Raw genomic sequence first — 57,671 nt, 5'->3', positions numbered from 1 at the left:
CGTCCTGCGCCTCGAGGACCCGCCCACGGCGGTCTTCGCCGCGAGTGACATCGTCGCGGTCGGTCTGGCCGCGGCCGCGCCCATGCACGGCCTGCGCATCCCCGAGGACCTCTCGCTGATCGGGTTCGACGGGATCGAGCAGGGCTCCTGGGTGACGCCCCGGCTCAGCACCGTCGTCCAGCCGCTCGCGGAGATCGCGCGGCAGGCACTGGACCTCGTCGAGGCCGCCGGCAACCACGGAGCGCCGACGGCCCACCTGCTGCCGATGGACCTGAAGATCGCCGAATCGGTCAGCGCGAACGCGACCTCACCCGCGTGAGAGCAGGACCTGGGTGAAAAGGTCCGTGGCCGCGGCGAGCTGAGCGAGCTCGACGCGCTCGTCCACGGAGTGCATCTGCGTCGGATCCCCCGGGCCCCAGATGACGATCGGGACATCCGGGCGGAAACCCTGCAGTACGGAACCGTCGGTGAAGTAGGTGACCGGGGTCGGGTCCACGGGCGCGGGCAGCGAGCGGACGAAGGGCGCCTGGAAATCGGTGCGCAGCGCGGCGAGATCGAGGATCGTCTCGACCTCGTCGATGCCATCGGTCCGGCGCCAATGCTCGAGCAGGGGAGCCGAGTCCGCGACGGTCCTTTGGTCCAGGGTCGCGATCGCCGTCGCCGGGACGATGTTCGTGGCGTCCCCGCCGTGGAACGTGCCGATGGAGGCGGTCTCCGCGCCGAGCACCTCGTCATGGCGCAGGGGAGCGGTGGCCAGGGCGGAGTTCAGGGCTCCGGCGAGGCGGAGCACGGCGTTGACCCCGCGCTCCGGGGCGGAGCCGTGCGCGGCGCGGCCCCGGGCGATCAACCGCAGCCAGCTGGCGCCGCGATGGGCACACCGCACGCCCAGGGCGGTCGCCTCGGGCACGATGATCCCCATCAGGTCCAGATCCGCGATCGCCTCCCCGGTGCGCTGCGCCCCGAGCGATCCGATCTCCTCATCGGCGGTCAGCAGCAGGTGCCCGCCAGCGCCCTGTGCTGCGGCGCGGACCAGGGCAGCGGTCACCGCGGCGAGCCCGCCTTTCATGTCCACGGCACCCCGGCCGTGCAGGTCGGTGCCCTCGATCTGGCCGCTGTGGGGATCGCGTGACCAGCTGCTCGGCTCGCCCACCGGCACCGTGTCGGTATGGCACGCGAAGAGCGGCGCGGAGCCGCTCGGCCCGAGAGAGATCAGGGTCCACGGTCGCTCGTCCCCGCCAGTGCTGATCCGGACGCCGGGGACGTGCTCGGAGAGGAGAGCTGAGACGTGCTGCTGGACCGCCCGCATGCCGTCGGTGTCGGTCGACGGGCTGGGGATGCGGACCAGATCCGCGGCGAGGTCGACGGGGTCGATCAACGGGGCCTCCGAGGTGCGGGCGTCAGGGGAGTGAGGCGGCGCAGGAACGTGCCTCCCGAAGGGAGCGTACCGAGGTGCTGGTCGGCGTCGCGACGGCCGCGACTGTGCCCGCTGGGGGCGTGTCACCTGACGGGATCTACAGCGGTCTCCCGTATCGGAGGATCGAAGTTCGAGAAGTCGACCACCAGTGCGGTGAAGTCCGCACATCGGCGTGCGCAGGACCAACAGGGCGGGGCAGGGAGAGGTGTCGGGTCGAAGCGGTGCGGGGTTGGACGCGTCACCCCTGGCGCAGTGCCTTCTGCGCGGTCTCGAGCACCGCATCCGTGAGCGCTTCGAGCAAGGCTGATGGGGTCTTCGCCACCTGCCAGAACAGGGTCGAGGTAACGGGCTCCCCGCCAAGCTCGACAAGCTCGTCGCGGGCGAGCAGGGGCTCGGCCTGCATGGTCAGGAGCATCCCCCAGCCGATCCCGGCGACGACTGCATCGGCGAGCTCGTGCGTGGAAGGCACCAAGTGACGCGGGGCGAGCGCCGGGTTGACACCTTGGCGGCGCAGCCAGGTCGCCTGGAGGTCATCGCTTGTGTCGTAGTCGATTCGCGGGGCCCGGGAGAGGACATCCGGGCCGACGGGTCCGGACGGCGTCTTGGCCCAGCGCTCCCGCCACACGGGAGAGGCGACCGCGATGTACACGATGTTGCCCAGCGGCAGAGAACGGTACCCGGGCGGGGCCGAGCGCGCGGACGTTACAGCGGCCAGGGCCGCACCGGTGGTGAGCAAGCGCGCGGTCTCGTCCTGGTCCTCGCGCTGCAGCTCCAGCTGCGCATCGTGCTCCCGGGCGAAACCGGCGAGGGCCGGCACGAACCAGGTCGCCAGTGAGTCCGAGTTCACCGCGATCCCGATCCGTGGCTGCTCACCCTGCGTCTCGAGTCCGAGTGCCGCGCTCGCCTCATGCTCGAGGAGCGACTGCCCGCGGGCGAAGCGCACCACCACCTCACCGGGGGCGGTGAGTCGCACCGGCTTCGCGCGCACCAGCAGGCGTTGCCCAAGCTGTTGCTCGAGCAGCTTGAGCCGTTGGCTCACGGCCGACGGCGTCATGTGTTGGCGGCGCGCCGCGGCTTCGAGGGTGCCCTCGTCGGCGACGAGGCGCAAGGTCTCCGCGAGGGCGGGATCGATGCGCATACGCGGAGTCTAGGTGAAGCAATGCTTCACGCGCTGCACGAATAGTTGCTGGCGCTTCAGTCTAGTTGGCTCTAGCGTCGACTCTCGTGACCACCGCTCTGAACGGCCTCCTTGCCGGACTCTCGCTCATCGTCGCCATCGGTTCTCAGAACGTGTTCGTGCTCCGTCAGGGCATCCGCCGTGAGCACGTGCTGGCGGTCGTCGTCGTGTGTATCGCCTCGGACGCGGTACTCATCACCGCCGGAGCCGGCGGCCTCGGCGCTCTGGTTCGGGCCGCGCCCGAGCTGGTCGCGATCGCCCGGTGGGCCGGCGTTGCCTTTTTGCTGGGATACGCGGCATTCGCCGCCCGGCGTGCACTGCGCGGCGGCGAATTCCTGCAGGCCGACGGGGCTGGGCAGCGGAAAGGGCTCGGCGCTGTGGTCACCACCGCGCTCGCGCTCACCTGGTTGAATCCGCACGTCTACCTCGACACCGTGCTGCTGCTCGGTTCCATCGCCACAACCCACGGCGCGCAGGCGTGGCAGTTCGCGGCGGGGGCCCTGGTGGGCAGCACGCTGTGGTTCTCGGCGCTGGGATTCGGAGCGCGGGGACTGGGACATGTGCTTTCCAGTGCCAGGTCATGGCGGGTGCTCGACGGAGTGGTGGCGGTGACGATGGTGGCGGTGGCGGGAATGCTGGCGGCGGGGTGAAGGGTTGTTGCTGCTCACCCGACATGGTCGGGCTCGGACCCACGGTCTGATGGTCGTATCCGTCGAGGCCCTGCCGCAGCGCCTGTTCGTCGGTATCGTGACGCGTGGCGAATGGGACCCGGCCGCGCCGAGCTCAATCTGAGGTCAGGCTCGTCGGCGGCAGCCAGTCCGCACCGAGCAGCTGCGCAATGTCAGTAAGCCCGTCCGTGTCGCCGCCCACGGTGTTGGAGGCAGCTGCGATCCTCTCGACCATCACCTTGCTGACCTGCTCCTCCACGGTGCCCTGGGCGTAGGCGATGTGCCAGGGGGAGACCTGCTGGTCGCGGTGCGTGCGGCCGGTGACCTGCCGGCCCGCGATGCCCGAGAAGCGGGCTTGGTGGAACACGCCCACCCGCGGCTCGGTGCTCGCCTGGCGGCCACCGTCGAGAGTCTCGCCGGCGTGCAGGCTGATCGAGGCGACCGTGGTGAACACGCAGACCTTCGCCTGCCCTGTCTGGAACCGGAGCCGTTCCGCCTCGACGTCGAACCGGTCGCGCCCGTAGATCGTCGCCACCTCCAGCCCGGAATCGCGCAACCGTTCGGCGATCGGGTCGGCAGCGGTGCCGACGAACTCGACCGAGCACGCCACCTGGCGCCCGGCCTCGACCTGCTGGGCGATCCAGGCGACCGTGGAGTCGACGCGGATCAGCCCGGCCTTCTGGCGGAAGCGCAGCAGGGCCGCGCGGCCCTTGGCGGTGTTGCGGCCGCGCCGGGCGATGTCCATCTCGCGGCAGAACTCGCCCCATTCGGCCTCGTACGCTTCCTGTTCCGCCGGGGTGAGCGTCACCGGCATCCCGGAGATCGGCACCGGCCCCCACGGCGCCGCGCGGTGCAGCATGGCCGGCGGCCGCTGATCCTCGAGCCAGCCGCGCACCCGCGCGAGGTCCGCGGCGCGGCGCTCCGCGTCGGTGGTCCACGTCGCGCCGTAGCGGCCTCGCTCCAGGCCGACCCCGTGGCGTTCGAGCGCGGCGGCGAACGTGGCGCCGGGCTGGGACGCCGAGGTCCACTCCTTCATGGTCTCGCCGTGCGCCTGCGCGTAGGCCGGGGCCAGGTAGGGCAGCTCGAGCGGTGTGTGACCGGGGGTCGCGGTGGTCGCGATGACGAACGGCGCCTTGTCGTGCGGCTTCCCGTGCCCCGAGATCCGTGCCCAGAGCTTCCACCGCTTAGTCGTGGTTCGACGCAGGGCGTGGGCCTCGTCCGCGATGATCACGTCCCATGTGTGGCCCGTGACCTTCTCCAGGCGGTCCCACGTGATCACCACCCACTCCAGGCCACCGTCGCCCAGCGCCGTGATGGTGCGGCACCAGTGGCCGATCGTGATCGCCGCGGGCCGGTCGGCGACGACGAGCACCCGCTCGGCGCCGCGCAGATCGCCCACTGCCGTTGCTCCGAGGACGGCAGAGATCGTCTTGCCGACGCCGGGCTCATCGGCCAGCAGGAACTGCCGGCCGCCAGCTGCGGCGCACTCCGCGATCGCGTCGGCCGCCTCGTACTGGTTCTGGCGAGGTTCGAGGTCCTCGGCCGGCTCGGCGGTAGGTGCGGGATCGTCAGGATTGAGCGTGTTCTCGAGGAACCGGCCGAGGGTGTGGGGGCCGGGAGCGTAGGGCGCGAGATGCTCGGGGAGTGCGCGGCCGACGTAGAGGTGCATCTTCACCGCGGGATGCCAGGCGGCATCGTCGACCTGGGTCCCGTAGGGGACATCGAGCACCCAGAGCCGCTCGCCCGGACCGACGAACGGCAGCGGCCGCTGCGACTGGCTCACCCCTTTCCGGCGCGGGGACCTGCTGCGTCTACGCGTACTGGATCGGCGAGAGATGGGCACCTCGCGACCCTACTGATCTCCTGGGCGGGATTCGGGCGGCTCGCCGGCATTCCATGTCCATGCACGACCGTGCGCGACGTCAGCATTGAAAACGTGTGGTTCTAGCGCAGCCTCGATGTTCCACAAGAACCCTTCTTGGTTCGCGCGCCCTTCGGTCGGCCTGCAGGTCGCGGCTTGCTCAGCGGCTCCGAGATGTCAGTGCCTCGTAGAGGATGGAGCACATGGCACCTCAGCGTGAGAATCATTCGGGTCAGGGTCACCATCCGAGCAGGTGCCCGGGGCCCTCCAAGACGAAGAAGCAGTTCTTCCGGGTCCAAGGCGAACGCGAAGTGCTGTGGATCCGCAACGCCAGTGATTGGGCACGAGTGCACCGCACAGGGCTGCACCTCGTGTGTCCGGATCGCGGGTGCACGCAACGGCTCGTCGCCCATCAGAACCAGTACGGAACAAGGTACCTCAGCAACCACAAGGACTCGGCTGGGTGTAACCACTTCGTTCCCACCGGCGGCGGCGGACGGATGACCGCCGAGCACCTATGGCTGCAGGGCAAGCTCCGCGAGCTCTGTTTCGAACTCGGCTACGAAGCTGAGCTCGAATCAGATGTCACAGGAGCACGGGTAGATCTGCGCGTCGAATGCACGCCATACCCCTACGCGCTGGAGGTTCAGCGGGTCTCCACTGACTTCACCGCGCGTCGCAAAGCGCGGGAGCAGAACGGGATGCGAACGTTGTGGCTCCTGCCGGAGTCGGATAGACAAAAGAACACCGCGCGAGGGAAGAGTCGAAGAGATCCGTTGTTCTCCGAACCGTGCGTGCGACTCGGATACCGGGACGGCCCTGGCGCAAATGCCAAGGTCATGACCGTCGCCCAACTGCGCGCGGACGTCTGGCCCAGCGACGGCAGTTCCGAGGTCTACCTGAAAGCGGGGGTGACCGTTGGGATGCTGAGTTCCGAGGCTCTGACCTTCTATTCGAGTTGGCTGCCGCTAAAGGAGTTCCTGCAACAAGTGCTAGACGGGTCGCGGCAGTGGTATCCGCAGCGGGTTATCCGTGGAAAGGGTGGACACGCTTGGGCGGGATGGTTGCTCGTCGACGACGTCACGAAGTACAAAGCAGCAGTTGCGGCCGCGAAGGAAGAGCGGAGACTCCGGGAAGAAGCGGCGACGGAGGCGGCTGACGCTGTGGTGAAAGACGAGGAGGATAAGGAGCGAGAGGCGCAGGAGCAGCAGGTAGTCGTCGAGTGCGCAGAGGAGAATTCTGAGAGAGAATGGATTGGGCGTGTCGAACAGGTCGAGCGCGCCTCACAGAGAGCTTCCGGTTCTCCTGGAGACGACGGACGCCGTCCGAATGCTGCCACCACGGAACTCCTCGCCCGAAAGTCCTGGTGGAGGCGGCTACTCGGGTTCCTCCTCGGCTGACGGTATCTAGATATTTCAGCACGAACGAACGATGCTGGTCCCGTATATGGCCTTTCTTGCTTTGCCGTGACAAGCCCCTCGCGGGGCCTACTTGCGCGCCTCGCCTAGTAGTAAGCCGGCCACCGGCAACCTCCGGTCAGAGCCAGGGCTCTCCAATGAGGTCAAGCATGTTGCCGTCTCGGATGGCGCGGCGCTCCATCCCGGAGGATGCCTGCCGGATCGTCATTCCGTTGGCACGTACGGCTCGGGCGGTCTCCAATCGTTCCCAGTTCGACTTTGGGTCGGCGTAGAACTTGCCATCACTCAGATAGGTCTTTGTCATCTCGGCGCTGACACCGAGGTCCTGAGCGACTTCTGCGCGCGAGGCGCCCGACTGTTGGAGATGGAACGCTCGCCGACATCGGGCGAGACGCTCACGCATGCGCGCCCGCGAGTAGTCGTTGAGCCCAGCTTCTGAACGCACCTCGAGGCCAGCAGCATGAGCGGCTGTCGTCACGGTGTGACTGGAGACGCCGAGTGTCTTCATGATCTCGCGTCGCGCTATGCCGTTTTCGAGCATTATGACGATGTTACTGCGGGTCCGCCGCTCGACTGGGTTCACTTGAGGGATGCTGGTGTCGACCCCGGCGCCGTCGAGTGCTCTCTTGACAACGGACGCGGAGATGTTGAGCTGGCGTGAGATGTCGGCCTGCCGCCAGCCTTCGCGGAAGGCAGCGATGATCTTCTCACCGCGCAGTTGCCTTTCGTGAGCTTCTGCTATCCGAGTTTCAAAGCGCTTGTGCTTCAGAAAGTGGTTCACCCCTCGGGGAACCGCGTTCGGCCGCAGTCGCGGAGGGATGCCAGCTTCTGGAGCGAGATGGCGCAGCTTGATCACCGCGGCTAAGGTCTCCTCGGTGAGATGGAAGCGGTCGCGAGCGATCTGAGCACGCGTCTCACTGCCGAGCGCTTCCCAGAGTGGAGCGAGGAGGCGGAGGTATTCTTCGTCGGACGGAAACAGCCGCTTGAACTCGTCCAGGGTCGGAAGGGCGACCAAGCCGCTGGCGATGAGCGTTTTGATGCCGCGAACGTAGTCACTGCGGTACCTCAGCGGAACCATCACTCGTGAGCCGCGGCCGTTGAGGGCGCTGACATAGGAATGTGCGTAGCGCGCATAGCGGGCAGGTGCGTATCCGAGGCGGATACCGTCAAGGTCCACTGCCAGAGCGTGGTCATCGTGTCGGTTGAACGGCTCGGGGACTAGCTCTCCCCATACATTGAACCATTTGCCCGGGGTGTAGAACCAGCGCACCGGATCGGAGTATGCAGATCCACGAACGCCTGCCCACATCAGGGGGAGCTCCTCGAACGGCCGTTCATCTCGACGGTCGATGGAACGGGCGACTTCCCATGTGGACATTCGCAGCTCGCCGATAGGTTGTTGGTACTCATCAGGATTGCGTTGGTGTGTGCTCGCTCGTGCCGTGAGGAGAGCGGATCGCTCCTCGCGCAGTCGCGCGATCCGCTTAGGCTTGTCACGGATCTGGGAGCGAACTTGCCGACGACGTTCGTGGGTCTCTGCGGAGTACCCGTACCAGGCGGGTTTGCGAATCACGTAGGCAGACTAGCGGAGGGGGCGGATAACTCGGTGTAACAGGAAGAATCGCCCAGGTTTCGTGCCGCCGCTCTTGGGCGAAGGGTCGTCTCCGCGGCATGGCTCGCGCTGGTCACCTTTGGATCTGATCGTATACTTTGGGGCAGGTCATTATTTCTACGGTCGTTTGATGGTCGTGATCGGGCAGAGCGCGGAGGTCCACCTGCGAGGGAGCCAGAGGCCTGATGTCTCGGTGGGTCGAAGGGCCTGGGCGCGAATGTTTCGGGCGCTCGGGCTCGCGGGCTTTCGTCGGTAGGTGTCTCGGAACGCTGTTAGATTGTGGCGGTGACCACGGACGCAACGCTCCAGGCCCTCCGCAAGTTCATGACCGAACGCGAGTGGGTGCAGTTCCACCGCCCAGAGAACCTCGCCAAGTCCATCGCGATCGAGGCCGGGGAGCTGCTTGAGTGTTATCAATGGAGAGGCGATGCGGACCGTGAACGCGTCGCTGACGAGCTCGCCGACGTGCTGACGTACGCCCTGTTGCTGGCCGACCGACTCGACCTGGACCCCGAGAGGATTGTCCTCGACAAGCTCGAGCGGACCCGCGCCAAGTACCCGGTGGAGAAGGCCAGAGGACGGAGCGCGAAGTATGACCAGCTTTGAGATCCAGCGGATCCCGTTCGATGCCGATGTCGTCGCAGGGATGACGGAGCTCCACCCGCGTTTTGATGACTGGCCACTGGTCTACACGATCGACAACGGCCGTTCCGTGTATGTGGGGGAGACGCAGCGCGTCGGCAGCCGCATGAAGCAACATCTCAAGAACCCTGCGAAGAGCTCCCTGCGCCAGATCCGCGTGATCGTGGACGAAACGTTCAACAAGTCCGTCTGTCTGGACCTGGAGTCCACACTCATCCGATGGTTCTCTGGCGACCAGCGGTTCAGGGTGCTGAACCGTAACGATGGCTTGGTGAACGCCGACTACTACGGTCGCTCCGAGTACCGCGCGAACTTCGAGGATATCTTCGAAGCCCTCCGCGCCGAGGGCCTGTTCAGTCGGTCCATTGCCGAGATCGAGAACGACGACCTGTTCAAGCTCTCACCGTTCAAGGCGCTCAACCGTGATCAGGCGGTCGCGGTGGAAGCGATCGTCGAGGCGCTTCGTGACGACCTTGAGAAGGGCCAGCGCAGTCTCTCCGTGGTGCAGGGCGACCCGGGCACCGGGAAGACGATCGTCGGTGTCTATCTGATGAAGCTCCTTCGCGACATCGGCGAGTACGAGCCGGCCGAGGACGTGGACCCCGATTCGATGTTCTCCGAGTTCTTCCTTGAGGGGTCCCGCGAGTGGTTCCGCGGCCTTCGGATAGGCCTGGTGATCCCGCAGCAGTCACTGCGGAAGTCTGTCCGCAGCGTCTTCAAGAAGACCCCTGCCTTGGAAAAAGCCGAGGTTCTCACGGCGTTCGACGTCGGTAGCCCGGAGGGGGAGTGGGACGTTCTCGTTGTCGATGAGGCGCATCGCCTCAGCCAGTATGCCGCTCAGTCTCACGGCACGCTCACCAAGCGCTTCCGAGAGACTACGGCGGCGCTGTTCGGTGCGATGGACGAGGGCATCACGCAACTTGACTGGGTGCGGAAGAAGGCCAAGCACACGATCATCCTGCTCGATACTGCAGCAACGTGTGAGGCCGGCGGACATCGGAACGGCCGGTTTCGACGACGTGATCGCAGAGGCGCAGCAGGACCACCGCTGGTTTCCATTGCAGTCTCAGATGCGAGTCGCTGGCGGCAATGACTACATCGATTTCGTCCGTCAGTTCCTCTCCGACGAGCCGCCCGCGGATGTGCCCGACTTCGGCAACTATGACTTCCGCATTTTCGACCACTTCCCATCGATGGTGCGGGCCATCCACGAGCGGGAGGAGGAGGCTGGGCTCTCCCGCCTCGTCGCCGGTTACGCCTGGGAGTGGGTCAGCAAGAACGACTCCTCAGCCACGGACATCGAAATCGACGGCGTCGCGCTCCAGTGGAATCAAACCCCGGTTGACTGGATCAATTCACGGACCTCGGCCCAGGAGGTCGGATCCATCCACACGGTCCAGGGATACGACCTCAACTACGCCGGAGTGATCATCGGCAAGGATCTCCAGCGGGATCCCGCGACCGGGCGTCTCGTCGTGGACCGTGGCAACTACTTCGACAGGATCGGCAAGCGCAACAACACCATGCGCGGCCAGGTCACGACCGATGACGACCTGCTCGAGTACATTCGCAACATCTACAAGGTGCTCATGACCCGGGGCATGCGGGGGACGTACGTGTATGCGCCGCATCTGCGTTGAGACGCTGAAGATGCTCGGGCCACCTTGTACTCCACACGGTGCCAGAAACTCCACGGTAGCGACGAGCTGGCTTTGCACCTACAGCCAGTGCATGGTGCGGAGTTTCGTCCCTCCGTTTTGCCCTGAGACGGCCGTGGGCACGGAACTCGCCCAATACGTCCAGGCCTCACGTCGCAGCGCATATCCAACTGTGAGCCACCCGGCGACAGGGTGCAAGGAGCGTGAACGCGCTCCGTCTCGCGGACTAGGTCGCGACGCGAGAATCGTAGAAGGGGGGCGGGGAGATTCCGGAAGCTGGTTAGCTAGTAGCAACGGCCTCAATGCCGTCCGAAAGGCGAATGCAAGCCGCACCCTGCTTTACAAAAGTGACGATTGCTGCTCTGGAGTCTCACGCCGCAGCGTATTAGGTGCCAACTGGCACGTAGGCGTTACACCGCCTCATGTTGTCTTCGAGCGACAGCGAAGCAACGCGAATGAGCGCCGCGGCAGCCACCGTGTTGGACAGTCGATGCATGCCGCGCACTGCGACTCGCTGGCGCCCAGTTCCGGCGCCCAGCTCCAATTCTCTTTTCCGCAACAAACGAAAGGGAACCCGTCCGCTACTTGTCCGCTACAATCGGGCGGGGGCTCCGGGTAGCCCGACTGTCCGGAACCGTCATGGCCCCCAGCCATCGGCGCCAACTCTTAAACAACGATCTCCTAGGAGTGCGAGGCAATGAGCGAGAAGCGATCTTGGCAAGTAGAAAATTTCAAGGGCGTCGAGAAGGCCGAACTGCCATTAAGTGGCCTCAGTCTACTTTCGGGTGCCAACTCCGCAGGAAAATCCTCATTGACTCAAACCCTGCTATTGTTGTCTCAGAGCCAAGGCAACGACGTGGTGCTGAACGGGCCTCTCGTCAGATTTGGATCAGCGAGTGACGTGATTAACGAGCACAGTGAAGCAATAGAGTTCTCTTGGGATTTACCCGGGTTTCATGGCATTGCTCCCACGAAGCACGTCGACAATAATGTGACCGCAAAAATAACGTTGACTGGGCCACGGCGTACCACAACTACAGACCAGACGTCACTTGTAGTAGCTAGTGTATCCATAACCAGGGATGGCGTCGAAATCTTTGAGGCCAGCAATGAGCGTGTAAAATCCAAAACGCTGGCCGCAAGAAATCCGGGCCAGATCTGGGGCGACAGTCTGCTACGCGTCAGAAGTATTGAAGGGGCCGCCGCGCCAAACAGGACATACGTTGCGTTCTCGGGGCTGTTTCCAAGCTACGTTCTCTATAAGGCCACCTCGGCACAAATTGCTCGCACTATTAGGGATCAGTATGAGCGTTACTCCGCTTCATCTGAGGAATACAGTCGTTGGCTTGCCCAGGACCTACTCCTCTCATATGCGGCACTACTGAAGCCACCCGGAGCATCCGAAGTACAGCATTTCGCTGGTACCGGTGCTTGGCGGCGCCGCATATTGCGGTTGGTCGAGGAAGAGCCGCCAGACCCGGGGCTACTCGATGAGATTATTGAAGAACTAGCGACGGCTGTCGCGTCAGATGACTACGTTGCGATGAATCTTGGCCTAACGTCATCGTTTAGATCTTCCATGTCTTTCATCGATCGCGGTATGGATTCGGTGATACCGGAATCTCACAAAGCCGCGTGGTCCGAAGTCTTAGCTGCCTTCCGGGATCTGCGGGAAGTTGCTACCCGGGTCCGATATATCGGTCCGCTTAGAGAAGAGCCCCAGGTTCTTTCCACAACTGGCGGCCGCAACGACAGCATCCCCGCCGGGCTCCGTGGCGAGTATACAGCTGACCTTTTATTTAGAAGCCGAAACGCGAAGGTCAACTATCATAGCCCTGCAGGCAGGGAAAAGACTGCTCCGTTGCAAGAGGCAGTTGGCGAATGGGCGGCTTGGCTTGGAGTCGGGGAATCCGTACGAGTCTCGGACCAAGGGAAGTTGGGGCGAGGCATCCTGGTTGTGGTGGACGGGAGAGAGCGCGATCTCACAACAATCGGCGTAGGGGTCAGCCAGCTACTACCTGTTATCACTGTCCTCTTGGCCGCCCCGCCTGGCTCTATATTGGTACTTGAGCAGCCGGAGCTCCACCTTCATCCGGCTATTCAGAGCCGGCTAGCGAACTTTTTTGCGAGTGCGCGAAAGGATATATCATTGGTGATTGAGACTCACAGTGAGTACCTCATCACTCGGCTGCGACGATTGAATGTTTCGTCAGAAGGGTCTATTGATGACCTAAGCTTCCTATTTGCCACTCCGGGAGAGCGGGGGGCGGTAATTCGGCCGCTTGAGATTGGGAGCCTCGGAGATATTAATGAATGGCCGCAAGGCTTCTTTGATACGCAAGGAGAGGAGGAGCGCAGGCTCCTTGTAGCTCTCGGTAAACGTGCCAAGGGCCAGGCGTGATTACGCAATTGGACCCCCGTATCCTCCTGCACTCGGTTTGCGACGCGACGTCTGTCTCTACCGATTTCGAGTACCTTGACCGCCTCATTTCATGGTTGGATTCGGATCGCGAGTTCGTTATCGGCAATGCCGGCCGCGACCTCCTTCTCCGTGAATTTGGTGCGTTCGGATACCCGGAAAACACTGTGAAGTTTGGTGTCGATGTGGATACGTCGCTAATCATTGGGTTCATTAACCGGCTAGTACAGCGATCCTATCGAAGCGAGCATGTATCGACTGTCCCGATTCGGAATCCCGAATACCTTTCCGGGGAGGCGGTCACTGAGAGTATCGCAAATGAGCTTACGTTGGCCAGCCGGGACGCGGGGCGAGCCTTTGCGACGGATCGGGGACATTGGTCAGACGAACCCCGCCTGATCGAACTCGTCGACGGCAGCATGGTCTCGGGAATTACCAGCGGCGAAGAGCGCACTGCCGCTGAATGTCGAGCTACTGTTGAAATCTTCTTCTCGAATTTGACGGTTTTCGTTGTGGGGGGCAAGGTTGTGCCACCTTTCCTGAGGGAGCTTGAACAACTTGGCATTGATGCGTCTCGGGTGCGGTGGGTGGAGCTGCAGAAGGGAACCTCGGTCAAGGTTATCGACCAAAAGTTGGCCGGCGTGCGAGCCGGAAGTCACGTGGTGGCTTGTTTGACGGGAAAATTGGGTCACGATGGTTCCGGCAAAGCGAAAGCGATCTCCGTTAAGCGGGGCGCCCGGTATGTGTACGGGGAGACGCTTCGCGAGTTGCGGGATTCGCTTGTCAGTCTTGCCGTGTCGTCTCCAGATCCAGCCCACCATCCGAAGTGAATGCTCTATGGCAAGCGTGAGTTGAATTGGCGGAGGGGTGGCCCGTGGTTTGCTTTTCTATTCTGGCGCCGACGAGCATTGAATTTCGCCAGGCCCTTACTGTCGACTGTTCCGAGGTAGGGGTGGTGTCCATATTGGGTCGGATGAAGCTGGGGTGCGGCCGGACGCAGGGACGCCTCGTTTTGAGGAACCGATCCCGGATGACAGAGTCCCGCAATTTCTCTAGCCACGGCGCCGCGTATGGGCGGCAGCGGGCGACCAGAGCGCACGCTATCGGGTACTAGCTCGTAGATCCCCGTGGGGAGAGCCACGCCGCGCTGGATCCGAACCTTCGGGTGACGTCCCGTCGGCGATCACCGTGTATCCCCGCGACATGTAGATGTAGTTGGTCATGACGTTGTCGACGCCGGTGTGGAGGCGTGAGGCCGGGGGCTGATCGCTGCAGGCGGTGTGGGGCCGATGGTAGTTGTAGTGGTGGTTCCAGACCCCGATCGCGTTTCTCCGCTCGGTCGCGGAGTCGTAGGCGCGGGCGTAGAGGCATTCATCGGCTATCAGCCGCTGGTAGCGCTCGATCTTCCCGTTGTGCCGGGGCGTATAGATCCGGGTCCGGTGGTGCCGACCGATGAACGCGCAGGTCGAGCGTCGGAATGCCGTCGCGGTGTAGTTGCTGGCGTTGTCCGTGACCAGACGAGAGATCCGCGTGATGCCGTGCTCGGCGAAGAACACCATCGCGCGATGGAAGAACGCGATGGTCATCGTGCCGGTCTCGTCCTCGAGCGCCTCGGTGTAGGCCAGACGGGAGAACCCGTCCTGGATCGAGTGGAGGTAGGTGTAGCCGACCTTCTGCTTGTGAGCCCGCTTGCCCGAAAGAGCCTGCTCGCTGCCGCGGCCGTGGGCCCACCAGCCGCCGCCGTCGGGGATCTTCCCGACCTTCTTCACGTCCATGTGGACCATGTGCCCCGCATAGCGGGCAATGATCTTCCCCGGACGGCGCAGGTCCTCCCCGTCCGGGGTGATGTCACGGATCCGGTTCAGGCCCAGCCGGTCCAGCCACCGCGTCACCGTACGGACGCTGCAGCCCACGTGGCGACGGTCGGCGAGCTCGCGGGCGATCCGACGGGCGGACCACTTCCGCTTCCGTCGCCAGTGCTCGATCAGCTCGACCACCCAGGCAGCCAGCCGCGACGGTCGCTCGGCGGGGGCGCTCGAGCGGTCTTCGAGACCGGCGGCGCCATAGTCGCGATAGTGGCAGACCCACTTCGACAACGTGGCCCGAGCGATGTGGAACTCGGCAGCGACGTGAGCAATCGGCCGGCCCCGGATGAGCACCTGGTCGACCGCGCGCTGCCTTCCGAGCGTCGTCAGCGGAGCATTACCGTGGGTCATGGAACGGGTCTCCTCCCAGCAGATGAATGGCTTCAGCACCACCCATCGTGCCGGTCAGGGGCCCGTTCCTCCATGCCCACCCCGCTGACTACAACGACATGACCCGCAACAGCTAGGGCGGCTGGCTCGGGCGCGGGAACGACGGCGGGACGCTGGCAGGAGGTGCCCTCGCGGAGCATCGCCAACGGGACGTTGCAACGGCGACCGGCCATGCAGAACACGGCGCCGTTGTGGCGTTAGCCCTCGGCCCGTTTTGAGACCATAGTTGGACTTGGAGGCCGGGTCGCGGTTCGAGGTGAACCAAGGAGAGCAGGGCGCTCTTCAGCCGCTTGTTCCTGGATCTCGCTGGGACCTCACCCCGGCTCAAGGTCCTGGATCTTCGCGTGACCGGTGCGAATGCGCGGGTGCAGTAGAAGAATCCGATGGACATCACCGCTTTCCCGCCGTCCAGCGCGTCGGTTCAGGACAGACGCGAGAAGCTGTTCTCAATCGAGCGGAAATAGGTGTCGTCGACCTTGCCCTGCTTGCGCGGACGCCTGTCAGCGAGGACCTGCTCGATGCGCAACCCGCCCCCCCCCCGTCGGAAACTTGTCCGCCCTCTTTGACGTCCATGCGGACCAGGTGGCTTGGATACGAGACGGCGATCCTGCCTGGTGCGCGTCGCCTCTCGCCCTCGGGAGGATGTTGCTCGGCTGTTTAATTCTCACTCGGCCTAACCACCGTGCCACCTCCCCACGCAGCAGGCCGAGCCGAGAGCGTCTGCGAGTTCGCGGGGAATCCTCCGCGCGGAGCACTTGGGGCGACGCCGCCAGGACTCGATCAGCTCGGACACCCATGTCGGCGATTTGGTGGGATGGTTTCCGGGCGCGCTGGAGTGGTCCAGGCCCTAGTCGCGGTGGTCGCGGTAACGATCGACCCATCTCGACAGAGGCTCGCGAGAGATGCGGCGTAGGCGACACCTCCGCTCTTCGATACAACTATGCTGGCGGCGACAGCTCGATCGGATGACCCTGGAGGCTCAATGCCGTACCTGCCCGCGACAACGATCGGCGCAACACTGCAGCAGATCGAGCGCAAAGAACTCATCTTGCCTGCGATCCAGAGAGAGTACGTCTGGAAGCCGCGGCAGGTCGTGGCACTCTTCGACAGCATTATGCGGGGGTATCCGATTGGAAACTTCCTCGCGTGGAAAGTGCAGCCATCAACGATTCAGACGTTCCGCTTCTACGACTTTCTTCGTAGTTACAGTGAGCTCGACCAGCGACATAATCCTGAGCTTTCTCTGCAGTCGGACCAATCTGTTATCGCTATCCTCGATGGGCAGCAGCGCCTCACCTCGCTCAATATCGGGCTTCGTGGCACGTATGCCTGGAAGAACAAGTACGCGTGGAGTGGGTATCGTGAGAATTATCCGCCCCGCATCCTGCACCTCAATGTGCGCGGCGAGGCCCCGGAGAACCCTGCCGGCCTGCAGTTCGACTTCCGCTTTCTTTCATCACGGCAACTCGATGAGATGGGGACCGACGAAGCGCGCTACTGGCTTCCAGTCACTGCTGTGTACGAGGCAGGAGGCGTGATGGGGCTCTGGGAAATCCTCTCGTCCCGCGAGCTCGCGAACGACCGTACAGCCAGCGGGATCGCGTCCCGGCTCGCGGAGAAGATTCACTCGGACAATTCGGTCCACATGTATGAGGAGACCGATCAGGACATCGAGCGGGTGCTGGACATCTTCATCCGCGTGAACTCGGGTGGAACCGTACTGTCTTACAGTGATCTTCTGCTGAGTATCGCTACCGCACAGTGGAAGGACCGTGACGCCCGAAAGGAAATTCACGGGCTAGTCGATGAGCTCAACGCGACCGGTGTCGGCTTTCGACTGTCGAAGGACCTCGTTCTGAAGACTGCACTCGTTTTGAGCGGAGTTCCTGATGTCGCCTTCAAGGTCAAGAACTTCACCTCTGCAAATATGGCCACTCTGAATGAGCGGTGGGATGACATCGCCAATGCGCTCCGTCTCGCTGTCGCCCTCCTCAGCGACTTCGGGCTCTCCGGCAAGTCGCTGACTGCCCACAGCATCGTGATCCCGTTGGCGATGTACATCCAGCGCCGCCAGTTGACGCAGAGCTACCGGGAGAGCGCCGGCGAGGCCCCCGACCGCGACTTGCTCAAGTCCTGGGTGATGCGGGCGCTCATTGTGCCGGGCATCTGGGGATCCGGTCTTGACCAGCTCCTGCGCGCACTCCGGGAGACGATTGCTGAGCACGGTGCGAGGAGCTTCCCGGTCTCGGAGATTGACCGGATGATGGCCAGCCGAGGGAAATCCCTCCTTGCTTCTGACGAACTCATTGACAGCATCCTGGAATACTCCTTCGGGGATGGCGAGACCTTTGGAATTCTAGCGATCGCCTTTCCGCATGTAAATACCCGAAACATCCACCATGTTGACCATATCTTCCCGCGTGCCCGGCTCAGTAGGAGTGCGCTGCATCGCGCGGGACTCGATGAGGAAGTGATCGACGAGATTCTACGAAAGCGCGACAAACTACCCAACCTCGAGCTGCTCGAAGGGCCTGAGAACGCGGCGAAGAACGCGAAGATGCCTTTGGCGTGGTCGCGGAGCGTCTACGGATCCGAGCAGGCATATAGCGCCTACCTCGATCGCAACGCCTTGCCAGACCTCTCGGACGAGGTGACAGATTTTCTTGCGTTTTACGACGCTCGACGTGCACTACTAAAAGAACGTGTCCGTCGCGCGTTTGGCCTCGACGCTTCGGCTGATTCCTTGGACGCAGGGGTCGAAGACGCGCAGGGAAGAACAGTGCCGCCTCTGGAGGAGAGCATCGAGGCGGAGGGGGTCGAGGAGTCCTTGCTCTGACTCTCGGCCCTGGCTGGCCATGACGGTGTCGAGGCCGGCGTAGATACGAGAGGCTCTGGCCGTGTTCACGGGCCTGCGCGCCCGATGACGGCAGCGGCGCGGGGCCGCTTGCCCTTGTCGAGATCCAGGGCTGCCTTCTCACGCACCTCAATACGCATAGTCCTCCCCAGCCACCCAATCCGGGAACTCCCAATCCGTCCGGTCCACCGACGCGCCCTCCTCCTTGGCAGCCTCGATGGCTCCGTCGAGCTCCTCGGAGTTCGCGTCGCTGAGGTCCGTGAGCGCGGCCTTCAGGTCGTCGATCTCCCCACCCAGGTACCCCTGCACCACGTTCCCCAGCTCCGGGGTGACCGTGGCCCGCTTCGCCTCGGCGGCGGAGACCTCGATGTTGCGGACGATCGCCTGCGGGGCGCGGAAGATGCGCTTGGCGTAGTCCTCGACCAGCCAGGCGTAAGGCTCGATGACGTCGGCGCCGGGGACGACGTCCAGGAGGATGGGCGGCTGGTCCATCGCCGTGGCGAGCTCGGTCTGATAATCCTCCTGGGTGAAGGATTCGATGAGCTGCGAGGCCTGCTCAGCCATCTGGGTGCTGCCGCCGATCACCCAGTCACTGGCACGGGCGCCGCGCGCGGCGACGATGTCCTCACCGTTGGGGGTGGGCATGCCGGCCACGGCCATCTTGGGCAGCATGTCCGGGTTCAGGGAGCGCACGGCGCCGGGGGAGTAGGGGCCGTCCATGTGGAAGCCGATGTTGCCGGCTGCCCAGCGGCCGCGGGCGTCGGGGATCTGGAAGCCGGAGCTGCCGGGCAGCAGGTACCCCTTGTCGTTGATCTCCTTGTACAGCTCGATCGCGGTGATGTACGCGTCGTGGTGGTACTCGAAGGCGCCCGTGTCGTACCGCTGTCCCTGGTAGCCAGGGAAGCCGGCTGCCTGGGCGAGGTCGTCGATCTGCTCGGTCATGCGGCCGGGGACGCCGAGCGCCATGGTCATCGGATCGAGCTCGCCGTGGGAGGCGATCGCCGCGAGCGCCGCGAGCAGGTCGTCGTAGCTCTTCGGCGGCTCGAAACCGACGGCCTCGGCGATCTCCGTGTTGTACCAGGCGCAGGCCACGTACTGCTTGTCGGTGAAGGCCGGCAGGCCGTAGATCTTCCCGTCCAGCTGGGTCAGGCCCTCGACGAAGGAGCCTTCGGGCAGGCGGCCCTTCGCCTCGTCGGACAGGGTGATCTCGTGGACCCAGCCGGCCTCCACCAGGGCCGGCAGCGGCAGGCCCACCAGGGCGGTGTACACATCGGGCAGCTGCTCGGCCTGGTTGGCGAGCTGGAGCGCCTCGGTGGCGGCGGAGGGTTCGTTGTACGTGTGCTCGATCGTGGCACCGATCTTCTCGCCGAGGTCGCTGGCCCACTGGTCGTGGAGATCCTGGAGGCCACCGAAGTGGTCCCACCAGCGCAGTGCTCCCGGTGCGGCCCCGTCGCCGCCACCGGTGGCGGGAGGTGCGCTGGGGCCGCCGCAGGCTGCGGCGAGAGAGGCGAGGCCGGTCGCGCCGAGACCGGCCAGTGCGTGACGACGGGTGAGGTGATGCATGGGGACTCCTCATTGAGTGCTGGATGCTTCGAGACGGACAGGACAGCTAGGGCAGACGGGGCGACTGGGACGACGGGGACGACGGTCAGGACTTCACAGACCCGGCGATGCCTTCGACGAAGTAGCGCTGCATGAAGGCGAACAGGGCCACGATGGGGATCAGCGAGATGACGCCGGCGGCGGCCATGCCGGGCCAGTCCGTCGAGTTCTCGCCGACGAACGCCTGCATGCCGACGCTCACGGTGCGCAGGGCCGGATTGCTGAACGAGAACACCAGCGGCAGGAAGAACGCGTTCCAGGTGAACAGGAAGGTCAGCACCGACACGGTCGCGGTGACGGGCATGGACAGCGGGAGCATGATCCGGGTGAACGTGCGCAGGAACCCGGCCCCGTCGACCACGGCGGCTTCCTCGAGCTCCATCGGCAGGCGGCGGAAGTACCCGGCGTAGATGAGGATCGCTGCCACGTTCGCCCCGCCGGACAGGGCGAAGATCATGCCTGAGAGCTGGTCGAGCAGGCCCAGTTGCATGGAGAGCTTGACGATCGGGATGATCGTGTAGCCGGTGGGGACGAACAGCGTCGCCACCAGGATCCCCAGGATCAGCCGGGAACCGGGGAACCGGTACCGCCCCAGCACGTACCCGGCCAGGGCGCAGCGCACCACCACGATCACCACGGTGCCGACGGTGACGATCGCCGTGTTCAGCAGGTAGCGGCGGAAGTTCCCGTCGGTCCACGCCCGGGCGTAGTTCTCCCAGCGCAGCTTCTCGGGGATGAGGTCGAGCCCGCCGGAGAAGATCTCGCCCGAGGACTTCAGCGAGGCGGAGACCATCCAGATGAACGGGTAGATCCACAGCAGCGCGGTCAGCCCCAGCGCTGCCACGAGCAGCCACCACGGCAGCCGGCGTCGCCAGCGGGCGGTGCGCGCCGGGCGCGGCGAAGCGGCAGGAACCGCGGTGGAGGTCGGTGAGGGGCGGGTATCGGTGCTCATGCGCGTGCTCCTGAGCGTCGGGCGATCATCGTGACCCACAGCTGAATCCCGACCACCACCAGCACGAGCAGCCCGAACAGGACGGCGGCCGCGGAGGCGAAGCCGAGCTGGGGGATCGTCGCCGCGAAGGCGTAGCGGTAGATGTAGATCTCGATGATCTCGGTGCTGTAGAAGGGGCCGCCGGCCGTCATGGTCTGCATGAGGTCGAAGGCGTGGAAGCAGTCCTCGACCGTGAGCACCGAGATGATCAGCAGGAAGGGCACCAGCAGCGGCAGGGTGATGTGGCGGAACGTCTGGATCGCCCCGGCCCCGTCGATGCGCGCCGCCTCGTAGAGGTCCCGCGGGACGGTCTGCAGGGCGGCCAGCCAGTAGATCAGGGTGATCCCGAAGAACTTCCACACGTAGATCAGGGCCGACGTCGCCAGCGCCGTGGTCGAGGATTCCAGCAGATCGATCGAGCCGAGCCCCAGCATCTCGGAGAGCAGCGAGAGCGGCCCGCTGGCCGGGTCCAGCACGAAGCGCATGACCACACCGACGATCGCGGTCGTGGTGACCACGGGCAGGAAGTACATCGTGCGGAAGAACGCCGACAGCGGCAGCTTCGGCGAGTTCAGCAGGATCGCCAGGAAGAACGCCCCGAACACGCGCAGCGGCGCCACGATCAGCATGAACACCAGCGTGATCCGCACGGCCGACCAGAACATCGGGTCCGCGAGCACAGCGCGGTAGTTCTCGATCCCCACGAAGCGCTGATCGGCGGTGAACCCGTTCCACTCCACCAGCGAGTACCAGTAGCTGGCGACCATCGGATACAGGGTGTACATCCCGTACAGCACGAACGTCGGCAGCAGGAAGGCGTAGATCCACAGGTTGCGCCGCCGCTGCCGGGCGCGCTGAGCCGGGCGCCGGGGTCGACGGGAGGCCTCCGGGGCGCCGGACTTACGAGGGGTCGAGGGTTGTGCGAGAACCGAGGAGCCGGTCATCGGGTACCTCCTTCCGGAGCGTGATCGCAATGCACAGGGGCCGCGGCGGCCTGATCAGCGGATCTGGCTGATCGAGAAGGTCGCGGGGTCGTTGCCGATGCGGTGGCCCTGATCGAGGGAGTCGATCAGTGCCATCTGCTCGGAGGTCAGGGTGAAGCCGTCGACGTCGAGGTTCTCCACCAGTCGCGCACGGGAGGTGGTCTTGGGGATGACCACGTAGCCGTGCTGGAGGTGCCAGCGCAGCACCACCTGCGCCGCGGTCGCCTCGTGGCTGCGGGCGATCTCCGTCATCTCTGGCAGCTCGAGGTCGGCGCCCTGGCCCAGCGGGGAATAGCTCTCCACGGTGATGCCGAGCCGCTGCTGGAGGGCGACGAGCTCGGCGCCGGCGTGCGTGGGGTGCAGCTCGATCTGGTTCACCGCGGGCATGACCTGCGCGAACTGTTCCAGCTCGCGCAGGTGCTCGGGCAGGAAGTTCGAGACGCCGATCGCGCGCACGGCCCCTTCGGCGTGCAGCCGCTCGAAGGCGCGCCACGTCTCCTGCCAGAGCTCGGCTGCCGGGTTCGGCCAGTGGATGAGGTAGAGATCCAGCTGATCGAGCCCGAGACGGTCGAGGGTCTCGGCGAACGCGCGCAGGGTGCTGTCGTACCCCTGCTCACCGTTGCGCAGCTTGGAGGTCACGAAGACTTCCTCGCGCGGGACGCCTGAGGCTGCGAGGGCGGCGCCGACGCCGGCCTCGTTGTTGTATGCGGCGGCGGTGTCGACGTGGCGGTACCCGACCTCCAGGGCCTGCTCGACGACGGGCTGGACCTGGTCCGGAACGATCTGGAAGACGCCCAGACCCAGCTGGGGGATCTCGATCCCCGGGGCGATCGGGACGCGGGTGGTGACGGGCGTGGTGGGGGAGAGGCTCATCGGATCGGCTCCAGGACGAGCAGCGAGACGGCCGGCAGCGGCAGCTCGAGAATCAGTTCGAGCGCTCCCTCCGCGGTCGCGTCCACGGTGGCCGGCTCGGCCAGGTCCTCGAGGCCCTCGCGGGCGTGGATCTGCGCGAGCTGCTCCGGGGTGGGGACCTGCGGGGATCCCAGGCGCTGCCACACGGTGTGGCTGTTGGAGTGCTCGGCATCGATGCGCCGGTGGCTCAGACGGTACGAGCCCTGCTCGAGGCCGCGCACGGTGAGGTTCACGGGTGTGGGTTCCTCTGCCGTGCGGTACTGGTCATCGGTGTGGCGCCACAGCGCAGCGGCGATACGACCGTCGCCGTCCCGGGAGGCCAGCACGTCGACCTCCTCGGGCATGGACCGGCCCTCGGCCTGATCCAGCAGTTCCACGCCGTGGGCTGCGCTGCTGCGTGCCTCCAGGCGCGTCTGGCCCATCTGCGCGAGGAGCCGGTACGCGTTCAGCAGCGGCTTCTCCAGCCGGTCGGCGGTGAGGAAGGCGCGGGTGCCCTCGAAAAACCGCTCGCCCTCGAAGTAGAAGCTCCACGACATCGCCTGCTGGATGTTTGCGCCCTCCTGGGCGCTGAGGTCGAGCAGCTTCTTCATGAGCTTGACCTGGAACACCGGGAAGTACTCGGTGTTCTGGAACCGGAAGTTCGCGTTGTCGTAGAAGGAGAAGTGGGCGGGAACGCCCGCATCGCATTCGTCGATGATCGCGGGGAGGCTCCGGTAGGCGGGGTACTTCGCCATGACGCGCAGCATGGAGCGCACCTCGTGGAGCATCTTGTGGGCCGAGGGGTTCTGCTTCTCGGGCGCCTCGCCGCCGGTGGGTCCGTATACGCGCCAGGGGGTGAAGGAGGAGCCCTTGGTGTGGAAGGAGACGAAGTCCAGCGGCAGCTCGCGCTCGTTGGTGTAGGCCAGGAATCCGTCCAGGAACTCGGCGCCGCCGCCGGTGACGGCCGGGCCGCCCACCTTCGCTGAGGGCAGCACGCTGCGCACTCCCTCGACGGTGGCCGCGTAGAGCTCGTGGAACTGCTCCGGGGTGCCGCGCCAGTAGAAGATGTCCGGTTCGTTCCACAGCTCCCAGAGCCAGGTGTCGACCTCCTCGGCCCCGTAGCGCTCCAGGCAGTGCGCGGCGACCGCGGCGATCAGGTCCCGCCAGCGGTCGTAGTCGCGCGGCGGGTAGGCCCACTGGCCCGCTTCGTAGGCCGAGTAGACGGTGGGGCTGGAGGTCACGGTGAGCTCCGCGGCCTCCGGCGGGAGCAGGTCACGCGGGGTGAAGCCGATCTCGACGAGCACGTGGTGACCTGCCGAGACGATGGCGTCATAGGCCTGGTCGAGGATCGTGAAGTCGTAGTACGGGGTGCCGTCGGCGTCCTCGTGGTAGACGTTCCCGTTGCCCCAGTGGGGGATGCCGAACCCCGAGCCCGAGCAGAGCGCGTAGTGGGGCCGGATGTGATACCCGGTGCTGGTCAGCTCACCGAAGGTGCTCAGCAGGTGCCGGCCCGTCGGCGTGTAGGTCCAGTTGATCTCGTCGTACCCGACGCTCTCCCACAGCCGCGTGAGGCTGCCGGTCTCGTGGCCCGCATCGATCTCCACCTGCGCCGACGTCACGTGCGGGGCGGTGGGATCGCTCGGTGCATGGGGCGGGAAGGCGCGGGAGCTGGTGAGGTTCACGTGGGTGTTCTGGGCCGTCGTGGACACGCGGTCACTGCCTTTCAGGGCTCACGGTGGAGCTGGAACTGGAGGATCGGCTGTCGCCGAGCAGCAATGCTCGGCTGAGGGTGGAAGCAGGGGTGGTGATGGTGCTGCGCTTCGGCGGGGAGCGGATCGGCTCGGCGCCAGTGGTCGCTGCATGCAGGCAGTGGCTGCTGTGCCACCGCGCGGTGAGGGGAGCCGGGTGGGCTTCTCACTGTGCCGCCACACTAGAATTGCAGATTGCAAGTTGTCAACAATCTACGCCGACTACTTTGGCCATTCTTCGACCCGGTGGAGTGTTCGGTGAGGGCCGGCCCAGTGTTGGGCCTGGTCAGAGCCCGGTCTTGCCTTCCGGGCCGGGACCCGACAGAGGGCCGGCCTTGTCCGGCCCGTTCTCGAGCGCGCGCACCTTGCGGATCTGGCGGAGCGTCCAGCCGATGTGCTTCTCGATCGAGCGCACCGCTGCGGCCTGGTCTCCCGAGGCGAGATCGTCGCGCATCTCCTGGTGCTCCTGATGGAGCTTGGAGCGAAACTCGGATCGGTCGGTGCGGGCGTTGAGGAACATCGCGACTTGGCTGCGCAACGTGTTCCAGGTCCACTGCAGCCGCGAGTGGTCGGCCGTCTCGTAGACCAGGTCGTGGAACTCGAGGTCCAGACGAACGTGCTCATCGCCCGGCTCGTCCAGCGAGATCTTGCGCATCTGGGCGATCACCTCGTCGAACCGGGCCAGGACGTGCTCGTCGATCCGTTCGGCGCAGCGCTCCATCGCCAGTCGCTCGATCGCCAGGCGCATCGAATAGATCTCTTCGATGTCGTCGTAACCCAGCGTGATCACCCGGGCCCCGCGGTGGCGCTGCGACTCGACCAGACCTTCACGGTCCAGCAACGAGATCGCCTCACGCACCGGGCCACGGCTGACGGACATCGACTCCGCCAGCTCCGTCTCCTTCAGGCGTTCACCCGGGGCCAGGTGGCCGCTGGTGATCATCTCGCGGAGGCGATCAGCAATCAGCGTGGACAGGGCAGGGGGCGTGGTCACGCCCGTGAGCAACTTCGATGTCGCCATGGGCGCGGCCTCCTGCCGAGGGAGAGGGATGGGGGCGGAACTTTGGATGAGTGTAGTGGCGCGGTGGTGCGGGGACGCGGCCGGTATGTGCTCCGGGTGAGTAGTTGTAGGCCACTCTTTCAATATTTGCAGTCGTTCGTGCCCTGCCGTCGCCAACAGCTCTAGCCAAAGCTGGGAATAACGCGCGAGATAGCTTTCCGATACGTGCGGCGCCACTAAATATTGGCGGATGGACATGGGCTTACCCTTCTGATGTTGACGCCTGAGATAGCGGGTCGTGCTGGCCTGCGGGATGGTTGTCGTGATGAGCAAGCGGAAGAGGTACACGCCGGAGTACCGCCGAGAGGCAGCAGCTCTGGTGCTGGATACGGACCGGCCGATCGCGCATGTGGCCGAGGAGATCGACGTGGGTGCGCAGTTGCTGGGTCGCTGGGTCCAGCAAGAACGCGAGCGCCGGGGCCCGGCTCCGGGCCCGGAAGTGCCGTTGGCGGCCGGCGAGCGGGAAGAGTTGAAGCGTCTGCGGCGGCGGGTCCATGAGCTGGAGACGGACAATGAGTTCCTGGGAAAAGCAGCCGCCTTCTTCGCGTCGAAGCCACCTCGGCGGAACGGTTCGAGCTGATGGACGCGGAGAAGGCGAACTTCGAGATCACCCGCATGGCGCGGCTTCTGGGTGTGACTCGGCAGGGCTACTACGCCTGGCAGCGCCGTCGCCAGCATGACCCCGGGTCGAGGGCTCAGCGGCGGACGGTGATCGATCAGGCCGTGCGCGCGCAGTTCCGGGCCTCCGACGATGTCTACGGGGCCCCGCGGATCACCCGTGAGCTCGCCGCCAAGGGCGTGGTGGTCGACCGGAAGACGGTCGCCGCGTCCATGCGTCGTCAGGGAACGGAGGGCATCAGCCCGAGCATGTTCACCCCGGTGACGACGATCCAAGATCCCGCCGCCCGAGGCTTCGCGGATCACGCCCAGCGGCGATGGGACCAGGGACGCCTCGATGCCATCTGGATCAGCGACATCACGTATCTGCGAACCGGCGAGGGCTGGCTCTACCTCGCCGCGGTCCGTGACGGGCACTCCCGGCGCGTGCTGGGCTGGGCAATGGACGAGTGTCAGGACGCCGGTCTCGTTGACCGCGCGCTGCGGATGGCACGAACCCTGCGTAGGGATGTCCCAGATGACCTTGTGTTTCACGCTGATCGCGGCACCCAGTACACGTCAAAGACCCTGTTCGAGACCCGCGAGGAGCTGGGGATCCGCCAGTCCATGGGACGGACCGGGGTGTGCTGGGATAACGCGATGGCCGAGTCGTTCTGGGCCACGCTGAAGACTGAGTTCTACGACCGGCGCTCTTGGCCGACCCGGGCCGAAGCGCGTCGCGAGGTCGCTCGCTGGATCGAGATCGTCTTCAACCGTCGCCGGCTGCACTCCAGCCTCGACTACACCAGCCCGGTCGCGTTCGAGAATGCCATCAAGCGCGACCAGGCCGAGACCGAAGTACACGCAGATCAGGCTCAAGCAGCTTGATCAACTGTCAACGACTTGCGGGCAGGCCCAACAGGCGATTCACACAGCGTGTTTACGCTGGTTGCAGTCTTGCTGACGAAGTTGAGGGCGGCCGAATGCTGGAGGAATGGTCCCGGGTCCCAGGCCGACGGTGAGCGCCGCTTCGGTCAATAGTCGTTGGCTTGTGAATTCACTTCGGGTATAGGACTGCGCTTCTTTGACGTGTCATGAGAGGTCCAGAGCGAGGCGGCTGACCCCGTTCACGGGACACGGACACGGTCTACCGTGAGGGCTGCACGCTCGCTTCGAGCGGAAGGGGTCATGGCCGTGACAACCCGACGGGGTTTCTGCGTGATGAGCGGCGCGGTCGCCGCCGGCACTTTGCTGAACGGGTGCGCCGAACCGACTGGCAACTCGAGGCCGCAACGCGCCACCGCGTCGCAAAGTCTGTCACTCGACACCCGTGAAGGGTGGTCGCCGGCTTCGAAGCCTCATGGTCCATCGCCTTCGCCGGCGAGACTGCCCTCGAATGCGCCGGCGAGCTGTACATGTAGTTCTTCGCCTCGGACGGGAATCGCATCGGGCGTCGGCCGCTGACCGGCCAGCCCGTTGGTCGCGGTGCTGGTCTGTCGGAGGCAGACCATGCAGCGCCGCTCACGCGGCTCGGTAGGCGCCGATGCGCACCCCAAGCCCGCTCATAGGTGCACTCCAGTGCTACTGTGAGCATCCCCGAGGACCGTCGTACCTCGCGAATACTCGGGGTCGAAGGAGACGATCGTGGACATCGGGCCGCTCTCGAACGTGCAGCTGGCGCACGCCGCGCGGGAGCACTACGTCCAGGGGAAGTCCCGGGTGAAGATCGCCGAGGAGACCGGGCTGAGCCGCTTCAAGGTCGGGAGGATGCTCGAGGAGGCCGTCGCCCGCGGGATCATCCGCTTCGAGATCGTCAGCACCCCGGGTGTGGACCTCGATCTGTCGATGCAGCTCAAGCAGCGGTACGGCCTTCAGCACGCGATTGCCGTCGAGCTCCCGGTGGATACCGACGCGGAGGCCCAGATGTCACTCGGCACGTTCGCAGCCGATCTGATCGACGATCTCGTCGGTCCGGAGGACATCCTCGGGCTCACCTCGGGCCGCACCCTGAACGTCATGGCGCGCCAGGTGAGCAGCCTGCCCTGCCGGGCGGTGGTCCAGCTCGCCGGCGTCGCCGGCCCCATCCAGGAGAGCGGGCTGGAAGTGATCCGCCGTCTGGCGAACCTTCCCGATGTCCAGCCCTGGCCGATCTACGCCTCCATGGTCATGAGCGATGCCCAGACCGCCCGCGGCGTGCTGCGCCAGCCGGGGATCCGCTCGGCCGTGGAGATGTTCGACGAGGTGACCGTGGCGCTGTGCGCCATCGGCTCGTGGGCCCCGCCGAACTCCCTGATGATGGTCAACCCGGCGATCGCCGACGAGGATCGAGCGCGGTTGCTGCGCCAGGGGGTCGTCGCCGAGATCGCAGCGACCGCGCTCACCGACAAGGGGCAGGCGGTCCACGATCTCGATGACCGCTGCATCGCGATCCGCGAGGACCAGCTGCGGGCGGTCCGCTCCCGGATCGGCGTGGCCGGCGGACCGTCGAAGACGAGGGCCATCCGCGCCGTGCTTGCCTCGGGGCTGCTCACGGGGATCGTGACAGACGCCTTCACGGCAGGCCGCCTGCTGGCGGGGTGAGTATGGGCTCCCGTCGCGTCGCCGGAGTGGACTCCTCGACCCAGAGCACCAAGGTGGTGGTCGTGGATGCGGGCAGCGGCGAGCTCGTCCATTCCGCCGCGGCGCGTCACCCGGAGGTCTCCGAGGTGTGGCCGCAGCGGTGGTGGGAAGCGCTCGGGGAGGCAGGGGGCCGTTCGATCACCGGGGCGCGCGCCCTCAGCATCACGTCCCAGCAGCACACCACTATCCTCCTCGACCGCCGGAACGAGGTGCTGCGGCCGGCGATCTTGTGGAACGACCTGCGCGCCATGGCCTCCGGCGCCGATCTCGTCCGGGAGCTGGGTCCGGACCGCTGGCTGCGCTCGCCCGGTCTGCTGCCGGACTCCGCGCATCCGGTGAGCAAGCTGCGCTGGTTGCGCGAGCACGAGCCGGAGACCGCCGCGCAGGTGGAGACCGTGCTGCTCCCGCACGACTGGCTGACCTGGTCGTTGCTCGGCAGGGTGGCGCAGCCCTCGACGGACCGCTCGGACGCTTCCTCCACCGGATACTGGTCCATTGCCGGCGGCGACTATGACGACGACCTCCTCCGGCACAGCTTCGGCAGGGCGGTGCTCACCCCGGAAGTGCTTCCCCCGGACGCCCCCGCCGGGGCGAGCGCCCAGGGGCTGCTCATCGGGGCCGGATGCGGCGACAACGCCGCAACGCACCTGGCGCTGGCGACCGATGTCGGGGACATGGTCATCTCCGTGGGGACGAGCGCGACCGTCTCGATGCGCACCACCGGCCCGGTCCTCGACCCGACCGGCCGGGTCGACACCATGGCCGATGCGCGCTCCGGCGCCATCCCCATCATCGCGATGCTCAACGGTGCCCGGGTCCTGGTCGCGACGGCGAGCATGCTCGGTATCACCCCGGTCCGGCTGGACAAGTTGGCAGCTCGCGCCGAGCCGACGGCCGGGGGTGCCGTGATGTTGCCCTACCTCGATGGCGAGCGAAACCCTCCGCGGGAGGAAAGGCACGGCGCGCTGCTCGGACTCTCCCGCCCGGCTCTCACACCGGAGATGATCGCCCGAGCCGCCGTGCTCGGCCTGGCCTGCGCGATCGCCGATGCCGCCGACGCCCTCTCGCGGGTTGCCGGCGAGCCGCGGCGGATCCTCCTTGTCGGCGGCGGGGCGAAATCGCGGGCTCTGCGACAGGCGCTCGTCGACCTGACAGGGCGGACGATCCATACGGCTCCCGAGCGAGAGCATGCCGCGTTCGGAGCGGCCCGGCAGGCGGCGTGGGTGCTGACCGGCACGCTGCCGCGCTGGCCCCTCGGTCTCTCGCCGCATCACCCCAGCGAGAGCAGCGGGGCCTGGGCCGTCGACGTCCGGGCCGCGCACCGAGCCGCCGGGCTCGGGCGCCCGGCCGGGCCCGCCGCGAACTCCAGCTGAGCCAGACGGACCCTCCGACGGCCGTCCGAACAGGGCGCGCTGCGGACCCTGCCTGAGCCCGGCGGCGATCCGAACAGGGTTCCTGCGGTTCCCGCCGCAGCCGGGCACGGCCCGGGGCGGCGACCACCTCCTGCTCGCTTGAGCGCCCTCGGGTACGTCCGTCCATTCTGCTCATGTGAGCAGAGGTGCTTGCAGGCTGTGATCGGCCGGTCCTACGGTGAACTCGTCGCAACCGGTGCGGCCTCGAGCGAAGGAGCTGAGCGTGTCGCAGACGCAGACGCAGACGGATACCGAGGCAGGCGTCGCGATGCTGCGATGCGAGGAGATCGAGATGTCCTTCGGTGGCATCCCGGTCCTGAAGGGGATCGATCTGCACCTTGAGCCGGGCAGCGTGACCGCGCTGGCCGGGGAGAACGGGGCGGGCAAATCCACGCTCATGAAGATCGCCTCCGGTCAGTACACGCCTGACGCAGGATCCGTGACGGTGCGCGGCCGGGCGCTGACCCCGGGCAGTACCCGAGCCGCCAACGACCTCGGGGTGGCGATCGTTCCGCAGGAGCTCGCCTCGATCCCTGAGCTGACGGTCTACGAGAACCTCTACATCGGCCGCGAGGAGCGCAACGCACTCGGTCTGCTGGACCGTCGCGCTATGATCGCCGGTGCCCAGGAGGCGCTCGCAGATTTCGGGATCGAGCTCGACCCCACCGTCCGGATGGGCCCGCTGCCCGTCGGCGTGCGTCAGATCGTCGAGATCATCAAGGCCAGCAGCCGCGGCGCCCGCGTGCTGCTGCTGGACGAGCCCACCAGTGCGATCGCCGAGCGTGAGGTCGCGCAACTGGAGATGGTCGTGCGCAGCTGCCGCGATCGCGGCGTGGCCATCCTATTCACCACCCACAAGATGGAGGAGATGCGCAGCATGGCCGATCGCGTGATCGTGCTGCGCGACGGCCGACTCATCGCCGATTCCCCGATCGGGCGGATCACCGACGACGAAATCGTCACCGCCATGATCGGGCGCGAGCTGGAGAACCTCTTCCCCACTCGCCCGGAGCACACGCCCGAGCCCGTCCTCGAGGTCCGTGACCTTGCGGTGGAGCCCGACACCGCTCCGATTTCCGTGACGGTCCGTCGCGGGGAGATCCTGGGCCTGGCCGGGCTCGTCGGGGCCGGCCGGACCGAGCTGATCGAATGCCTCTACGGGTCGCGTCGGCCCGCCGGCGGCCAGGTGAGCATCGCCGGGCGTGTGCTGCGCCCCGGCAGTCCGCGCCACTCCATCGCCCGGAACGTGGCGATCGTCCCTGAGGACAGGAAGGGTGCCGGCGCGGTGCTCTCTATGAGCGTTGTCGACAGCGCCACCCTCCCCCGCATCGCCGCGTTCTCCAGGTTCGGCGTGCTCTCCGAGAGCCGCCGGCGCACCACGATCGAATCCGCGATGCAGTCGGTGCGGCTGAAGTCCGCGGGCCTCGGCCAGAGCATGGAGCACCTCTCCGGCGGCAATCAGCAGAAGGTCGTCCTCGGCCGATGGTTGACGGGCACGGTCGATGTGCTCCTGCTGGATGAGCCGACGCGCGGAGTCGACGTCGGAGCGCGCAGCGAGATCTACCGCATCATCGTCGATCTCGCCTCGCAGGGCATGGCGGTCGTCATGGCATCCAGCGACATGCCCGAGATCCTCGCGCTCTCGCACCGCGCACTGGTCATGCGCGGCTTGGCCGTGGCCGGCGAGCTCTCCCGGGAGCAGCTGGACGCCCCCGGCGTGCAGGAGACCATCTTCCGCCTCGCCTCCGGTCTCGAGGACTCCTCGGACTCGGGCGCACCCTCCACCGATCTCACCTCCCACCAGGAGAACCTCCAGTGACTCACGACAGCGCGGCCACGACCTCAGTCTCTCCGTCCGGCAGGTGGGCGACCATCGTGCGCGACTTCCTCATCCGCCACATCATGATCGTGGTGATGCTGGGGATCGTGGCGTTCTTCGCTTATCGCAGTGCGCGGTTCGCCACCCCGGACAACCTGCTGACGATCCTCGTCGCAGCGGCCCCGTTCGCTCTCATCGCCCTCGGGCAGACCTTGGTGATCCTCACCGGCGGCATCGACCTGTCCGTCGGCAGCGTCATCGCCGCCAGCGCCATGGCCGCCGCCTGGACCGCGAAAGCTTTCGGTGACAACCCGGTCCTCCCGCTGCTGGCGGCCGTGTTCGCGGGGCTGCTGGCCGGTGCCGCCAACGGGGTGGTCGTCGCCTGGTTGAACGTCCCGCCCTTTATCGTCACCCTCGGCATGCTCACCCTCGCCTCCGGCGTCGCCTACGTCATCGGCGGCGGTGCCCCGATCAACGGACTCCCGGCCTCGTTCGGCATGTGGGCGAACACGGGCATCGGCGGGCTGACCATCCCCGTGATCCTGATGATCGCAGCGATCATCGGCTTCGCCCTGCTCATGCGTCGCACCACCTATGGCCTGCGGGTCTACGCGATCGGCGGCAACCGGCTGGCCGCCGAGATCGCCGGGGTGCGCTCGCGCGGGATCCTCTTCAGCGTCTACGCGATCAGCGGTCTGCTCGCCGGGATCTCCGGGCTCATGCTCTCCTCCCGTGTCATCTCCGGTTCGCCCAACCTCGGGCAGGGCTACGAGCTCGACGCGATCGCCGCGGTGGTGATCGGCGGGGCCAGCCTCATGGGCGGTCGCGGCACCATCTGGGGCACTGCGATCGGGCTGCTGCTCATCCAGACCATCAACAACGGCCTGGACCTCCTGCTGGTCCCGGCCTACTGGCAGGACGTCATCAAGGGCGTGATCATCGTCGCCGCCGTCGCCGCCGACGTCTGGGCCAACACTCGCAACCGCTCATAGCCTCCCGACCCGCCCCGTGCACGCCGCCGCCGGCGGTCCAGGGGGCACCCGGTCCCACCGCCACTCACGACCCCCGACCCCGATCCCACCACCCGCCAGCCTTCTCTCAAGGAGAATCCGATGAAGCGCAGAAATTTCACCACCCTCATGCTCGCCGCGGTGCCCGTCGGCGCGACCCTCGCCGCCACCGGCTGCGGCGCAGGCGATCCCAGTAGCGCCGGCGCGGACTCCGTCACCGTCGGCGTGACGGTGTACGACATGTCCTCGTTCATCACGCAGGGCAGGGAGGGCATGGAGGCATTCGCCGCGGCCCGAGACATCCAGCTGCAGTGGAACTCGGCCGGGGGAGACGTCTCCTCCCAGGCCAGCCAGGTCGACCAGTACGTCAGCGCGGGCCTGGACGCGATCATCATCGTCCCCGTCCAGGCGGATTCCCTGGGCCCCCAGGTCCAGGCCGCCAATGCGGCCGAGATCCCGGTCATCGCGGTGAACACCGCGCTATCCGGGGTGGAGGTCGATGCGAGCGTCCAGCCCGATGATGTCGCCGCCGGGGAACAGGAGGCCACCCAGATGATAAAGGCGCTCGGTGGGGAGGGCGCCGTGGTGATCCTCGAGGGCCCCCTGGGCTCGTCCCCGCAGCTCGACCGCGGCCAGGGGATCGAGAACGTCCTGGCGGAGAACCCGGACGTCACGGTGCTCGCCCAGGACACCGCGAACTGGAGCCGCGACGAGGCGGTCAATCAGATGAAGAACTGGATCTCCGCCTTCGGCGACGAGATCACCGGCGTGATCTCCCAGAACGACGACATGGCCCTCGGCGCCATCCAGGCGCTGCGGGAGGCCGGGATGGACGGCATTCCCGTGGTGGGCATCGACGGCATCGAGGACGGACTCGAAGCGGTCAGGGCCGGCGACATGATCGGCACCTCCCTGCAGCACGGAACCGTCGAGCTGGCCGCAGGGCTCGCCGTCGCCGCCGGGATCGCCCGCGGCGAGGACGTCCCCACCGCGCCCGTCTACACGATGCCCGCCGTGACCTCCGAGAACGTCGATGCCGTCATGGAGAACGTCGTCACCGAGCGGGAGTCCTTCATGGAGGAGCTGCCGGACCTCATCGACGAGAATCTCGCCTCCGGGGACATCGCCTACGAGGGCCTGCCCGGGCAGGAGCGCTGAGCCGGCGATGACCAGGGTGCACAACGAGCCCGCCGACTTCGTCGATCAGCAGCTCGAGGGCTTCGCCTCCCTCTACGCCGACCGGCTGCGCGCCGTCCCCGGCGGCGTCGTGAGCCATCGCGGCCCGGATCCCGTGGTCGCCGTCGTCGCCGGTGGCGGCTCCGGCCACTACCCGGCCTTCGCAGGCCTGGTGGGCCCCGGCTTCGCCGCCGGAGCCGTGGTGGGCAACATCTTCACCTCACCCTCGGCCGCACAGGTCTACTCGGTCGCCAAGGCCGCCGACCAGGGGCGCGGCGTGATCCTCACCTTCGGCAACTACGCCGGGGACGTGATGAACTTCGGTATCGCCGCCGAGCGGCTGCGCCGCGAGGGCATCGATGCCCGGATCGTGCTGGTCACCGACGACGTCGCCTCCTCGGCCGTGGAGGTGGAGCGGCGCGGGATCGCCGGCGACTTCGTCGTGTTCAAGGCACTCGGAGCCGCCGCCGACACCGGGGCGCACATCGACGCCGTCGAGCAGGCGGGACGCGCCGCGAATGCCGCCACCCGCACCTTCGGCGTCGCCTTCTCCGGGTGCACCATGCCGGGGGCCGAGGAGCCCTTGTTCACCGTGCCGCGCAGGACGATGGGCGTGGGCCTCGGCATCCACGGCGAGCCGGGTATCCGCGACGCCCCGATCGCCCCCGCCTCCGAGCTCGCCGCGATGATGGTCGACGGGGTGCTCGCCGCGCGGCCCCGTACGGAGTCCACTCGCGTCGCCGTGATCGTCAACGGCCTGGGCACGACGAAACACGAGGAACTGTTCCTGCTGTGGGGCGAGGTGCGCCGGCTGCTGGAGGCACGCGAGCTCACCCCCGTCCAGCCCGAGGTCGGGGAGCTGGTGACAAGTCTCGACATGGGCGGCTGCTCCCTGACCCTCACGTGGCTCGACGGGGACCTTGAGCGCTGGTGGGGCGCGGATGCCTACACCCCCGCCTACCGGAAGCAGGCCTCCCCGCTCGCGGCCCTGCGACCGGTCGAGATCGGCGCCGCTCCCGATTCGGCAGCCCAGGCGCCGCAGCCGTCCGTGGCCGGTGCCCGGCTCTCCGCGCACGTCGCGTCAGGACTCTCCCGGATGCTGGAGGTGCTGCGCCGGAACGAGGACGAGCTGGGCCGGATCGACGCCGTGGCCGGCGACGGCGATCACGGTCGCGGGATGGTCAAGGGAGCCGGCGCCGCCGTGCAGGCAGCGAACTCGCTGACAGACGCCGGCCCGGCCTGGACGCTGAGGGCAGCCGGCAGGGCATGGGCCGCCGAGGCGGGCGGCACCTCGGGCGTGCTCTGGGGAGCCGGGCTCGAGGCGGCCGGCCAGTCTCTCGGCGATGCGCGCGAGGCCTACACCGGTCAGGACATCGCCGAGGCCGTCGGCGCCTTCGTGCAGGCCCTGCAGGAACTCGGCCGCGCGGAGGTCGGCGACAAGACCCTGATCGACGCGGCCGTGCCGTTTCACCGGAGCCTGCATGACTCCGTCTGGTCGGGCATGAGCCTTCCCGCGGCGTGGAGCGCGGCCGGCCGGGCCGCGCGCTTCGCGGCCGATGCGACCGAGGGCCTTCTGCCTCGCAAGGGCCGGGCCCGTCCCCTCGCCGAGAAGAGCCTCGGCACGCCGGACGCCGGGGCGCAGTCCTTCGCGCTCCTCGTCGAGGCGCTCGCCGAGGACATGGCGCAGCACGAGCACCCCCGCGAGGCGAAGGAGCTCTCCGCTCCCGTGCCCGAAGGGGACGAAACCGAGGCCGGGACCTCCCCGGTGCACCGCTGAACGATCGATCCGAAGACATCGAGAGAACGAGAGAAGGAGCGACCATGGAGCGCACATTCGAGGGCAGGATCGCCGTCATCACCGGAGCTGCTAGCGGAATCGGCCACACCGTCGCCGGGCACCTCGCCGAGCGCGGTGCCCGAATCGTGGGGGTCGACCTGAACCCCGACATCGGCGAGATGCTCGCCGACATGCCGGGCGGACGGCATCACGGGATCGTCGCCGACCTCACCGATGCTGCGGCGGCCGGCCGGGTGATCGAGGAGACGGTCCGCGAGGTCGGCACACCGTACATCCTGGTCAACTCCGCCGGGGTCGCGCTATTGGACCCAGCCGTGGGTGTCCCGGCGGAGCGCTGGCAGCTGACTCTGGACGTCAACCTCAGCGGCACCTTCTACATGGCGCAGGCCGCCGGCAAGGTGATGATCGAAGCGGGAAAGGGCCGCATCATCAACTTGGCCTCGCAGGCCGCCGTGATTGGACTGGACCAGCACGCCGCATACTCCGCGAGCAAGGCTGCGGTGGTCGGGCTGACCCACACCCTCTCCCTCGAATGGGCGCGCCACGGCGTGACCGTCAACGCCGTCTCCCCGACGGTCGTCGAGACACCGCTCGGCAAGGCGGCGTGGGCCGGGGAGCGTGGCGAGAAGGCGAAGGCCGCGATCCCGGTGGGGCGCTTCGCCCAGCCCGAGGAGGTCGCGGCGCTGATCGCGTTCATCGCCGGGGACGACGCCGCCATGATCAGCGGCAGCAACTACCTCATGGACGGGGGCTTCACGACCGTGTGACCCCCTGCTGCTCGGGGTCGGAGTCGAGTTCGACGCTGCGGGACGGACCGTCGTGCCGCCGAGTGGCAAGCCTGCGCACACGGCGCTGACATTGCCGCCACCGGGAGTCTCGTACACAGCGCCCTGAAGGCCGCGGGCGCTGCCTTGCCGTGATGAGGGAGCGCCGACCGGCGCATGCAGCCGACCTCGGATGTGAGCACGATCTACCGTGGGAGATGCATGACCTCGTCCACCGGGAGGGGCCGTTGTGACCACACGACGCCAGATCGGTGTGCTCGGCGGTGTGTTCGCCGTCGGTGCACTGGTGGGAGCATGCACTGGGACCGCTGACGGGCCGGGTGTGGGCAGCAGCACTGCGTCCCGAGAGAAATCCCCCGGACCCGCCGAGCTCGTCACCACCGGCCTCGAGGCCCCGTGGTCTATCACCTTCGCCGGCGAGACCGCTCTCGTCAGCGAACGCGACTCCGGCCGCATCCTCGAGCTCGCCACGGACGGCACCCCGCGCGAGGTCGGTGTCATCGACCCCGTCGTCGCCGTAGGGGAGGGCGGGCTGCTCGGCCTTGCGGCGCACGAGGGCGAGCTGTACATGTACTTCACCGCCTCGGACGGGAACCGCATCGAGCGCCGCCCGCTGGCCGGAGAGCCCGGCGGTCTCGGGCTCGGAGAGGCATCGACCGTGCTCGGCGGCATCCCGTCGGCCCAGGTCCACAACGGCGGCCGGCTCGCGTTCGGGCCCGACGGGATGCTGTACGCGACCACTGGCGACGCCTCGGACCGCGACAGCGCCCAGGACGTCGACGCCCTCAGCGGGAAGATCCTGCGGATGACGCCCGACGGAGGAGTGCCGGAGGACAACCCGCTGCCCGGTTCCCTCGTCTACAGCTACGGGCACCGCAACCCGCAGGGGATCGCCTGGGCCGAGGACGGCACGATGTACGCCAGCGAGTTCGGCCAGGACACCTGGGACGAGCTGAACATCATCGAGCCCGGCGGGAACTACGGCTGGCCTGCGACCGAAGGGATAGCTGAGCAAGAGGGCTACCGCGACCCGATCCAGCAGTGGTCGCCGGACGAGGCGAGCCCCAGCGGCATCGCGATCAGCGGTGGAAACCTGTACCTTGCCAATCTCCGCGGTCAGCGCCTGCGCGTGGTCCCGCTGGCCGCCCCCGAGGATTCCCGCGAGCTGCTGACTGAGGGCGCTGGCCGGTTGCGTGACGTGGTGGTGGCCCCTGATGACTCGCTGTGGGTGCTGACCAATAACACCGACGGGCGGGGCGATCCCGGCGAGAGAGACGACCGCATCCTGCGCCTGACGCCTGACGCCTGACGCCTGACGCCTGACGCCTGATGCCTGACGCCTGACCCGGGTGCCACGCGCCGCGCAGGGCGCCCCTTCCACACCCGTGCAGATCGCACGGGGTTGTCATATTCCTATATAGGAATATGATGGGAGTCATGGCACGAGCAGCGACCACGTCGGACGTCTTCAATGCGATCGCTGAACCTCGGCGTCGCCAGATCCTCGTGCTTCTACGGGGAGGTGAGCGGCCGGTCTCCGAACTGTCGCACGAACTGGACCTGCCGCAGCCGGGGACCTCGAAGCACCTTCGCGTGCTCCGAGACGTCGGGCTGGTCCGCGATCGCCGGGACGGCAAGCAGCGCGTGTACGGCCTGGATGCCCATGGGTTGAAGGCAGTCCATGAATGGACCGGGGGCTTCGAGCAGTTCTGGAGCGAGAGCTTCGAGCGGCTCGATGCGTACGTGCAGGAACTCAAACACGAGAGGCAGGATGAGTAGCTCATGAACTCCATGGGATCCGGAAGGTCGGAACGGGACGAGACGGCGAACCGCGAGATTGTCGTCTCGCGGGTCATCGATGCCCCGCGAGAGCTGGTCTACGAGGCATTCACCGAGACGCGCCACTTGGCGCAGTGGTGGGGGCCGGAAGGGTTCACCACGACCACGCGGGCTTTCGAGTTCCGTGTCGGTGGTGTGTGGGACTTCGTGATGCACGGTCCGGACGGGACGGACTACCAGGAATGGATCCAGTGGACGGAGATCGTCCCGTCGGAGCGGATCACGATGCTCCACGGCGAGCACCGCGACGACCCGAATGTGTTCGAATCGGTCCTCACGTTCGAGACCGACGGGTCAGCGACCCGGGTCGAGATGCTCGCGGTGTTCCCGACCGAGGAGCTGCGCGACGAGGCGATCGAGAAGCACGGCGCGGTCGAGGCTGGTCAGCAGACGTTGGGCAACCTCGCTGCCTACGCCGCCGAGCTCGTCCGCAAGGGGGCTGAGGGCTGATGGCCGGGAAGGTGTTCTTCAGTGTGTCGATGTCGCTGGACGGATTCATCGCCCCCGACTCGCCCGAGGAGTTGATGGGCACGCAGTGGATGGAGCTGCAGCAGTGGGTCTTTCGCCAGCGCCACTTCCGAGAGAATCTCGGGCTCGGAAAGGGCGGCGAGGAGGGGCGCGACAACGACATCGTGACCGAGACGTTCGAGCGCACCGGTGCGAGCGTGATGGGCAAGCGCATGTTCGACGCCGGCGAGCAGATGTGGCCGGAACAGGCGCCGTTCCATACGCCGGTATTCGTGGTGACGCACGAAGAGCGCGAGCCGTGGGAACGACCGGGCGGGACGACATTCCACTTCGTGGGCGACGGGATCGAATCCGCCCTGGATCATGCCCGCCTGGCGGCGGGCAGTCGAGACGTCCGCGTCGCGGGTGGCGGCACGACGATCGTGGAGTATCTGAATGCCGGATTGATCGACAAGTTCCACGTAGCGATCTCGCCCGTGCTGTTCGGGTCGGGGGTTCGTCTGTTCGAGGGCGTGGAGGACAGTCGTGTGCGTCTGGAGCAGACCGGGACCGAATCCTCGACCCGGACCACGCATCTCTACTATGACGTGCACGTGAGGTGACGCGGAGTCAGCCACTCACTCCCACCGGAAGGTGCGCACGGCGACGATGGACAGAACGAGCGTCCACCCCGCCACCACCAGCAGATACAGGGCATCGGGAAAGGCACCCATCGTCGCCTGGTTGAGCGCCTCGGTCGCGGCGCCCATCGGCGTCCAGTGCACGATCGTCTGCAGCGTCTGCGGCATCGTCTGGACGGGGAACCACACCCCGGTGGTGAACATCGTGGGCAGCATGACCATCATGCTGACCACATTGCCCACGGAGGCGTTGGGCGTCAGCGCCGTGATCACGCCGCCGGTGGCCAGCATCGCCGCCAGCGCCAATATGAACGTCACCAGCCAGCCCAGCAGGTGCTGCGGCAGCGGAGCGCCATAGGCGAGCCGGCCCACTGTCAGGCACAGCGCGGCCGCGATCGCCACGGAGACGCCGAACACGACAGCCTGCGCACCGAGGATCGTGAGGGGGCTGACCGGTGTGGTGCGCAGCCGGCGCAGGATCCTGCTGGAGCGGTACTCGATCAGCGTCATCGGCATGGCGGTGGCTCCGACCATGACCATCGACAGCAGGATGCAGATGGAGACGTAGAGCCCGATGACCGTCTGCCCGCCGAGATCCGCATCGGCTTCCCGGAACGTGGGGATGAAGCCCAGGACGATGAGCAGGAGAGTGGGGAAGGCGATCACCCAGAACCAGGCCATGGGCTCACGCAGATACAGGCGTGCCTCGTTGCGGATCAGGGCGGCGGATGCGGACGTCATGCGGGCTCCTCGGCGCGATGCGGCTGTTCGTCGGTCAGGTCGAGGTAGGCCGAATCCAGCGATCCGTCGACCACTCGCAGCTGCCGCGGGGTGACGCCGGCCTGCTCGAGGTGGCGCACCACCGACAGGGCCACGCCTTCTTGACCGTGGACGAGGATGCGTCCGGCGTCGGTCTGGACGGCGGCGACGTCGGGCAGATCCCGCAGTGCCTCCAGGTCCACGGGATCGTCGGCCCGGAAGGAGGTGACCGTGGCCGCCGCGGTCGCGCTGATCAGGCCGTCGGGCGTGTCCAGTGCGGCCAGGCGCCCGTGCTGGAAGATGGCGATCCGGTCGCACAGCTGTTGGGCCTCGTCCATGGCGTGGGTGACCAGGAGGATGGTCACGCCGCTGTCGCGCAGGCCGCGCACCATGTCCCACACCTCCCGTCGGGCCCGCGGGTCCAGGCCGGTGCTGAGCTCATCCAGGATCGCCACCTCCGGCCGGCCGACCAGCGCCAGCGCCACGGACAGGCGCTGCTGTTGGCCGCCGCTGAGCGTGGCGAAACGCCGGTCCAGGTGCTCGCTCATGCCCACTCGCTCGGCCAGGTCCTGCCACGGCGCGGGATCGTCGTAGAAGGTGGACCACAGCCGCAGGGCTTCGCGCACGGTGATCTTGGGCTGGAGCTTGCTCTCCTGCAGCTGGATGCCCAGCACCCGGGCGAGGCGATCATGCTGCGTCCACGGATCGATGCCCAGCACCCGGATGCTGCCGGCGTCGCTGCTGCGCAGCCCGGCGATGGCCTCGACGGTGGTGGTCTTGCCGGCGCCGTTGGGGCCGAGGATGCCGAAGATCTCGCCCTGGGCCACCGTGAAGCTGACGTCCTCGACGGCGACCTTGTCGCCGTAGGTCTTGCGGAGTCCCTCGACGACGACTGCCGGCCCGTCGACGACGGCCGGCTCGCGCGGGGTCGGTTCTGCGTGCATGTCCTCAGCGTGGAGGCTGCGAGGCGCTCGCGGATCCGGCAACCGGCGGCGACGGGGTCAACCGATCAGTGGATGCGACAGCGGTTCAGGGCGGATGCTGGTCCCCGTGCCGGCGGTCAATCATCCCGCCGATATCCCTTGACCCCCGGGGCGGCCCAGGTGTCGTATGTCCGGACACCTCGGCCGCGATCGGCAAGGATGCGGTGGTCCTCCGCGGGCGAGGGCGGGCGAGGGCACCGAGGAGGATGCGCCATGACCGTGATCCCATTGGCCGACCTCGACCCCGGCGACACGGAGCGGATCGGGGGCAAGGCCGCCGGGCTGGCCATGCTGATCGCCGCCGGTCAGCGCGTCCCGGACGGGTTCTGCCTGACCACGCAGGCCTATCAGGCCGGCACCGTTCCGCGGGAGGAGGTCGCGGCCGCCTACGCCGAGCTCGGCGGCGAGGTGCCCGTCGCGGTGCGCTCCAGCGCCACCGCCGAGGATCTCCCGTGGGCCAGCTTCGCCGGGCAGCAGGACACGATCCTCGGCGTGCGCGGGCTGGATGACCTGGTTGCCGCGATCGAGACCTGCTGGGAATCGCTGGAGACCGCCAGGGCCCGCGCCTACCGGGAGGCGAACGACGTCGCCGAGGCGCAGATGGCTGTCGTCGTCCAGACCATGGTCGAACCGCGGGCCGCGGGAGTGCTGTTCACCGCCAACCCGATCACCGGCGCCCGCGGCGAGATGGTGATCGATGCGGCCCCCGGTCGCGGATCCGGCGTGGTCGACGGCAGCATCGAGGCCGACCACTACGTGCTGGGCGAGCAGATCCCGCTGCACCCGGGCGGGTGCCTCGACCGCGCCCAGCTCACCGAGCTGCAGTCCGTCGGCCGCCGCATCCAGGAGCATGCCGGATCGCCGCAGGACATCGAGTGGGCGCTCGACGACGGCGGCACCCTCTGGCTGCTCCAGTCCCGCGCCGTCACCAGCCTCTTCCCCGTGCCGGAGACTGCCGGCGGCGAGCTGCGGGTGTACATGGAGACCGGGCACATGCAGGGCATGCTGCAGCCGATGACCCCGATGGGCGCCTCGGTGATGCTCCAGGTCTCCCGGCAATGGTTCGAGATGTTCGGGGCGAAGGGCGCGGATGTCTCCTCCCTGCTGACCATCATCGGCGGCCGGCTGTTCGTGGACCTGACCGGCTTCGTCCGCGCCCCGGGCATCCGCCGGCAGCTGCCCGAGTCGATGGCCCTCTACGGGCCGCGGGTCGTCGCCGCCGTCGAGAAGGTCCTCGAGGATCCCCGGTTCACCCCGCGGCGTCTGCGGATCCCGGTCGGCACTCTCGCGCGGGTGGTGGCACGCACCGGGCCGCCGATGCTGCGCGGCATCATCAGCGCTCTGCGTCGGCCCGAGGCTGAACGCCGGCGAGTCCTGGCCTCCGCTCCGGCGGTGCGTGCCTCATGCCGGGCCCCGTCCGACGTGACGACGGCGCAGGAGCACCTCGCCGTTGCCGAGGAGGTCCACTTCGACGTGCTGTCCGGCCCCATGCTCGATGCTCTGAACCCTCTGTGGGCGGCGATGGGCTGCCAGGGCCTTGCGACGGTGCTGCTGCACGGCCTCGCCACCGAGAGCGAGGTCTCCGCGGTCGTCCGCGGCGCCCCGCACAACGTCACCACCGAGATGGATCTGAGGCTGTGGCAGATCGCGGCCGAGGCGACGGAGCATCGGCAGCTGCTGACCGAGACCCCTGTCGCGCAGTTGGTCTCGCGGTACCGCGAGGGCTCCTTGCCGGACATCGGGCTGGAGGGATTCCTGGCCGCGTACGGTCACCGCTCCGCCGCCGAGATCGACGTCGGCGTGCCCCGCTGGGCCGAGAACCCCGCCCCCGTCTTCGACGCCCTGACCAACTACCTGCGCCAGAGCGATCCCCATCAGGCGCCCGACGTGCGCTTCCGCCGAGCCGCCACCGAGGGCGAGGCCGCGATCGAGGAGCTGGTTGCGCGGGCCCGCCGGCGGCGCGCACCGCTGGCGCCGCTGATCGCATTCCTGCTGCGGCGGACCCGAGCGCTCATCGGGCTGCGCGAACTGCCCAAGTTCCTGTGGCTGTACGCCCTGGACCGGGTGCGCCAGGAACTGCTCGCGGCAGGCGAGATCCTCGCCGGGCAGGGGCTGTTGACCGAGGCGGGGGACATCATGTTCCTCGACCGGGAGGAGGTCCGCGCCGCCGCGGAGACCGGCACCGACCAGCGGGAGCTGGCCGCCGCCCGCCGCGCCACCCACCGGCGGGAGCTGCGACGGCGCCACGTGCCCGTGGTGCTCCTGTCCGACGGCACCGATGTCGAGGCCACCCTCCCCGTGCCCGAGAACGCCGAGGGACTGACCGGCATCGGCGCCGCCGCGGGGACCGCGACGGGCCGGGCCCGCGTGATCCGCGACCCGCACGGGGCGCGGGTCGAGCCCGGGGAGATCCTCGTCGCGCCCACCACGGACCCGGGCTGGACCCCGCTGTTCCTCACGGCCGCGGGCCTGGTCACCGAGACCGGTGCCACCATGGCCCACGGCCCCACCGTCGCCCGCGAATACGGCATCCCCGCCGTGATCTGCGTGAAGGACGCGACGTCGGCGATCCGCACCGGGCAGCTGATCACGATCGACGGGGCGAGCGGGCTGGTGAGGGTCGAGGATGAGGAGACCGGCGGCGACGAGAGCAGGTGATCTCCGGACGAGAGCACCCGACCTGGCGGCGTCAGTCCAGCGACCCCTTCCGATCCGCCATCGCCTGCTCGAGCTCGTCGCGGATCTGGTCCCCGCCCTCGGCCTTCCAGGTCTTCACGCCGTCAGGCCAGGCGTCGACGGGTTTACGGCCCTGCAGGATGTCGCTGGTGAGGTCGTCGATGCGGCCTGTAATGGCTCCACCGCGCTCGGTGTCGGTCTCCGAATAGAGTCCCAGCGTCGGGTTTGCGGAGCCATACCCCACGGCGACCTTCTGGCCGTCGTACCAGTTCTGCGTGGACTGCGGATTGCCGGGCACGTAGATCGGCCACGGCGCATCGGTGAGATAGCGGAAGCCGAGCGGGGTCTCACTGGTCCCGCGCTGGGTGAGGACCGGGTCGGTCCCGTCGAGGTCATAGTGCACGCCCGCGCTGCCGTACACCCGGAACAGGTACTCCTCCGTCCCGAACGGGGCCGCCAGCCAGTTCAGCACGCTGAGCAATGTCTCGACCCGGTCCTCGGCGTCCTTCCGGATCGCCGAGATCCCGTAGGTGGGATTGGACAGCCAGGAACAGGCGGTCCCGCCCGTGCCGTCGTAGTCGGGCGTGCGCATCGCCGCCATCGCGAAGTCCTCGCCGGAGGTCTGCTCGCGGTGGAACTGCGGCCACGCCGAGAAGGTGTCCCAGGTGAAGTAGCTGCGCCCCGAACCGAACCAGTTCTTCACATCGTTGCCCTGCGCGGCGAACGTGTCCGGGTTCAGCACACCGGCTTCGACCAGGCGCCGCGCGGCCTCCAGGGCTTCCCGCTGCGCCTCGTGCTCGAAGTTCCTGATCAGCGAACCGTCCTGCTCCATCCAGGTGTTCGGAATGCCGAGCATCTGACGGATGAGATCCAGCGGCACGGAACCCAGCGCCCACACGTTCTCCTGCGGTGCGGTGAGCTCCTTGCACAGATCCAGGAACTCCTCGAAGTCGTTGGGGTCCTCGGTGATCCCCTTGGCCTCCAGCAGGTCCTGGCGCTTGTAGAGGATAAACGTGCTCATCACCCCACGAGGGATCGGCACGCCCATGATCTTCCCGTTCAGCGCCGTCGGCCTCCACGTCTCAGTGGGGATGTTCGCCAGGAACGGGTAGTCGGCGATCTTGGTGCCGGACAGGTGCGGGGTGAGATCCACGGCCGAGGCGTCGATGAACTGGGGCAGCTGCGGGGTGCCGCTGTCGACGCAGAACAGGTCGGGGAGCGAATCTCCGGCGACGATCGTGGCGAACTTCTGCTCCCAGTCCGGGCCCGGAACGATGTTCAGTCGCAGATCCGAGCCGAGTCTCGAATTCAACTCCTGCCAGAACGCGTTGCGGGAGACCGACGGCGGGACCGGGGAGTCGGTGCGCACCAGTGACGCGATCTCCTTGCCATCACCGGGAGTTCCGGACGTCGCGACCCGTGGCTCGGCCGGGTATTCGAAGTACCCGTCCATCAGGCCGGACTCCGCGTCACCGGGAAGATCCGGCGTGGCGCCCTCGAACGGGATGTGGTCGGGCAGCTCGACCGGCGCATTGGCGAATTCTGCGGGAATGCCCCCGCGGCCCTCGTTGCTGCAGGCTGCGAGGACGCCGGCCCCTCCGAGGGTGCCGGCCGTGAGAAGAGAGCGTCGGGTGGGTGCGGTCATCGCAGGGCCTCCGGGTCGGTCAGCGGCCGACGGGCCGGCGCGAGGACGGTGCGGCCCGAATGGGAACGGTAGCGGTCGGGGAGTGTGCGCGCTGCGGGGGCGCCGGGCGGCATCGACGAGTCGGTCATCCCTTCACCGCCCCGGTCAGCACGCCCTTGGCGAAATGGCGCTGCAGGAACGGGTACACGCACAGGATCGGCACGATGGAGATCACCAGGATCGCCATCTGGATCGTGGTCTGCGGAGGTGCAGCCTCCATCACGGTGCCCATCTCGGTGGTACCCATCTCGGTGCCGTTGACCACGTAGGTGCGCAGCACCATCTGCAGCGGCCACTTCGCGGCGTCGTTGAGGTAGAGCAGGGCGCTGAAGAAGGCGTTCCAGTAGTTCACGCCGTAGAACAGCCCGATTACGGCCAGCGCCGCACGGGAGAGCGGCAGGCCGATCCGGCGGAAGATCTGCCACTCCGAGGCGCCATCGATCTTCGCGGCGTCGATCAACTCCTGGGGCAGGCTCGCGAAGAACGAGCGCACCACGATCACGTTGAACGCGCTGACGGCCGTCGGCAGGATCAGCGCCCAATAGGAATCGATCAGCCCGAACTGGCGGACGGCCAGGTAGGTCGGGATCAGGCCGGGGGAGAACAGCAGGCTGATCAGAACCAGCAGCAGCATCGGGCGATTGCCCACGGTGCCGCGGCGGGACAGGGCCCAGGCCAGCATGGCGGTCAGCGCGAGGCTGATGAAGGTGCCGACGGCGGTGATACCGATGGAGATCACCAGGGAGCGCGCCACCACGCCGCCGGAGAGGATCGAACGGTATGCCGTCAGGTCGATCTCGCGCGGCAGCAGCACGAAGCCGCCGGATTCAGTGACCTGATCGGCCGGGGCCACCGAAGTGGAGACGATCCCGATGAAGGGGATGATCACCAGGGCGCAGATGACCGTGAGTACGACGGCCTTGAGCGCCTTCTCGAGCGGGCTCGCGGTGTCCTGCAGGCTGCGGCGTCGCACCTGGGCGCGAGCGGGGGTGCGCGGGGGCGCACCGGAGGTATCGGGGCTGTCAGGGATGCGGGTATCGGCGGTCATGCCTTGTAGACCCCTTCCTCGCCGAAGGCGTGGGCGACCTTGTTGGCGGCCAGGACCAGACACAGGCCCAGCGCGCTCTTGACCAGGCCCACGGCGGCAGCAGGACCCCACTGGCCGCCGGCGATGCCTTCGTTGTAGACGTAGGTATCGAGCACTTCGCTGGCGTCGATCCCCACCGCCTGCTGCTGCAGGATGATCTGTTCGAACCCGACGGTCAGGGAGTTGCCCAGCTGGAGGATGAACAGCAGGATCACGATGGGGCGCAGGCCCGGCAGCGTCACGTGCCACATCTGCCGGAAGCGCGAGGCCCCATCGACCGCCGCGGCCTCGTACAGCGCCTTGTCGATGCCCGAGAGCACGGCCAGGAAGAGAATCGTGGCCCAGCCGGTGTCCTTCCAGATCACCTGTGAAGTCAGCAGCACCTTGAAGATGTCGGCGTTGCCGATGATGTCCAGCGTCGCCAGCCCGTGCGAACGCAGCACGTTGTTGATCAGGCCGGAACCGCCCAGCATCTGCTGGAAGATCGCGACCACGATCACCCAGGACAAGAAGTGAGGCAGGTACAGGATCGACTGCACGATCTGGCGCATCTTGTTGGACATCAGGCTGTTCAGCAGCAGGGCGAGGACCACCGGCAGCGGGAAGATCAGCACCGACTGGATCAGCGTGAGAATCAAGGTGTTGCGTAGCGCATTCAGGAACGCGGGGTCGCCCGAGACCAGGATCTCGAAGTTCTGGAATCCCACCCAGAGGCTCTCGCGGATTCCTAGGTAGGGCTGGTAGTCCTGGAAGGCGATGACGTTGCCCAATAGCGGGTAGTACTGGAAACCGATCAGCAGCAGCATGCCGGGTACGGCGAGCACCAGCACCATGCGGTCGCGCAGGATGCGGCGCCACAGGGTGGGTTTGGATCTTCGCTCCAGCGGAGGTGATGAGGCCTCGCGGGGCGGGGCCTGGTTCTCGATGACGGCCATGGCGGACGTTCTCCTCGATGAGATGTCGTCGTGGGAGGCGCGTGCACCCTGCTGTCGTCTCGGGTGATCGTGCCGAAGGTGCCTCCCGTGAGCGGCTCCTTTGCGCTCCGGGGCGGTGCTGTGATGTGAAGCACGGCATTTCCTACGTGAGAAGAGCATGGTGTTCGACGGGTTGCCAGAAGTTGCCTCACGGGCGTCTGGCGGGGTCGCGGATAGCACGGAGAGGCGCTCGACGGGTGCGTCGGCAGGTCATCGATGGAATCTCTGGGGGCTTGCTGAGCTGGGAATTCGCTTACCCGGCGAGAATATTCGTGTCTTCGGATCGTGCGCATGTGGCGGAGGTGGCGGCCTGCCGGGAGTCATCGGCTGGCGAGTTCCGGGTCGCGGCACGACGGCCCCCGCGTTCCCGTCGCCGTGATCCATGCTCGCCCTGCCGGGCACCGTCGCGCCGAGCCGCCCCGTTGCCACCACCCCAAGTGGGCTATACCATTTCCGGATCAAGTGGCGGCATCGCCTGCCGCCCCGTCGTCCAGGAGCGAGCGCGCCCATGAACACCTTCGAAGACGTCATACGCGTCATCACCGACAATCTCTTCGCCCAGGTCTCCATCCTCATCGGGCTCATCGCGCTGGTCGGCCTGATCCTGCAGCGCAAGCCGTTCGACGAGGTCGTCGCCGGGGCGCTGCGCGCCACCATCGGCGTGGTCATCCTCAACATCGGCGTGGAGATCTTCACCGGGGGACTGTCAAGCTTCCAGGCCATCGTCTCCAGCGCCATGGGCCTGGACCCGCCGGAGGCCACCTCCACCCTCGCCGACTTCACCGCCGGCGCCGGCTCGGTCGTGCCGCTGATCATCGCCGGCGGCTTCGTGGTCCACCTGGCACTGGTGCGGATCTTCCCCGCCGCTCGGTTCGTCTACCTCACCGGACACCTCATGTACTGGATGTCCGTGGTGATCTCCGCGTCGCTGGTGGAGGCCTTCGGCGACGTCAACCGCTGGGTGCTGGCCGGAGTCGGCTCGATCCTCATCGGCTGCTACTGGGTCCTCCAGCCGCTGTGGACCCGCCCGCTGATGCGCAAGGTGATGGGCGATGACGAGGTGGGCCTGGGCCACACCGACTCCCTGATCGCCGTGGCCTCCGGGTACGGGGCGCGCGCCCTGAGGCTCGGCGACCCTGAGCAGCATGACTCCGAGCGGGTGCGCCTGCCCAAGCCGGTCTCGTTCTTCAAGGACATCAACGTCTCCACCGCCACGATCATCGGCGTGATCATGCTGGTGGCGATCCTGTTCGCCGATTCCGGCGTGGTCGCGGAACAGATGGGCGATGAGACCCTGCTGCCGTGGGTCTGGGCCGTGCTGCAGGCGCTGCGCTTCGCCGCGGGCATCGCGATCCTGCTGTTCGGCGTGCGCATGTTCCTCGCCGAGATCGTCCCCGCCTTCAAGGGGCTCTCGGAGAAGGCACTGCCGGGCACGAAGCCCGCCCTGGACCTGCCGGTGGCCTTCACCCGCGCCCCCACCGCCGTGATGATCGGTTTCCTCGTCTCGACCGTGGTGTTCCTGGCACTGATGCTGATCTTCGCCGCCACCGGCTGGTTCGTCCTCGTCCCGCCGATGATCATGCTGTTCTTCGGTGGCGGCGCCGGCGGCGTGTTCGGCAACGCGGTCGCCGGCTGGCGCGGCGCCATCTTCGGCGGCGTCCTCAACGGCATCGTGCTCGCGATCGGCCAGGCCATCGGCTGGGGCCTGTACGCGGGCACCGCGCCGGAAATCGCCACGCTGGCCGACGCCGACTGGTACGCGGTGGGCTGGGCACTGATCGGCCTCGGCGCCTTGCTCTCGCCACTGGGAACCTGGGCGATCTGGGTGCTGGCCGCCGTCACACTCCTGGTGACCATCGCGATCCTCGTCGCCCTGGGCCGCCGCGCCCCGGCCGAGGCCACCGCTTCCACCGGTGCCGACCCGACCGGCACCGATTCGACCGGCACCGACGCCCCGCAGAGCCACCGCGGCGAGCCCGCCACGGTCGGTGCGACCGCCGCGGCGGAGGGGCGGACCGCGACGGCCGACGGTGGCGCCGCCCCGACGGCCGACGGTGACGCCGCTCCGAGGGCCGACGCCGCGACCAGCCCGTCGGCCTCCGCGCCCACACCCACCGCGCCCTCCGGCCCGCTGGACGTCCTCGCCGTGTGCGGGGCGGGCATGGGCTCGAGCCTCATCCTGCGCACCACGGCCGAGAAAGCGCTGGACCGCATGGGGATCGAGGCGACGATGCGCCACACCGACGTCGGCTCCGCCCGCGGTGAGCACCCCGACATCGTCGTCGCCCAGCAGAGCTACCTCCAGGAGCTCGGCGACATCGCCCCGGTGATGGTCCCGATCGAGAACTTCGTCGACGTCGACCACGTCGAGAGCCGCATCTCCGAGGCGCTGCAGAAAGAAGGATGGCGATGAGCGAGGACCCGATGATCGACGACCTCACGAGCATGCTCACCCGCGTGGTCGAGGACAACCGGGACGGGATCGAGGCATCTGCGCAGGCCGTCGCCGCCTCGGGCCGGGACGGCGGCTTGCTGTACGCCGCCGGGGCGGGGCATTCCCTCGCCGCGGTCATGGAGACGTTCTTCCGGGCCGGGGGCCTTGCTTTCGTCCGGCCCCTGTGGGATCAGCGAGTGCTGCCGCTGGCCGGGGCCCGCGCCTCGACCGCCGCCGAACGGGAGGCGGGGCTCGGTCAGGCCGTGGCCGAACGCGCCGGGGTTGGCTCGCAGGACACCGTGCTGATCTTCTCCAACTCCGGCGTGAACCCCTATCCGGTGGAGATCGCGCAGCAGGGCCGACGGGCCGGCGCCACCGTCATCGCCATGACCTCCGTCCAGGCGAGCCGCACCGCGCCCCAGCGCGCCGAGGGCCGGCTGTTCGAGCTCTCCGACATCGTCCTGGACACGCAGGTGCCGGCGGGGGATGTGACCTGGCCGCCGTCGGAGCCCGTCACTGCGCCCGCCTCGACCCTGGTGACGGCTTCGCTGTGGACGGCGATCCTGCGGCGGATCGACACCATCGCCCCGGAGGTGCCGCGGTGGAAGAGCGCGAACGTGGCCGGGACCGATGAGTTCAACGCCGCACTCGTAGAGCGCTTCGCCCCCCGGATTCCTGAGCTGTGACCGGCGCGATCTGCGCGGAGAGCTCGAAACGGTCGCCGGGGTAGGTCGAGACGGTGCGCTCGATCGCCTGCCCGCCGCGGCCGGAGACACGCACGAACTCGAGCGCCGCCGAGCCCCGCTCGACCCCGAGCTCGTCGGCGTCCTCGGGGCGGATGATCGCCGCGCGGATCGTCTGCTCGCCGGCGTCGAACCGCACGCCGTAGCGGGACTCCAGCACGCTGTACAGCGACTGGGTCGAGAAGTCGACCTCGGCCAATCCCGGGACGACGCTCGCATCCAGCGCGGTGCGCTCGATGGCCATCGGCCGCTCGTCGGCCAGGCGCACGCGGTCCAGCCGCACCACCGGGGCGCCGTCGCCGAGGCCGAGGGCCTCCGCCGTGAAGGGGTCGGCAGGCGCCTCGACAAGGCTGAGCACCCGCGAGCCCGCGCGGATGCCGCGGGCGGCCATGTCCTCGGTGAACCCCGTCAGATGCAGGGGCAGATTCACCGCGGGGCGTGCGACGAACGAGCCCCGGCCCACCTCACGCACCAGCCGGCCTTCCCGCGTCAGCTCATCCAGCGCGCGGCGTGCCGTCATCCGCGAGACGCCGCTCTCGGCCGCGAGCGCCCGCTCGCTGGGCACGGAGGTGCCGACGGGCAGCGCCTCGATCTGAGCGCGCAGCTCCTCCACCAGGGCGCGGAACTTGGATCGGTCGGTCATGGGCCGATCTTCGCACGGTGCGGGCCGCGGCCCTGCACACGGGGTCGGTAGCTGCGTACGGGCGACTGCTCAGTGCCGGTTCCTGAAGCGCGCTTTCTTCTGCCGGTTCCCGCACGTGTTCATGTCGCACCAGCGGCGGGTGCGACTGCGGCTGGTGTCGAAGAAGATGGCACGGCAGGTCGGTGACGCGCAGATGGCCAGGCGTCCGTCCCGCTCGCCGGAGAGGATCTCGATGGCATCGGCGGCAACCACCCCCAGGGCGTCCCGGGCGGGGGAGAGGGAGCCCAGCTGCCAGCGCCGGGTGCCGTCGGCGGTCAGGACGGCCGCGGCATGCCCGCCGGCGCTGCAGTCGTTGATCACCTCGAGACGGTCGGCGGGGAGAGTCTCTCCCTGTGCGACCGCCGTCCCGGCGACGTGGATGGACTCCCTCAGCTCCAGTGCTTGCTCGAGATCGGCGCCGTCGCAGGAGTCCACGGGCAGGCCGCTGACGGCGAACCAGTCGAGGAGCCGCTTCGGCGTGGGGATGCGCTCGACGGGCTCACCGTGACGCTCCGACAGGGTCGCCGTGAAGCTGGTCGCGAGCACCGTGCCGAGGCGGAATTCGGGGTGCGCCGTGGACATGGAACCACCTTAGCTGGTTGCCCCTGTCACACGCAGCGTGATAGAACCAGCAATGCCGGTTCCAGTGATGCCGGTTCCAGCATTGCCGGTCCCGCAATGCCGCTTCCAGTGAGTCCCGGAGAGGACAGCCCATGACCAACGCGCCCTGCGACATCGACGCCATCGAGACCAGAGCACGTCACGCCGACCTCGCTGACCTGCGTGCGCGGCTCTCCGCGGCACGCCTGCCCGAGACCGAGACGGTCCATCGCCCCGCGCCCGATCCGCGCCGCTGGGACCAGGGCGTCCCGCGCGCGGACCTCGTCGAGCTCGTCGGCTACTGGATCCACGAGTACGACTGGCGACGCTTCGAAGCACGTCTGCAGCGGATCGGTCAGTACCGCACGAGCATCGACGGCCTGGGCATCCACTTCCTGCACCGGCGTTCCTCCCGGGCCGATGCGACGCCGCTGATCCTGACCCACGGGTGGCCGGGCAGCATCGCCGAGTTCGTGGACATCATCGACGAGCTCGCCGAGCCCGACTCGGCCGAGACGCCCGCCTTCCACGTCGTGGTCCCGTCGCTGCCCGGCTTCGGCTACAGCGACAAACCGACCACCACCGGCTGGGGCATCGAGGCAATCGCGGCCGCCTGGGCGGAGCTGATGGAGCGACTGGGCTACGACCGGTTCCTCGCCCATGGCGGCGACTGGGGAGGGGTGATCACCACAGTCCTCGGCGGCCGGTACCCCGAGCACGTCATCGGCCTGCACACCACCGTCGCCCAGCCGCCCCCGGGCCTCACCACGCAGGGCCTGACGGAGGCCGAGCGCGCCTGGGTGACCGAGTCCCGCGATTTCTGGAGTCACCGCGCCGCGTATGCGAAGCAGCAGGCCGCCAGGCCGCAGACCATCGGCTACTCGCTCGTGGACTCACCCGTGGGATTGCTCGCCTGGATCCTCGACAAGTTCGCCGAGTGGACGGATACCGAGGACAGCCCGTTCGAGACCATCAGCCGGGACCACGTGCTCGACAACGTGACTCTGTACTGGCTGACTGCCACCGGCGCCTCGTCCGCGCGGATCTACTTCGAGAGCCACGCCGCGCTGGATCCCGTCCTTCGGGTCGACGTCCCGTCGGCCATCACCGTCTATCCCCGCGACATCGAGAAGTGGCCGCGGGTGTGGGCCGAGGAGCGGTTCCGGCGAATCGTCCGGTGGCGGACACCGGACGCCGGTGGGCACTTCCCCTCGCTCGAGGCCCCCGAGTTCTTCGTCGAGGATTTGCGAGAGGGGCTCGTGGCTGTACGGGCTGCGCGGGCCGACGACGACGTCGCGGCCGCCCACGAGGCCAGCGGCTCGGCCGGCGGGAGTGAGCGCCCGGAGGAGGCGTGAGCAGCCCTGTTCGACTCACGTCCGCAAGTGCGACGCCCCGTTCAGATCGAGCACAGCCCCGGAGGCCCACTGCGCCTCGGGTGAGGTGAGGTAGAGGATCGCCGCGGCGACCTCGTCGGCGGTTCCCACCCGCCCGAAGGGGCTCTGGGCCCGCAGGCCATCACCGTTCTCGCCGTCGAGCTTGGGCTGCTGGCGCTCGGTGTCGACGAAGCCGGGGGCGACCGATGCGACGGCGATGCCGTGCGGCGCGAGGGCCAGGGCCATGGACTGCCCGAACGCGTGGAGTCCGGCCTTCGCCGCCCCGTAGGCCGGGGCGTCGGGCTCGCCGCGGAAGGCGCCGCGGGAGCCGACGTTGACGACCACTCCCTGGGTGCCGCGGGCGATCAGCGAACTGGCCACGAGATAGGTCAGGTTCGCCGGCGCGCTCAGATCGACGTCGATCATCCGCCTCCAGCGCTGCTGCCACGTCTCGTAGTCGACCTCGTCGACGCGGTGGGAGGTGGCCTCCCCGGGCGCGATGCCGGCGTTGTTGACGAGGATGTCGATCTGCCCCATCCCGGCCTCGGCCTCCTCGACGACGCGGCGAGCGGTCTCGGGGTCGGAGAGGTCGCCGCCGACGAGAATGTGGCCCTCGCCGTGCAACTGCGCGAGGGTCTCCTCCGCCGACGCCCTGTCGGCGCCGTAGTGGACGGCCACCCGGTCGGCGCGCTCACTGAGGGCGATCGCGGTCGCGCGTCCGATCCCGCGGGAGGCTCCAGTGACCAGTGTGCATCTCATGCTCGGCTGCCTCGTTCCGTGGTCGCTCGGGGGTGGTCGATCTTGGCGGGTGGTCGATCGCAGTGTCATCCTCGCGCATGGGGCGGCCGTGCGGTGTCCGCATCCGGGCCCGGCTGGTCCGTGCCGTGGAGGGGGCCACCCAGGCTCGGATGCCGTCGCTCACCCGGGACCGGCAGACGCGACCCGGCGTCTCGGCCGCGCCAGCGCAGAGCGGACGAAGAACCCGGCGAAGCGCCCGGCTGCTGTCAGCCGTCGGGCCCGCGTGAAGCCCTGCCCCCGGATCGAGGTCAGGAGCCGGACGAGGTCCGGTGCGCTGATCCTCAGGACCGTCCGGACGGATTGCCCGTCGGCCCCGTCGGCCACACCCTCGGCCCCGTCGGCCCCGTCGGCGGGGGAGACCTCGATGTGCAGCGTCGTCAGCCCCGCCAGCAGCGCGAGCGGGCGGCGGCCGGACGTGTGCTTGACGCCGATGAGCCGGCGGGGCCTGCCGTCGTCGTCGGCGAACTCCAGCGAGTACCGCATGGCCTCGTCGCCCCCGCGCGGGAACAGCGAGAGCGTGCCGGCGGTCTCCGCGCCGGTGGCGATGCCCTCGAGATCGATCGAGCCGTGCACGGCGATCGGATGAGCGTGGTCGGTGAGGAAGCCGTCCATGCTGCGCACCTCCGCGCGCAGGCGCAGCTCCGCTCGCGGTCTCGTGCCCGACGGTGTCGCCATGTGTTCGGCGAAGACCACCCCGTCGCCCCTGGTCGCCTCGCGCGCGGCCGCCGCATGGGCGAAGGCGCCGTCCTCCGGCACGGGAGTCGCCTGCACTGCGTCCCATTCAGGGGCGCGCCACTCGGGCCGTCCGGCGGCCCGGATCACGGCCTCGATGGCGCGCTCGGCGCCGGCCAGGATCGTCGCCGACGGGTTCACGCCCGTCGCGGCGGGCACCACGGACCCGTCCATCACGTAGAGGCCGGGATAGCCGTGCACCTGGCCGATGTCGTCGACCACGCCGGATGCCGCGTCGGCCCCGGGGCGCACCCCGCCGAGGGGGTGGACGGTGATGGTGCGGCGCAGCAGCGACCACGTCGGCGGGTTGTACTGTCGCCCGCCCAGCAGCCGCCGCACCAGCGGCCCCACCCGACGCTGCGAGCGGTACAGGTGAGCCTGCCAGCGATTGCTCCAGCTCAGCGCCGCCTCGCCCTTGTCATCTAACCGCAGCGTGCCCCGGGCCGAGTCCCGGCCCATGGCCAGCAGCGCGAAGGTGCGCGTGGGGTCGCTGCCGCGCAGGTGCTTCCACCAGCGCCGGACGGTGCGCCCCGGCAGCAGCGCGTCGTAGAGTTCCTGCAGGGGAGGCGGGATCGCACCGTCCTGCACCTGGAACCACACCGACCGCCCGCCCTCGGGCACGGACAGCACAGTCGTGGTGGTGATCGTCGGGCCCGTGGTCATGTCCGCGGCATCCCGCGGCATTTCGGCGAGAGTCAGGAAATCGCCGTTGCCGGAGAATCCCCGGCCCAGCTGCGGCGAGAGGTCGGGCAGGGTTCCGTGGACATCGCGGGCGCGCAGCAGCAGCTCGTTGGTCGCCACCGCCCCGGCGGCCAGCACGACCCGCGGCGCCGTCCAGGTCCGGGGCGGGGCCGACGGGTCCGTCGGGGACGTGGTGGTCACCGCATAGCCGGATCGGCCGGAGGAGTCGCGATGAGTCTCGATCCGGCGGACCTCGGCGTCGGTGACCGCGCGGGCCCCGTGCTGCTCGGCCACCGCGAGATAGGTGACATCCAGGGTGTTCTTCGCGCCGTGGTTGCAGCCGATGATGCACTCGCCCACGAAAGCGCATCCGCGCCGCGGCACCCCGTGGACGTTGGGATGCCACGTCTCAGGATCCCCGAAGGTCACGGCGAGACTCGGGCGCACCGTGGCCGGGATGTCCATGCCCTGGACCATCTGCTCGATCAGTGAGGTGCGCGGGGCGGGCCTGCCGGTCGCCGGATCGTCCCCGGCCGGGGCGATGCCCATCATGTGCCCGGCCAGCTCGTAGTACGGGTCGAGGCTCTCGCGCCGCAGGTGCGATGGCCAGCGCTCGTCCATGACGCCTTCATAGGGGCGGGAGAAGACGTTGGCATAGACCAGGGAGCCGCCGCCCCAACCCGCCGCCTGCACACTGCCCATCGTGTCCAGCCAGCGGATGTCGTACAGGCCCTGGCCGGCCCGCCACAGCCAGCGGTCCTCCAGCTCGGGCCGACGCGGGAACTCGCCGAGGGCCCACCGGCGACCGCGCTCGAGCACGATCACGGACAGTCCCGCCTGCGCGAGGCGGGCCGCGGCGACCGCCCCGCCGAATCCGCTGCCGACGACGATCGCGTCCGCGTCGTAGTGCTGAGCCATGATCAGTGTCCTCGCTGCCGCACGGGGCCCGACTGCTCGCCGTCCTCCCGTGTCCTGGATCGTAGAGCCGCCGGATCGGCAGACGCTGAGGTGTGCCCGTCGCGGGGCAGCGGGCAGTGTCCGCAGACGTGCTCCGGTGCTCGGTCGTCAGTCTTCCTCCCCGGTGCGGGCCCGTCCACACATCGCGCGAACCGGCGCTCTATGCGTAACCGCAGTGTTACGCTTTCGGCATGGACGTGTTCGACGCGCTGGCGGACGAGACGCGCCGCCGCCTGCTCCTGCAGCTCTCCGACGGTGCACACACGGCCGGGGACCTGGCTCGGACGGAGACCATCTCGCGGCCCGCGATCAGCCGCCACCTGAAGGTGCTCCGCGAGGCGGGCGTGCTGGATGTGCAGCAGAACGGACGGCAGCGCTTCTACGCGCTGCGAGCCCAGGGACTGGAACCGGTTCGCGACCTGGTCGAACGGATCGCCTCGCCCCCGGAACCAGCGCCGCCGGTCTCCGAGCATCATCTGGACGCGCTCGAGCTGGAAGTGCGCCGAACCGTGCGTGACCGCCCCGCGAGACAGGATCACCGACAGGAGAACTCCGCATGAACGCCACGCCGCAACCGAACGGACAGCTGGGGGAGGGGCCCCACGGACGTGAGGTCCGCATCGAGCGCCGCTTTCGAGCCCCTATCGACGACGTCTGGGCCGCGATGACCGAGCCCGAGCGACTCCAGCGGTGGATCGGCAGATGGGAGGGCGACCCGGCCACGGGCAGAGTCACGTTCTACATGACCGCCGAGGGCGATGACGTCGAGCCTGAAGAATTCGCCATCACGGAGTGCAGCCCGCCTCACCGCTTCGCCGCGGACACCAGCGTCGGCGACGGCGCCTGGCATCTGCGGTTCGAGCTGAGCCACGAGGACGGCATCACCACCGTGGTCTTCGCCCAGGCGCTCGGCGACGACCCCCTCGGCAGCGTCGGGCCGGGCTGGGAGTACTACCTCGACCGCCTCGCCCGCACCCTCGAGGGGGAGGACGCCGACGACGTCGACTGGCACAGCTATTACCCGTCCATGAGCGAGTACTACGAGTCCCTCGCGCGATGACCGCGCGGCGGCCGGGAGCCACCCCGTCGGCCGCCATCGAGCACGATCATGG

The 57,671-nt window shown here is 67.8% G+C and carries 47 protein-coding genes and 1 pseudogene (1 of these 48 only partly in view); 27 read left to right on the top strand and 21 right to left on the bottom strand.

Annotated elements, in window-relative coordinates; genetic code table 11:
• On the top strand, window positions 1-319 hold the end of the coding sequence (locus ACFQS2_RS03500) for a LacI family DNA-binding transcriptional regulator (protein WP_377792762.1). The gene continues 680 nt to the left of window position 1, outside the view; 319 of the gene's 999 nt are visible here — the last part of the coding sequence; its start codon lies off the left edge, out of view; its stop codon occupies window positions 317-319.
• On the opposite strand, the gene ACFQS2_RS03495 is transcribed toward ACFQS2_RS03500, so the two are convergent.
• Together ACFQS2_RS03495 and ACFQS2_RS03490 are read right to left on the bottom strand one after the other, a co-directional pair.
• A complete protein-coding gene (locus tag ACFQS2_RS03495; protein ID WP_377792761.1) occupies window positions 308-1,375 on the bottom strand; it encodes a M20 family metallopeptidase in 1,068 nt (355 codons plus the stop codon). The two genes, ACFQS2_RS03500 and ACFQS2_RS03495, sit on opposite strands and share 12 nt — an antisense overlap.
• Before the next feature lie 277 nt (window positions 1,376-1,652).
• Window positions 1,653-2,552, bottom strand: coding sequence for an ArgP/LysG family DNA-binding transcriptional regulator (locus tag ACFQS2_RS03490; RefSeq protein WP_377792760.1), 900 nt, complete (start codon window positions 2,550-2,552; stop codon window positions 1,653-1,655).
• Between the two features lie 86 nt (window positions 2,553-2,638).
• Between ACFQS2_RS03490 and ACFQS2_RS03485 the strand changes: the two genes are divergently transcribed.
• Window positions 2,639-3,241 (top strand): LysE/ArgO family amino acid transporter, encoded by a 603-nt coding sequence (locus ACFQS2_RS03485; RefSeq protein WP_377792758.1) that lies wholly within the window; start codon window positions 2,639-2,641, stop codon window positions 3,239-3,241.
• 133 nt (window positions 3,242-3,374) lie between these two features.
• Here the strand turns inward: ACFQS2_RS03485 and ACFQS2_RS03480 are convergent, their stop codons facing one another.
• Entirely contained in the window at window positions 3,375-5,042 is a 1,668-nt protein-coding gene (locus ACFQS2_RS03480) for a helicase (RefSeq protein WP_377792757.1), read from the bottom strand.
• Window positions 5,043-5,620: 578 nt separating this feature from the next.
• On the opposite strand from ACFQS2_RS03480, the gene ACFQS2_RS03475 reads away from it, so the two are divergent.
• A complete protein-coding gene (locus ACFQS2_RS03475; RefSeq protein ID WP_377792756.1) occupies window positions 5,621-6,520 on the top strand; it encodes a hypothetical protein in 900 nt (299 codons plus the stop codon).
• Window positions 6,521-6,656: 136 nt separating this feature from the next.
• Here the strand turns inward: ACFQS2_RS03475 and ACFQS2_RS03470 are convergent, their stop codons facing one another.
• Window positions 6,657-8,111 carry a hypothetical protein gene (locus ACFQS2_RS03470; RefSeq protein WP_377792755.1) on the bottom strand — a complete coding sequence of 485 codons (1,455 nt, stop codon included), beginning with the start codon at window positions 8,109-8,111 and terminating at the stop codon, window positions 6,657-6,659.
• Window positions 8,112-8,474: 363 nt separating this feature from the next.
• Between ACFQS2_RS03470 and ACFQS2_RS03465 the strand changes: the two genes are divergently transcribed.
• The 5 genes from ACFQS2_RS03465 (at window position 8,475) to ACFQS2_RS03445 (ending at window position 13,699) form a co-directional block, all read left to right on the top strand.
• A complete protein-coding gene (locus ACFQS2_RS03465; protein ID WP_377792820.1) occupies window positions 8,475-8,756 on the top strand; it encodes a MazG-like family protein in 282 nt (93 codons plus the stop codon).
• The gene (locus tag ACFQS2_RS03460) at window positions 8,743-9,885 is read left to right on the top strand and encodes a DNA/RNA helicase domain-containing protein (protein WP_377792754.1); all 1,143 of its coding nucleotides are present in this window, start codon (window positions 8,743-8,745) and stop codon (window positions 9,883-9,885) included. Before ACFQS2_RS03465 ends, ACFQS2_RS03460 begins: the two co-directional genes overlap by 14 nt.
• On the top strand, window positions 9,773-10,432 hold the full coding sequence (locus tag ACFQS2_RS03455) for a DNA/RNA helicase domain-containing protein (protein ID WP_377792753.1): 660 nt from the start codon (window positions 9,773-9,775) through the stop codon (window positions 10,430-10,432). Before ACFQS2_RS03460 ends, ACFQS2_RS03455 begins: the two co-directional genes overlap by 113 nt.
• A gap of 715 nt (window positions 10,433-11,147) precedes the next feature.
• Window positions 11,148-12,851, top strand: a complete 1,704-nt coding sequence (locus ACFQS2_RS03450) for a DUF3696 domain-containing protein (RefSeq protein ID WP_377792752.1) — start codon at window positions 11,148-11,150, stop codon at window positions 12,849-12,851.
• A complete protein-coding gene (locus tag ACFQS2_RS03445; RefSeq protein ID WP_377792751.1) occupies window positions 12,848-13,699 on the top strand; it encodes a hypothetical protein in 852 nt (283 codons plus the stop codon). The genes ACFQS2_RS03450 and ACFQS2_RS03445 overlap by 4 nt, the downstream gene beginning before the upstream one ends.
• Window positions 13,700-14,080: 381 nt before the next feature.
• On the opposite strand, the pseudogene ACFQS2_RS03440 reads toward ACFQS2_RS03445, so the two are convergent.
• Window positions 14,081-15,085, bottom strand: a pseudogene (locus tag ACFQS2_RS03440) (IS481 family transposase); the annotation flags it as partial.
• Between the two features lie 1,021 nt (window positions 15,086-16,106).
• On the opposite strand from ACFQS2_RS03440, the gene ACFQS2_RS03435 reads away from it, so the two are divergent.
• Window positions 16,107-17,960, top strand: coding sequence for a DUF262 domain-containing protein (locus tag ACFQS2_RS03435; protein WP_377792750.1), 1,854 nt, complete (start codon window positions 16,107-16,109; stop codon window positions 17,958-17,960).
• 147 nt (window positions 17,961-18,107) lie between these two features.
• Here ACFQS2_RS03435 and ACFQS2_RS03430 read toward each other — a convergent pair whose 3' ends face one another.
• The 6 genes from ACFQS2_RS03430 to ACFQS2_RS03405 all read right to left on the bottom strand — a co-directional run bounded on the left by ACFQS2_RS03430 (window position 18,108) and on the right by ACFQS2_RS03405 (window position 25,214).
• Window positions 18,108-19,541, bottom strand: coding sequence for an ABC transporter substrate-binding protein (locus ACFQS2_RS03430; RefSeq protein ID WP_377792749.1), 1,434 nt, complete (start codon window positions 19,539-19,541; stop codon window positions 18,108-18,110).
• Window positions 19,542-19,626: 85 nt separating this feature from the next.
• Window positions 19,627-20,532, bottom strand: a complete 906-nt coding sequence (locus ACFQS2_RS03425; protein ID WP_377792748.1) for a carbohydrate ABC transporter permease — start codon at window positions 20,530-20,532, stop codon at window positions 19,627-19,629.
• Complete coding sequence (locus ACFQS2_RS03420; protein ID WP_377792747.1) at window positions 20,529-21,515, bottom strand: carbohydrate ABC transporter permease; 987 nt, start codon at window positions 21,513-21,515, stop codon at window positions 20,529-20,531. The genes ACFQS2_RS03425 and ACFQS2_RS03420 overlap by 4 nt, the downstream gene beginning before the upstream one ends.
• A 54-nt stretch (window positions 21,516-21,569) precedes the next feature.
• Window positions 21,570-22,427 (bottom strand): aldo/keto reductase, encoded by an 858-nt coding sequence (locus ACFQS2_RS03415; protein ID WP_377792746.1) that lies wholly within the window; start codon window positions 22,425-22,427, stop codon window positions 21,570-21,572.
• Window positions 22,424-24,154 (bottom strand): glycoside hydrolase, encoded by a 1,731-nt coding sequence (locus ACFQS2_RS03410; RefSeq protein WP_377792745.1) that lies wholly within the window; start codon window positions 24,152-24,154, stop codon window positions 22,424-22,426. The genes ACFQS2_RS03415 and ACFQS2_RS03410 overlap by 4 nt, the downstream gene beginning before the upstream one ends.
• Window positions 24,155-24,479: 325 nt before the next feature.
• Window positions 24,480-25,214, bottom strand: a complete 735-nt coding sequence (locus ACFQS2_RS03405; RefSeq protein WP_377792744.1) for a GntR family transcriptional regulator — start codon at window positions 25,212-25,214, stop codon at window positions 24,480-24,482.
• 292 nt (window positions 25,215-25,506) lie between these two features.
• On the opposite strand from ACFQS2_RS03405, the gene ACFQS2_RS03400 reads away from it, so the two are divergent.
• The 12 genes from ACFQS2_RS03400 to ACFQS2_RS03345 all read left to right on the top strand — a co-directional run bounded on the left by ACFQS2_RS03400 (window position 25,507) and on the right by ACFQS2_RS03345 (window position 39,378).
• Window positions 25,507-26,738, top strand: a protein-coding gene (locus ACFQS2_RS03400) for an IS3 family transposase (protein WP_377792819.1) whose coding sequence is annotated in 2 segments (ribosomal slippage) — window positions 25,507-25,789 and window positions 25,789-26,738 — 1,233 coding nt in all. Because the reading frame shifts where the segments join, the coding sequence is not laid out codon by codon here.
• A gap of 756 nt (window positions 26,739-27,494) precedes the next feature.
• A complete protein-coding gene (locus tag ACFQS2_RS03395) occupies window positions 27,495-28,430 on the top strand; it encodes a sugar-binding transcriptional regulator (RefSeq protein WP_377019715.1) in 936 nt (311 codons plus the stop codon).
• A 2-nt stretch (window positions 28,431-28,432) separates the two neighbouring features.
• A complete protein-coding gene (locus ACFQS2_RS03390; RefSeq protein WP_377792743.1) occupies window positions 28,433-29,842 on the top strand; it encodes an FGGY-family carbohydrate kinase in 1,410 nt (469 codons plus the stop codon).
• Window positions 29,843-30,104: 262 nt separating this feature from the next.
• A complete protein-coding gene (locus ACFQS2_RS03385; protein ID WP_377792742.1) occupies window positions 30,105-31,700 on the top strand; it encodes a sugar ABC transporter ATP-binding protein in 1,596 nt (531 codons plus the stop codon).
• A complete protein-coding gene (locus ACFQS2_RS03380; RefSeq protein WP_377792741.1) occupies window positions 31,697-32,692 on the top strand; it encodes an ABC transporter permease in 996 nt (331 codons plus the stop codon). Before ACFQS2_RS03385 ends, ACFQS2_RS03380 begins: the two co-directional genes overlap by 4 nt.
• Before the next feature lie 120 nt (window positions 32,693-32,812).
• Complete coding sequence (locus tag ACFQS2_RS03375) at window positions 32,813-33,868, top strand: substrate-binding domain-containing protein (RefSeq protein WP_377792740.1); 1,056 nt, start codon at window positions 32,813-32,815, stop codon at window positions 33,866-33,868.
• A 7-nt stretch (window positions 33,869-33,875) separates the two neighbouring features.
• Window positions 33,876-35,663 (top strand): dihydroxyacetone kinase family protein, encoded by a 1,788-nt coding sequence (locus ACFQS2_RS03370; protein WP_377792739.1) that lies wholly within the window; start codon window positions 33,876-33,878, stop codon window positions 35,661-35,663.
• A gap of 44 nt (window positions 35,664-35,707) precedes the next feature.
• Window positions 35,708-36,451 carry a GolD/DthD family dehydrogenase gene (locus ACFQS2_RS03365; RefSeq protein ID WP_377792738.1) on the top strand — a complete coding sequence of 248 codons (744 nt, stop codon included), beginning with the start codon at window positions 35,708-35,710 and terminating at the stop codon, window positions 36,449-36,451.
• Between the two features lie 247 nt (window positions 36,452-36,698).
• Entirely contained in the window at window positions 36,699-37,778 is a 1,080-nt protein-coding gene (locus ACFQS2_RS03360; RefSeq protein ID WP_377792737.1) for a PQQ-dependent sugar dehydrogenase, read from the top strand.
• A gap of 128 nt (window positions 37,779-37,906) precedes the next feature.
• On the top strand, window positions 37,907-38,248 hold the full coding sequence (locus tag ACFQS2_RS03355) for an ArsR/SmtB family transcription factor (RefSeq protein ID WP_377792735.1): 342 nt from the start codon (window positions 37,907-37,909) through the stop codon (window positions 38,246-38,248).
• Window positions 38,249-38,251: 3 nt separating this feature from the next.
• Entirely contained in the window at window positions 38,252-38,758 is a 507-nt protein-coding gene (locus tag ACFQS2_RS03350; RefSeq protein WP_377792733.1) for an SRPBCC family protein, read from the top strand.
• Window positions 38,758-39,378, top strand: a complete 621-nt coding sequence (locus ACFQS2_RS03345) for a dihydrofolate reductase family protein (RefSeq protein ID WP_377792732.1) — start codon at window positions 38,758-38,760, stop codon at window positions 39,376-39,378. The genes ACFQS2_RS03350 and ACFQS2_RS03345 overlap by 1 nt, the downstream gene beginning before the upstream one ends.
• Before the next feature lie 15 nt (window positions 39,379-39,393).
• Here ACFQS2_RS03345 and ACFQS2_RS03340 read toward each other — a convergent pair whose 3' ends face one another.
• Together ACFQS2_RS03340 and ACFQS2_RS03335 are read right to left on the bottom strand one after the other, a co-directional pair.
• Window positions 39,394-40,137 (bottom strand): ABC transporter permease, encoded by a 744-nt coding sequence (locus ACFQS2_RS03340; protein ID WP_377792731.1) that lies wholly within the window; start codon window positions 40,135-40,137, stop codon window positions 39,394-39,396.
• Window positions 40,134-41,099 (bottom strand): ABC transporter ATP-binding protein, encoded by a 966-nt coding sequence (locus tag ACFQS2_RS03335; RefSeq protein WP_377792730.1) that lies wholly within the window; start codon window positions 41,097-41,099, stop codon window positions 40,134-40,136. Before ACFQS2_RS03335 ends, ACFQS2_RS03340 begins: the two co-directional genes overlap by 4 nt.
• A gap of 252 nt (window positions 41,100-41,351) precedes the next feature.
• Between ACFQS2_RS03335 and ACFQS2_RS03330 the strand changes: the two genes are divergently transcribed.
• On the top strand, window positions 41,352-43,796 hold the full coding sequence (locus ACFQS2_RS03330) for a PEP/pyruvate-binding domain-containing protein (RefSeq protein WP_377792729.1): 2,445 nt from the start codon (window positions 41,352-41,354) through the stop codon (window positions 43,794-43,796).
• A gap of 31 nt (window positions 43,797-43,827) precedes the next feature.
• Here ACFQS2_RS03330 and ACFQS2_RS03325 read toward each other — a convergent pair whose 3' ends face one another.
• Genes ACFQS2_RS03325 through ACFQS2_RS03310 form a run of 4 tightly spaced genes read right to left on the bottom strand, consistent with a single transcriptional unit; the run spans window position 43,828 to window position 47,520 of the window.
• The gene (locus ACFQS2_RS03325; protein ID WP_377792728.1) at window positions 43,828-45,459 is read right to left on the bottom strand and encodes an extracellular solute-binding protein; all 1,632 of its coding nucleotides are present in this window, start codon (window positions 45,457-45,459) and stop codon (window positions 43,828-43,830) included.
• Window positions 45,456-45,587 (bottom strand): hypothetical protein, encoded by a 132-nt coding sequence (locus ACFQS2_RS03320; RefSeq protein ID WP_377792727.1) that lies wholly within the window; start codon window positions 45,585-45,587, stop codon window positions 45,456-45,458. Before ACFQS2_RS03320 ends, ACFQS2_RS03325 begins: the two co-directional genes overlap by 4 nt.
• Complete coding sequence (locus ACFQS2_RS03315; RefSeq protein ID WP_377792726.1) at window positions 45,584-46,546, bottom strand: carbohydrate ABC transporter permease; 963 nt, start codon at window positions 46,544-46,546, stop codon at window positions 45,584-45,586. The genes ACFQS2_RS03320 and ACFQS2_RS03315 overlap by 4 nt, the downstream gene beginning before the upstream one ends.
• Complete coding sequence (locus tag ACFQS2_RS03310; protein ID WP_377019742.1) at window positions 46,543-47,520, bottom strand: ABC transporter permease; 978 nt, start codon at window positions 47,518-47,520, stop codon at window positions 46,543-46,545. Before ACFQS2_RS03310 ends, ACFQS2_RS03315 begins: the two co-directional genes overlap by 4 nt.
• Window positions 47,521-48,067: 547 nt before the next feature.
• On the opposite strand from ACFQS2_RS03310, the gene ACFQS2_RS03305 reads away from it, so the two are divergent.
• Both ACFQS2_RS03305 and ACFQS2_RS03300 read left to right on the top strand, forming a co-directional pair.
• A complete protein-coding gene (locus ACFQS2_RS03305; RefSeq protein WP_377019743.1) occupies window positions 48,068-49,972 on the top strand; it encodes a PTS transporter subunit IIC in 1,905 nt (634 codons plus the stop codon).
• Window positions 49,969-50,679, top strand: coding sequence for a sugar isomerase domain-containing protein (locus ACFQS2_RS03300; protein WP_377019744.1), 711 nt, complete (start codon window positions 49,969-49,971; stop codon window positions 50,677-50,679). The genes ACFQS2_RS03305 and ACFQS2_RS03300 overlap by 4 nt, the downstream gene beginning before the upstream one ends.
• Here the strand turns inward: ACFQS2_RS03300 and ACFQS2_RS03295 are convergent.
• Window positions 50,630-51,379, bottom strand: a complete 750-nt coding sequence (locus ACFQS2_RS03295; protein ID WP_377792725.1) for a GntR family transcriptional regulator — start codon at window positions 51,377-51,379, stop codon at window positions 50,630-50,632. The genes ACFQS2_RS03300 and ACFQS2_RS03295 overlap by 50 nt on opposite strands.
• A gap of 69 nt (window positions 51,380-51,448) precedes the next feature.
• The gene (locus ACFQS2_RS03290; protein ID WP_377792724.1) at window positions 51,449-52,000 is read right to left on the bottom strand and encodes a CGNR zinc finger domain-containing protein; all 552 of its coding nucleotides are present in this window, start codon (window positions 51,998-52,000) and stop codon (window positions 51,449-51,451) included.
• Between the two features lie 131 nt (window positions 52,001-52,131).
• On the opposite strand from ACFQS2_RS03290, the gene ACFQS2_RS03285 reads away from it, so the two are divergent.
• Window positions 52,132-53,373 carry an epoxide hydrolase family protein gene (locus ACFQS2_RS03285; RefSeq protein WP_377792723.1) on the top strand — a complete coding sequence of 414 codons (1,242 nt, stop codon included), beginning with the start codon at window positions 52,132-52,134 and terminating at the stop codon, window positions 53,371-53,373.
• Window positions 53,374-53,388: 15 nt separating this feature from the next.
• Here ACFQS2_RS03285 and ACFQS2_RS03280 read toward each other — a convergent pair whose 3' ends face one another.
• Both ACFQS2_RS03280 and ACFQS2_RS03275 read right to left on the bottom strand, forming a co-directional pair.
• Window positions 53,389-54,150 (bottom strand): SDR family NAD(P)-dependent oxidoreductase, encoded by a 762-nt coding sequence (locus ACFQS2_RS03280; RefSeq protein WP_377792722.1) that lies wholly within the window; start codon window positions 54,148-54,150, stop codon window positions 53,389-53,391.
• Window positions 54,151-54,309: 159 nt separating this feature from the next.
• On the bottom strand, window positions 54,310-56,520 hold the full coding sequence (locus tag ACFQS2_RS03275; protein WP_377792721.1) for a GMC oxidoreductase: 2,211 nt from the start codon (window positions 56,518-56,520) through the stop codon (window positions 54,310-54,312).
• A 230-nt stretch (window positions 56,521-56,750) separates the two neighbouring features.
• Here ACFQS2_RS03275 and ACFQS2_RS03270 point away from each other — a divergent pair, with 230 nt between their 5' ends.
• Both ACFQS2_RS03270 and ACFQS2_RS03265 read left to right on the top strand, forming a co-directional pair.
• Window positions 56,751-57,119, top strand: a complete 369-nt coding sequence (locus ACFQS2_RS03270; RefSeq protein WP_377792720.1) for an ArsR/SmtB family transcription factor — start codon at window positions 56,751-56,753, stop codon at window positions 57,117-57,119.
• Window positions 57,116-57,619: an SRPBCC family protein gene (locus ACFQS2_RS03265; protein WP_377792719.1), complete on the top strand. Its 504-nt coding sequence runs from the start codon at window positions 57,116-57,118 to the stop codon at window positions 57,617-57,619. Before ACFQS2_RS03270 ends, ACFQS2_RS03265 begins: the two co-directional genes overlap by 4 nt.
• Window positions 57,620-57,671: the final 52 nt, after the last annotated feature.

The organism is Brachybacterium sp. GCM10030267, assembly GCF_042666875.1.
GTDB lineage: Bacteria > Actinomycetota > Actinomycetes > Actinomycetales > Dermabacteraceae > Brachybacterium.
Note: the sequence above shows the minus strand (reverse complement) of the source record. Positions and strands in the feature narration are given on the sequence as shown.

Coding starts and splice junctions, on each gene's coding strand:
- ACFQS2_RS03490 (WP_377792760.1), bottom strand. CDS start 2,552: ATGCGCATCGATCCCGCCCTCGCGGAGACCTTGCGCCTCGTCGCCGAC.
- ACFQS2_RS03475 (WP_377792756.1), top strand. CDS start 5,621: ATGACCGCCGAGCACCTATGGCTGCAGGGCAAGCTCCGCGAGCTCTGT.
- ACFQS2_RS03465 (WP_377792820.1), top strand. CDS start 8,475: ATGACCGAACGCGAGTGGGTGCAGTTCCACCGCCCAGAGAACCTCGCC.
- ACFQS2_RS03460 (WP_377792754.1), top strand. CDS start 8,743: ATGACCAGCTTTGAGATCCAGCGGATCCCGTTCGATGCCGATGTCGTC.
- ACFQS2_RS03450 (WP_377792752.1), top strand. CDS start 11,148: ATGAGCGAGAAGCGATCTTGGCAAGTAGAAAATTTCAAGGGCGTCGAG.
- ACFQS2_RS03435 (WP_377792750.1), top strand. CDS start 16,107: ATGCCGTACCTGCCCGCGACAACGATCGGCGCAACACTGCAGCAGATC.
- ACFQS2_RS03430 (WP_377792749.1), bottom strand. CDS start 19,541: ATGCATCACCTCACCCGTCGTCACGCACTGGCCGGTCTCGGCGCGACC.
- ACFQS2_RS03425 (WP_377792748.1), bottom strand. CDS start 20,532: ATGAGCACCGATACCCGCCCCTCACCGACCTCCACCGCGGTTCCTGCC.
- ACFQS2_RS03420 (WP_377792747.1), bottom strand. CDS start 21,515: ATGACCGGCTCCTCGGTTCTCGCACAACCCTCGACCCCTCGTAAGTCC.
- ACFQS2_RS03415 (WP_377792746.1), bottom strand. CDS start 22,427: ATGAGCCTCTCCCCCACCACGCCCGTCACCACCCGCGTCCCGATCGCC.
- ACFQS2_RS03405 (WP_377792744.1), bottom strand. CDS start 25,214: ATGGCGACATCGAAGTTGCTCACGGGCGTGACCACGCCCCCTGCCCTG.
- ACFQS2_RS03390 (WP_377792743.1), top strand. CDS start 28,433: ATGGGCTCCCGTCGCGTCGCCGGAGTGGACTCCTCGACCCAGAGCACC.
- ACFQS2_RS03375 (WP_377792740.1), top strand. CDS start 32,813: ATGAAGCGCAGAAATTTCACCACCCTCATGCTCGCCGCGGTGCCCGTC.
- ACFQS2_RS03370 (WP_377792739.1), top strand. CDS start 33,876: ATGACCAGGGTGCACAACGAGCCCGCCGACTTCGTCGATCAGCAGCTC.
- ACFQS2_RS03365 (WP_377792738.1), top strand. CDS start 35,708: ATGGAGCGCACATTCGAGGGCAGGATCGCCGTCATCACCGGAGCTGCT.
- ACFQS2_RS03355 (WP_377792735.1), top strand. CDS start 37,907: ATGGCACGAGCAGCGACCACGTCGGACGTCTTCAATGCGATCGCTGAA.
- ACFQS2_RS03350 (WP_377792733.1), top strand. CDS start 38,252: ATGAACTCCATGGGATCCGGAAGGTCGGAACGGGACGAGACGGCGAAC.
- ACFQS2_RS03345 (WP_377792732.1), top strand. CDS start 38,758: ATGGCCGGGAAGGTGTTCTTCAGTGTGTCGATGTCGCTGGACGGATTC.
- ACFQS2_RS03340 (WP_377792731.1), bottom strand. CDS start 40,137: ATGACGTCCGCATCCGCCGCCCTGATCCGCAACGAGGCACGCCTGTAT.
- ACFQS2_RS03335 (WP_377792730.1), bottom strand. CDS start 41,099: ATGCACGCAGAACCGACCCCGCGCGAGCCGGCCGTCGTCGACGGGCCG.
- ACFQS2_RS03330 (WP_377792729.1), top strand. CDS start 41,352: ATGACCGTGATCCCATTGGCCGACCTCGACCCCGGCGACACGGAGCGG.
- ACFQS2_RS03325 (WP_377792728.1), bottom strand. CDS start 45,459: ATGACCGCACCCACCCGACGCTCTCTTCTCACGGCCGGCACCCTCGGA.
- ACFQS2_RS03320 (WP_377792727.1), bottom strand. CDS start 45,587: ATGACCGACTCGTCGATGCCGCCCGGCGCCCCCGCAGCGCGCACACTC.
- ACFQS2_RS03315 (WP_377792726.1), bottom strand. CDS start 46,546: ATGACCGCCGATACCCGCATCCCTGACAGCCCCGATACCTCCGGTGCG.
- ACFQS2_RS03310 (WP_377019742.1), bottom strand. CDS start 47,520: ATGGCCGTCATCGAGAACCAGGCCCCGCCCCGCGAGGCCTCATCACCT.
- ACFQS2_RS03305 (WP_377019743.1), top strand. CDS start 48,068: ATGAACACCTTCGAAGACGTCATACGCGTCATCACCGACAATCTCTTC.
- ACFQS2_RS03300 (WP_377019744.1), top strand. CDS start 49,969: ATGAGCGAGGACCCGATGATCGACGACCTCACGAGCATGCTCACCCGC.
- ACFQS2_RS03295 (WP_377792725.1), bottom strand. CDS start 51,379: ATGACCGACCGATCCAAGTTCCGCGCCCTGGTGGAGGAGCTGCGCGCT.
- ACFQS2_RS03290 (WP_377792724.1), bottom strand. CDS start 52,000: ATGTCCACGGCGCACCCCGAATTCCGCCTCGGCACGGTGCTCGCGACC.
- ACFQS2_RS03285 (WP_377792723.1), top strand. CDS start 52,132: ATGACCAACGCGCCCTGCGACATCGACGCCATCGAGACCAGAGCACGT.
- ACFQS2_RS03280 (WP_377792722.1), bottom strand. CDS start 54,150: ATGAGATGCACACTGGTCACTGGAGCCTCCCGCGGGATCGGACGCGCG.
- ACFQS2_RS03275 (WP_377792721.1), bottom strand. CDS start 56,520: ATGGCTCAGCACTACGACGCGGACGCGATCGTCGTCGGCAGCGGATTC.
- ACFQS2_RS03270 (WP_377792720.1), top strand. CDS start 56,751: ATGGACGTGTTCGACGCGCTGGCGGACGAGACGCGCCGCCGCCTGCTC.
- ACFQS2_RS03265 (WP_377792719.1), top strand. CDS start 57,116: ATGAACGCCACGCCGCAACCGAACGGACAGCTGGGGGAGGGGCCCCAC.